At 63.7% G+C, this 40904-nt stretch carries 36 protein-coding genes and 1 other RNA gene; 19 read left to right on the top strand and 18 right to left on the bottom strand.

Translation table 11 applies throughout. From position 1 onward, the window contains the following. Window positions 1-183: 183 nt before the first annotated feature. Entirely contained in the window at window positions 184-495 is a 312-nt protein-coding gene (locus NKI31_RS30090; RefSeq protein WP_023668323.1) for a DUF2853 family protein, read from the bottom strand. A gap of 168 nt (window positions 496-663) precedes the next feature. On the opposite strand from NKI31_RS30090, the gene ssrA reads away from it, so the two are divergent. Beyond that, window positions 664-1022, top strand: a transfer-messenger RNA (tmRNA) gene (gene ssrA / locus NKI31_RS30085). 212 nt (window positions 1023-1234) lie between these two features. On the opposite strand, the gene NKI31_RS30080 is transcribed toward ssrA, so the two are convergent. Then, window positions 1235-2440: a multidrug effflux MFS transporter gene (locus tag NKI31_RS30080; protein WP_352653277.1), complete on the bottom strand. Its 1206-nt coding sequence runs from the start codon at window positions 2438-2440 to the stop codon at window positions 1235-1237. 188 nt (window positions 2441-2628) lie between these two features. Here NKI31_RS30080 and NKI31_RS30075 point away from each other — a divergent pair, with 188 nt between their 5' ends. From NKI31_RS30075 to NKI31_RS30060, 4 genes are all read left to right on the top strand, one after another. Beyond that, window positions 2629-3294 (top strand): TetR/AcrR family transcriptional regulator, encoded by a 666-nt coding sequence (locus NKI31_RS30075; RefSeq protein WP_352515146.1) that lies wholly within the window; start codon window positions 2629-2631, stop codon window positions 3292-3294. Between the two features lie 148 nt (window positions 3295-3442). Beyond that, entirely contained in the window at window positions 3443-3982 is a 540-nt protein-coding gene (locus NKI31_RS30070; protein ID WP_023741675.1) for an SspB family protein, read from the top strand. An 18-nt stretch (window positions 3983-4000) separates the two neighbouring features. Then, window positions 4001-4195 carry a DUF4169 family protein gene (locus NKI31_RS30065; protein WP_023699586.1) on the top strand — a complete coding sequence of 65 codons (195 nt, stop codon included), beginning with the start codon at window positions 4001-4003 and terminating at the stop codon, window positions 4193-4195. Window positions 4196-4208: 13 nt separating this feature from the next. Further along, complete coding sequence (locus NKI31_RS30060; protein ID WP_352515147.1) at window positions 4209-4430, top strand: ribbon-helix-helix domain-containing protein; 222 nt, start codon at window positions 4209-4211, stop codon at window positions 4428-4430. Window positions 4431-4436: 6 nt separating this feature from the next. Here NKI31_RS30060 and NKI31_RS30055 read toward each other — a convergent pair whose 3' ends face one another. From NKI31_RS30055 to NKI31_RS30045, 3 genes are all read right to left on the bottom strand, one after another. Beyond that, window positions 4437-8375: an AsmA family protein gene (locus NKI31_RS30055; RefSeq protein WP_352653276.1), complete on the bottom strand. Its 3939-nt coding sequence runs from the start codon at window positions 8373-8375 to the stop codon at window positions 4437-4439. Window positions 8376-8528: 153 nt separating this feature from the next. After that, a complete protein-coding gene (locus NKI31_RS30050) occupies window positions 8529-9008 on the bottom strand; it encodes a hypothetical protein (protein WP_023741677.1) in 480 nt (159 codons plus the stop codon). A 20-nt stretch (window positions 9009-9028) separates the two neighbouring features. Then, window positions 9029-10438, bottom strand: a complete 1410-nt coding sequence (locus tag NKI31_RS30045) for an FAD-binding oxidoreductase (protein ID WP_023741678.1) — start codon at window positions 10436-10438, stop codon at window positions 9029-9031. Window positions 10439-10659: 221 nt separating this feature from the next. Between NKI31_RS30045 and NKI31_RS30040 the strand changes: the two genes are divergently transcribed. The 4 genes from NKI31_RS30040 to NKI31_RS30025 all read left to right on the top strand — a co-directional run bounded on the left by NKI31_RS30040 (window position 10660) and on the right by NKI31_RS30025 (window position 13344). Next, window positions 10660-11145, top strand: a complete 486-nt coding sequence (locus tag NKI31_RS30040) for a thioesterase family protein (RefSeq protein ID WP_023712460.1) — start codon at window positions 10660-10662, stop codon at window positions 11143-11145. Between the two features lie 146 nt (window positions 11146-11291). Then, a complete protein-coding gene (locus NKI31_RS30035; RefSeq protein WP_013531006.1) occupies window positions 11292-11489 on the top strand; it encodes a hypothetical protein in 198 nt (65 codons plus the stop codon). A gap of 260 nt (window positions 11490-11749) precedes the next feature. Further along, entirely contained in the window at window positions 11750-12898 is a 1149-nt protein-coding gene (locus NKI31_RS30030; protein WP_023699590.1) for a histidine kinase dimerization/phosphoacceptor domain -containing protein, read from the top strand. Next, a complete protein-coding gene (locus tag NKI31_RS30025) occupies window positions 12895-13344 on the top strand; it encodes a response regulator (RefSeq protein WP_023668313.1) in 450 nt (149 codons plus the stop codon). The genes NKI31_RS30030 and NKI31_RS30025 overlap by 4 nt, the downstream gene beginning before the upstream one ends. Before the next feature lie 3 nt (window positions 13345-13347). Here the strand turns inward: NKI31_RS30025 and NKI31_RS30020 are convergent, their stop codons facing one another. Then, window positions 13348-14253, bottom strand: a complete 906-nt coding sequence (locus NKI31_RS30020; protein WP_352653275.1) for a dienelactone hydrolase family protein — start codon at window positions 14251-14253, stop codon at window positions 13348-13350. A gap of 604 nt (window positions 14254-14857) precedes the next feature. Then, on the bottom strand, window positions 14858-17197 hold the full coding sequence (locus tag NKI31_RS30015; RefSeq protein WP_502899211.1) for a glucose/quinate/shikimate family membrane-bound PQQ-dependent dehydrogenase: 2340 nt from the start codon (window positions 17195-17197) through the stop codon (window positions 14858-14860). A gap of 243 nt (window positions 17198-17440) precedes the next feature. Here NKI31_RS30015 and NKI31_RS30010 point away from each other — a divergent pair, with 243 nt between their 5' ends. Continuing rightward, window positions 17441-18274, top strand: a complete 834-nt coding sequence (locus tag NKI31_RS30010) for a DUF2059 domain-containing protein (protein ID WP_023712457.1) — start codon at window positions 17441-17443, stop codon at window positions 18272-18274. 80 nt (window positions 18275-18354) lie between these two features. Then, window positions 18355-21147 (top strand): ATP-dependent helicase, encoded by a 2793-nt coding sequence (locus NKI31_RS30005; RefSeq protein WP_352653273.1) that lies wholly within the window; start codon window positions 18355-18357, stop codon window positions 21145-21147. Between the two features lie 318 nt (window positions 21148-21465). Here NKI31_RS30005 and NKI31_RS30000 read toward each other — a convergent pair whose 3' ends face one another. The 5 genes from NKI31_RS30000 to NKI31_RS29980 all read right to left on the bottom strand — a co-directional run bounded on the left by NKI31_RS30000 (window position 21466) and on the right by NKI31_RS29980 (window position 26453). Then, window positions 21466-22506 (bottom strand): ABC transporter permease, encoded by a 1041-nt coding sequence (locus NKI31_RS30000; protein WP_023682111.1) that lies wholly within the window; start codon window positions 22504-22506, stop codon window positions 21466-21468. Next, window positions 22503-23300 (bottom strand): ATP-binding cassette domain-containing protein, encoded by a 798-nt coding sequence (locus NKI31_RS29995; protein WP_023668308.1) that lies wholly within the window; start codon window positions 23298-23300, stop codon window positions 22503-22505. Before NKI31_RS29995 ends, NKI31_RS30000 begins: the two co-directional genes overlap by 4 nt. Before the next feature lie 86 nt (window positions 23301-23386). Continuing rightward, window positions 23387-24400 carry a substrate-binding domain-containing protein gene (locus tag NKI31_RS29990; protein ID WP_023699592.1) on the bottom strand — a complete coding sequence of 338 codons (1014 nt, stop codon included), beginning with the start codon at window positions 24398-24400 and terminating at the stop codon, window positions 23387-23389. Between the two features lie 116 nt (window positions 24401-24516). Next, entirely contained in the window at window positions 24517-25425 is a 909-nt protein-coding gene (locus tag NKI31_RS29985) for a sugar phosphate isomerase/epimerase family protein (protein ID WP_023832879.1), read from the bottom strand. Beyond that, window positions 25422-26453, bottom strand: a complete 1032-nt coding sequence (locus NKI31_RS29980) for a Gfo/Idh/MocA family protein (RefSeq protein WP_023832878.1) — start codon at window positions 26451-26453, stop codon at window positions 25422-25424. Before NKI31_RS29980 ends, NKI31_RS29985 begins: the two co-directional genes overlap by 4 nt. Window positions 26454-26647: 194 nt before the next feature. On the opposite strand from NKI31_RS29980, the gene NKI31_RS29975 reads away from it, so the two are divergent. Further along, window positions 26648-27673, top strand: a complete 1026-nt coding sequence (locus NKI31_RS29975; RefSeq protein WP_352653272.1) for a LacI family DNA-binding transcriptional regulator — start codon at window positions 26648-26650, stop codon at window positions 27671-27673. Window positions 27674-27834: 161 nt separating this feature from the next. Continuing rightward, complete coding sequence (locus NKI31_RS29970; protein WP_352653271.1) at window positions 27835-29310, top strand: esterase-like activity of phytase family protein; 1476 nt, start codon at window positions 27835-27837, stop codon at window positions 29308-29310. A 77-nt stretch (window positions 29311-29387) separates the two neighbouring features. Here NKI31_RS29970 and NKI31_RS29965 read toward each other — a convergent pair whose 3' ends face one another. Further along, the gene (locus NKI31_RS29965) at window positions 29388-30176 is read right to left on the bottom strand and encodes a L,D-transpeptidase (RefSeq protein WP_023668302.1); all 789 of its coding nucleotides are present in this window, start codon (window positions 30174-30176) and stop codon (window positions 29388-29390) included. A 198-nt stretch (window positions 30177-30374) separates the two neighbouring features. On the opposite strand from NKI31_RS29965, the gene NKI31_RS29960 reads away from it, so the two are divergent. Further along, window positions 30375-31847 carry an MATE family efflux transporter gene (locus NKI31_RS29960; protein ID WP_023746911.1) on the top strand — a complete coding sequence of 491 codons (1473 nt, stop codon included), beginning with the start codon at window positions 30375-30377 and terminating at the stop codon, window positions 31845-31847. Window positions 31848-31850: 3 nt separating this feature from the next. Here the strand turns inward: NKI31_RS29960 and NKI31_RS29955 are convergent, their stop codons facing one another. Next, entirely contained in the window at window positions 31851-33059 is a 1209-nt protein-coding gene (locus tag NKI31_RS29955; protein WP_023690889.1) for an MFS transporter, read from the bottom strand. 153 nt (window positions 33060-33212) lie between these two features. Between NKI31_RS29955 and NKI31_RS29950 the strand changes: the two genes are divergently transcribed. Continuing rightward, window positions 33213-33788, top strand: coding sequence for a TMEM175 family protein (locus tag NKI31_RS29950; protein ID WP_023682120.1), 576 nt, complete (start codon window positions 33213-33215; stop codon window positions 33786-33788). 12 nt (window positions 33789-33800) lie between these two features. Here the strand turns inward: NKI31_RS29950 and NKI31_RS29945 are convergent, their stop codons facing one another. Beyond that, window positions 33801-34082 (bottom strand): hypothetical protein, encoded by a 282-nt coding sequence (locus NKI31_RS29945; protein WP_023668298.1) that lies wholly within the window; start codon window positions 34080-34082, stop codon window positions 33801-33803. Window positions 34083-34213: 131 nt separating this feature from the next. On the opposite strand from NKI31_RS29945, the gene NKI31_RS29940 reads away from it, so the two are divergent. Beyond that, window positions 34214-35080 (top strand): SDR family NAD(P)-dependent oxidoreductase, encoded by an 867-nt coding sequence (locus NKI31_RS29940; protein ID WP_023746912.1) that lies wholly within the window; start codon window positions 34214-34216, stop codon window positions 35078-35080. 26 nt (window positions 35081-35106) lie between these two features. Here the strand turns inward: NKI31_RS29940 and NKI31_RS29935 are convergent, their stop codons facing one another. From NKI31_RS29935 to NKI31_RS29925, 3 genes are all read right to left on the bottom strand, one after another. Continuing rightward, entirely contained in the window at window positions 35107-35538 is a 432-nt protein-coding gene (locus NKI31_RS29935) for a low affinity iron permease family protein (RefSeq protein WP_023750938.1), read from the bottom strand. 382 nt (window positions 35539-35920) lie between these two features. Beyond that, entirely contained in the window at window positions 35921-36562 is a 642-nt protein-coding gene (locus NKI31_RS29930; RefSeq protein WP_352537744.1) for a DapH/DapD/GlmU-related protein, read from the bottom strand. Window positions 36563-36623: 61 nt separating this feature from the next. Then, on the bottom strand, window positions 36624-37142 hold the full coding sequence (locus NKI31_RS29925; RefSeq protein ID WP_031204048.1) for a CreA family protein: 519 nt from the start codon (window positions 37140-37142) through the stop codon (window positions 36624-36626). Window positions 37143-37323: 181 nt separating this feature from the next. On the opposite strand from NKI31_RS29925, the gene NKI31_RS29920 reads away from it, so the two are divergent. The 3 genes from NKI31_RS29920 (at window position 37324) to NKI31_RS29910 (ending at window position 40804) form a co-directional block, all read left to right on the top strand. Then, window positions 37324-37899: an SCO family protein gene (locus NKI31_RS29920; RefSeq protein WP_023697009.1), complete on the top strand. Its 576-nt coding sequence runs from the start codon at window positions 37324-37326 to the stop codon at window positions 37897-37899. A gap of 82 nt (window positions 37900-37981) precedes the next feature. After that, window positions 37982-38854 carry a 50S ribosomal protein L11 methyltransferase gene (locus tag NKI31_RS29915; RefSeq protein ID WP_023682125.1) on the top strand — a complete coding sequence of 291 codons (873 nt, stop codon included), beginning with the start codon at window positions 37982-37984 and terminating at the stop codon, window positions 38852-38854. 105 nt (window positions 38855-38959) lie between these two features. Next, on the top strand, window positions 38960-40804 hold the full coding sequence (locus NKI31_RS29910) for an aminopeptidase P family protein (RefSeq protein WP_352653270.1): 1845 nt from the start codon (window positions 38960-38962) through the stop codon (window positions 40802-40804). Window positions 40805-40904: the final 100 nt, after the last annotated feature.

Raw genomic sequence — 40904 nt, 5'->3', positions numbered from 1 at the left:
CGCCGCGCCAACCAATCCGCTTGGCGCTGCGGCGGACGCATAGGGGGAGAGAAGTGTCACCTATGTATCCGGTTCAAAGTGTTACCCATCTATCGACTGGACACCGGCAGGGCAATGAGGGGCGGTGCTGACCTCCGGTGAGGAGCAAAATCAAACGCGCGCTCTGCCTCTCGGCAATAATCTCTACAAAGAGCCGAGCTTGCCCAGATCCTTGGCGACCAGATAGTAGAAAGTCACGCGGCTCTTGGAGCTGTCGGCGGCCAACGCCTTGCAGGTCTTCTCGATCGCTGAGTCGGCTTTCGCCCCGTCGGTCACGCCGAGTTTCTTGGCAACCCAGTTGGTCTTGACGCGCTCCAATTCCTTGGGGTCGGTGCAGGATACCAGCGAGGAATCGCGGTTGCGCAGCGCGATGCCCAGATGTTTCACAATCTTGGCAACCACATCGGCATTTGCGGCGGCGTCGTATTTCTTCACGTCTGCGAGATAATCGGCCATCAAATTTCCCCATGTCGGCGCAACGGGATCCGATCGATGAGGGCTGTGGCGCGCTGCCGCAACTTGTGCGCTCGGTCGGTACTCCTCACCGTCGCAAAGCTTCGGTTGAGACCGCGCGCGAGTCAACCCTCGGCGCCGCAGTTTGGTGCGGCCAAGAAGTGTCATTGCAGCCTTTCATTTTGTGCGCCCGCCCCCTATATTCGTTTTGTCGGCTTGACCGACTATGGCGATAAATGGGCGATGTAATAAGCCGTTCGGACCCGGGGGCGGTACCCGGCGCCTCCACCAAGAACCGCTCTGTGATCAGAGCGGCTGTTGCTGGGGGCGAAATAGGATCGACGAAGGTGTAAAGATCGTACTTTTGCCCGGCATGGTACCACCGTCATCGGGCTAAACCTGTAGTTGCAAATGACAACTATGCGGAAGCACGTCTCGCCGCGTAAGCGGTGCGATAGCTTCAAATCAAGCCCTAGAGGTTCGCACTTCTAGGCGGGGTTCGGAGGTACCTGGCAACAGAAACCTCCACTTCTCCCCTCCTCGATATCGTACGCTCAATGCCGGCTGCTGCTGGCCGGATTTCGCATGACGATGGGCCGCGAAGCCTACACCAAATTGAGCCATGAGCTGGTGCAATTTGCCGCTGGCGTCGGTCGAAGGCCGTGGTTCTGGCCGGGGCCGGATTACCCCAGACGTGAAAAAGGCCGGGATGACCCGGCCTTTCCGGTCGATTGCGGTCAGCTTACTCGGCCGGCGCTTCAACGGCTTCGCGCGAGCGGCCAAGCGTCAGTTTGGCCAGCGTGAACGAGATCACGGCGCAGAGCGTGATGCCGGCCACCATGGGCAGCGGGGTGCCGTCGAAGAAGATGCCGGCGACGCCCATCGCCAGCGCACCGATGGCGAAGTGCAGCGTGCCCATCAGCGCCGAGGCCGTGCCGGCGATCTCGCCATGCTCTTCCATGGCCAGCACCGACGTCGTCGGGATGACCAGGCCAAGGAAGCCGTAGCCGACGAACAGCAGTGCCGCCATAACATCGAGCCGGTCGACGCCGGTCGCCATGACTGCGAACAGCACAACCATCGTCGTGGCATAGCCGGTTACCGCCACCCAGACGACGCGCTTCAGCCCGAAGCGCTCCGACAGCATCCCCGTCAGTTGCGACATGCCGATGAAGGCCACCGCATTGATCGAGAAGAACACGCTGTAGACGGAAGGCGACAGCCCGTAATGGTCGATCAGGATGAAGGACGAACTCGAGAGGTAGACGAAGAAGCTGGCGATGCCGAAGCCGGCGATCGCCACCAGGCCGAGGAAATTGCGGTCACCCATGAGGAAGCGATAGCCGGCGAGTGCGGTTCCGAAGGAGGAACCGACGCGGTCTTCCGCCGGCCGCGTCTCCTTCAGCGAGGTCGCCAGCAGAATGGTGGCCAGCAGGGCCGCGCCCGTCACCGTCCAGAACACGGCGCGCCAGCCGAAATTCTCGATGATCTGGCTGCCGGTCAGCGGCGCCAGGATCGGCGACACCGAAAACACCAGCATCAGCAGCGACATCAGCTTGGCGGCTTCGGTGCCGGTGTGCAGGTCGCGCACGATGGCGCGCGGCACCGCCATGCCGGCGCTGGCGCCCAGTCCCTGCAGGAAGCGGAAGGCGATCAGCCATTCGATGGTCGGGCTTATGGCCGAACCGATACCGCCGACCATGAACAGCGCAAGGCCGCCGTAAAGCGGCAGCTTGCGGCCGACCATGTCGGAGATCGGTCCGACGACGATCTGGCCGAAGCCCATCGACAGGAAGAAGATCAAAAGGCTCATCTGAACGGCGGCGGTGCCGGCATGCAGATCTTCGCCGATCGAAGGCAACGCCGGCAGATACATGTCGATGGCGAAGGGGCCGATAGCGGACAACAGGCCGAGCACGACCGCGATGCGGAGGAATTTGGGACTCATGATAAAGGCTTCTTTCAAGTCTGGTTGGCGCCGCCAACGCGACGACTAACCCTAGGACGTTCCATCCCGTTGAAATCCGACGGCTCAGAGCGAGATTATTCGTCTCTACGGAGCGAATTCCCCATTTATTGTGTCCACAAATTTAGACAGCCTTGTCTAATTCGTCAATCACCTCTATATAGTTTTCTATGAAGCTTGCCGTTTCTCCTGACATTTTCCCGCCACGCGGCCACGAGGCCAAGCGTATGTCGATTATCGATGCGGCGGCTTCGGTATTTTGCCGGGAAGGCTTTGCCGGCGCGAATATCGACCTGATCGCGGTGGAGGCCGGCGTGTCGCGCCAGACCATCTACAATCACCACCGCGACAAGGAAAAGCTCTTCATGGCTGTGGTGCGGGATCTGACGGAGCGCTGCAATACCGGCATCTTCGCCACGTTCGCCTCTTTCCCAGACCAGCCGAAGGATCTGGAAGCCGACCTGATCGGCTTTGCCGTGCGCATGAATCAGAACTGCATCTGCAACCGCGACGGACGCTTCCTGCGCAAGCTGATCCAGACCGAAGGCGAGCGCTATCCCGAGCTCTTCGCCGAATGGCGCGACCAGGGGCCGGGCCGGACCTGGCCGGCACTTGCCGCCCGTTTTGCCCGCCTCGCCCATGCCGGCCATCTCGCGGTCGACGATCCCGATGTCGCCGCACGCCAGTTCCTGGCCTTGGCAAACGCCGAACTACAGACCACCTTCATGCTCGGCGGCATGCCGTCGGAAGATGAAGTGCTGCAATCCGCGACCCACGGCGTGCGCACATTCCTGCGCGCCTTCGGCAAGCGCAGATCAGCGGCAGCGGTGGAATAACAGCTGGCCAGCGCCTGAACGCCAAAGCAGGCGATCAAATCGTCCGTTACGGGCTTCGCTTCGGCGCATCAGCGATCTATATCCGGTTTACGCCGCGCTCAAGCTTGATTACAGCTATGCGGACGATTCAACGGAACCCGACCAGCACATGGCCGACGACCACATCCGCTACGACATTCTCGCCCAGGAGGCGTTGCGCGGCGTCATGCGCAAGGTCCTGGCCGAAGTCGCGCGCACCGGCCTTCCCGGCAATCATCATTTCTTCATCACATTCCTGACCGGCGCGCCGGGCGTGCGGGTGTCCTCCAGGCTGCGCGAGCGCTATCCCGAACAGATGACCATCGTCATCCAGTTCCAGTATTGGGACCTCAAGGTGACCGATACCGGCTTCGAGGTCGGGCTGTCCTTCTCCGACGTGCCGGAGAAGCTGGAAATCCCGTTCTCGGCCGTACGCGGCTTCTACGACCCATCGGTCAATTTCGAACTCGAATTCGACGTCAAGACCGACGTCCCGGCGGAAGACGATGCAGCCGCCCAGCCGGCTGCCGAGCCCTTGGCTATCGTCTCCGAGAAAAAGCCGAAGGCCGAGAAGAAGGCAGCTACCACTGAGGCGGAGAAAAAGCCCGCCGTGGCCGATGCCGGCAAGGGCGCCGACGTCGTGTCGCTCGACGCCTTCCGCAAGAAGTAGCGGGACGGACGGCGCGACATGGGCGAAATCGTCAACCTTCGCCAGGTCCGCAAGCAGAAGGCGCGCACCGAAAAGGAAAAGCTCGCCGGCGAGAACCGCGCTCTGCACGGCCGTTCCAAAGCCGAAAGAACTCGTGACCGGCTGACATTGGACAAGGCCGAAAAATTCGTCGCCGGCCACCGCCGCGAACGCCCGGAAGACCAGGGCGATTGATGGACCGCCTGCGGTGAGCCCGGTCGAAAAACGCTCCGTGACCATCCGCGGCCATCGCACCAGCTATTCCCTCGAAAAACCCTTTTATGACGATCTCGTCAGCATCGCCGCCGCGCGCAAGCTGACGCTTGCTGCCCTGGTCGCGGAGATCGATGAGACAAGACCGCGCGATGCGAACCTGTCCTCGGCGCTCAGGCTGCATGTGCTGGACTGGGCCAAGCGCGGCGCGGTCTGAATGGTTTTAATTGCCCAGCGACTTCAGCAGATTGTCGACGGAGAACGGATTTGTCCTGGGCTTCGGCGGCGCCGGGGCCGAACCGTCACTGACACCGGGAAGTGAGCGGTCGACCTTCGGCGCCTGCTCCTGAGCCTTGCGCTCGGCCTCCAGCCTGGCTTTTTCCTGCGAAGCGATCCGAGCCTGTTCGGCCTTCTTCCGTTCGTCCTCGGCCTTGGCGGCGTCTTCGGCAGCCTGCTCTTCCGCCTGGGCTTTCGCGTCCGCATCTGCCTTGGCCTTTGCGTCAGCCTCTGCCTGCGCTTTCGCATCGGCATCGGCCTTTGCTTTGGCATCCGCCTTGGCCTTGGCATCCGCTTCGGCCTGTGCCTTCGCATCGGCCTGCACTTTCGCCTTGGCGTCGGCCTCGGCTTTGAGCCGTGCCGCTTCCTCCTGCTTGCGCAATTCCTTGGCGGCGTTGTCGCGCTCGGTCTGCAGGGCGGCGTAATAGCGCACCTCGCGCCGCAGCCGCTGCTTCTCGAGCAGTGCGGCCTGCATCGCCTCGACCCGCTGCTGCTCCTTTTCCAGCGCGCGCTGGGTCAAAAATTGCGCCAGCGGCTCGCTGTCGAACTGCTTTTTCAGCGCCCCGAACGGCCCATCGACGCTGAAATTGACCGTCGGATCGGAGCCGACCAGCGCCTCGTCGCCAGGCTTGTAGGTGACCGCGCCCTTGGTGGTGACGGTGCCGGTGTTGAGGTCGGCCGTGATGTCGGCAGACAGCGTCGCCACCTGGTTTTCGAATTTGATCGGTGGTGCCCGCAACGTGCCGCCGGCGACCGTGAAGGCGATGTCGGCATCGCCGGCAGCAAAGCTGCCCTCGCCAGCGATCTCAGGTGCAAAGCCCGCGGTCTTTGCTGTGTCGATGTCGCGCCCGATCGCATCGGCCTTGGCAATCAACGCGCCGAAGGCATCGGGATTGACGCCGGCAATGGTGAGGCCTTTCAGCGCCGCCGTGCCCGAGCCGGAGAGTGCGGCAATCATCGCGTCGACCGATTTGCCGCTGGTCGACAGCCCTGTCGAGAAATCGCCGTTGCCACTCAATCCGGCAGCCGGCAGCACAGTCGCCAGGTCAGCGCCGGCAAGCCTCATCTGGCCGGAGAACAGCCCCGTGCCGTCTGTGTTCTTCAACTCGAACAATCCGGTGAGCGCGCCGCCGAGCAGTTTTGCCTTCAGGTCCGAAACGCGGATGCCTTCCTGGTCCAGTTTCAATGACAGCGACGCATCATAGGCTGTCGCCAGCGGTCCGGCGGCAAGCGTCGCCGTCGTCAGATCGAGATCGGCGCTGAACGGCAGGCTGGATTTCTGGCTGAATGGCGCCGTCGGCCAGTTCGCGTTGCTGCTGAGGAACGACTGGTCACCGAACAGCGCAACCGCAATCGGGTCGAGGTCCAGTTCGTCGAGCGCCAGCGCACCGGCAAAATGCGGCAGCCCCTGCTTCGCATCGATGTTGACGTCGCCCGAAATCTCCGACTCGTTGATGGATCCGCTGAGACCGCTCAACACCAGCAGGCCGTTGCCGAAATCGGCATCCGCGCTGAGCGAGGTCGAGGTGCCCGTGCCCATGCCCGGCAGGCCGGCGCCGGTCGTCATGAGCCACGGCTCTATGTCGGAGGCGTCGAGGCCGATCTTGCCCTTGGCGGTGGCGCCTTGCGGCGTCTGAGCAACGGTGCCGTCGAACGTCGCCTTGAAGTCATCGGCGGCGAAATTGAAGCTCGTCGCCAGGCCGCCGCCGAGCGTGCCTTTGGCCGAAATATCGGTGCTTGCCTGGCCGAGCATGCCGAGCGGCAGCGCCGGCAGGCCGTAGAGCGCCAGCAGCACGGTGGCGTCGGGATTTTTGGCGTTGAAGGTCAGCGTCACCGGCGCGTCGAGCAACTGGCCGACGGCACCCTTGCCCGACAGCGACGCCGAAAAGGCCGAACCGCCGGCCTTGCCTTGTCCGCTCACCGCCAGCCCGGTCGTGCCGTCGCCATTGTCGGCGGCGCTCGCCACCAGATCGACGCGCGCGTCCTGGAACAGTTCAGGATAGGCGGCCGTGCGGCCAGCCAGTCCCTTCAGCATCAGATTGTCGGGATAGTGTTGCGCGGCAATGTCGATCAGCGGCTTCAGATCGACGGCGACCACCGAGGCATCGAGCTTGCCGGTCGGGCTTGCCGGAAAATCCTTGATCCGGCCGGTGGCGCTGATCGAGGCGCCGGCAAGGCCGCCAATCGACAGCCGGTCGATTTCGAGCAGCCCGTCGCGGAGCCGGAGCGCGGTATCGACCGTGTCGGCGGTGAGCCCGCCGGCATTGACCGGCCCTGCCTTGATCTGAAAATCGAGGTCACGGTCGGAAAAGCGGTTGGCGCCCTTGTCGCTGACGAAGATCGAGGCGAAGGCCGTCAGCCCGTCGACATCGAGTTCGCCGCCCTCGAGCCGCATCAGCACCGAGGACTTGGCGTCGTCGGGCTGGTTGGAATCGATGCGGCCGGTGAACTTCGACTTGCCGAGGATCAGTTCGAGATCGCTGAACGCCTGGCGCTTCTCCGACAGGTCCACCTTGGCCTTGAAGCCGGCGGCCGGCAGCCGGCGGATCGCCTCGTCGACATCTTTCGACAACCAGGCAGCAAAGCCGGAAGGCTGCGCCACCGCCAGCAGCATGGAGCCGCTGAAACGGAAATGATCTTCGACGCTGAGCATGCCGCTGGCTTCCAGCGTCGTGCGCCCGGGCAAGGTCGCGGCCAGCGATTTCACCGACCAGCCGCCCTCGACCGGCTCGGCCGAGAGATGCACGTCGCGCACCGTGGTGTCGCCAGCCACCACCGCCGGCAGCTTGACCTCGACAGTGCCGGGGATGCTCGGCTTCGGCAGGACGAGCAGCGCCTGCTCGATTCCGGCAATGCGCTGGTCCAGCGTCAGGCCGGCGCCCTTCTCAGCGCCCACCGCCTCGTCCAGTTGCACCTGCGCGCCATTGGCCTCGATGGCGAAGTTCGGCCTAAGGCCGAGATCGACCGAAGCCTTGCCGTCGGCTGTGTAGGGATTGTCGAGCGGCCCGGTCTCGAAGCGGAATTCGTCGACGCCAAGCTTCTGGTGGTCGAGCGAGAACTTGCCGTTCAGCCTGAACCCCGGATCGGGTTTGCCGGCTCTGATTTTGACGCTCTCGCCATCGCCGCCGCGCAGTTCGGCGCTGTTTTTGTCGTTGCCGGAAATCTTGAACTGGCCGGAATAGACGGCAGCCCCATTGACGATGCCGGCATTGCCGTCGGTTTCGATGACCAGTGGATAGGCATCGGGATCGACCTTGAGCCTCAGCCGCATCTGGCCGCTGCCTTCGGCCTTGCCGGTCGAAGCCGCAACCGTCGAACGCAGTCCGTCGAGCAGCAACGTTCCGTCCATGCGCCACGGCCCGGCCAGCGACTTGGCAGAGATGGTCGAATTGATCTCGGAAATCAGATGGCTGCGCCCGCCTGCGGCATGGCGGAGCGCAATTTCTCCCTCCGTCACCGTCAGCTTCTCGATCGAGATCTGGTTGAGATCGAAGGGCGAGGACGGCCGTATCGCCCAGTCGACCGTGCCGTTATCGGCGATGTCGATCGTCGCCTTCGGATGCACCAGCCGCATGTCGAAAATCAGCACTTCGCCGCGCAGGAACGGCGCCAGTTCCGCGTCCATCGAAAAGGTCTCGACGGTCATTGCCGGCTGGCCGCCGGGGCCGCCGGCGACCGTGACGTTTGAGAAGGTCACCGAGGGGAACGGCAACAGCCGCGCCGTGGCGTCGCCTTGCACCGTCACCTTGCGGCCGAGAATGGCGCTCGCCTCGCGCTCGAATTGGGCGCGGTACCCGGTCCAGTCGACAAAATACGGCACCACCAGCGCCGCAACCAGCACCAGCACAAACAAGCCACCGAAGATCACGAACAGGCGTGCGAGCATCAGCTCCGAACGGGTTGATTGAAAGTCAGCCGCACTCTACCCGCATCAGCGTGTCGATAAAGAGGCAATTCATCCAGAGTTGCTTGATCTCTGTATCTGGACGAGCAGAGATTTCGGACGCCTGTGACTGCGTGCCGGCCGACATGCAACAGACTAATCCGCCACCGCCCGTCGGCGATATTCGTTCAGCAGCACCACCATCTCCTCGGGCGACAATGTCCAGCCCTGCGGTAATGCGGCTTCGGCGCCGAGGCTTTTGGTCACGCTGCCCATGACGGAGCTTTTCTTGACCCCCGGTGCGAAATTGTACCCGATCATATTGCCGATTCTGCGCCGGCGATGGACGACGAAGAAGCTTTCGATATCCTTCCAGGGGACCAGCTTGGGCGATCGAACAAGGCCTCCGCCGAGACTGAAACCTTGTCCGTTCAGCACCAGAATCTGCGGCCGCACAAGCTGCCAGGCAAACACCAACGCGACCAGCCCGAAAAAGGCCACGCACCACCAAAGGCCGGCGGTGTCGCCGTCCTCGGAGACATAAATCAGGAAAGCGCAGGCCAGGACAAAGAAGAGGCTGGCCGACAGCAATAACAGTGTCTTGCCAAGCGATGCCCTTATAATCAGGGTATCCATTGCCGCTCCTCACATTTCGGCTATGCAGGTAATATCTTGCCTGGGTTCATGATGTCTTGCGGGTCGAGCGCTTTTTTTATGGAGCGCATGATGTCGACACCATGGCCGAGCTCATGGCGCAGGAAGCCGATCTTGCCCTGGCCGATGCCGTGTTCGCCGGTGCAGGTGCCGTCCATGGCGATCGCCCGCATGTTCAGCCGCGAGACGAATTTCTCCGCCAGCGCGATCTCTTTGGGGTCGTTGACATCCATCAGCACCAGCACATGGAAATTGCCGTCGCCGGCATGGCCGACGATCGGCGCAACCAGGCCCATCTCGGCAATGTCGGCCTCGGTTTCGGCAACGCATTCGGCCAGCCGCGAGATCGGCACGCAGACATCGGTCGACAGGCCCTTGGTGCCCGGCCGCAGCGTCAGCGACGCCCAATAAGCATCGTGCCTGGCCTTCCAGAGTTTCGTGCGCTCCTCGGCGACGCTCGTCCACAGGAATGGCCCGCCGCCATTGTCTTCAGCAATGGCACCGAAGGTTTCGGCCTGTTCGGCGACACCGGCATCGCTGCCGTGGAACTCGACGAACAGGCACGGGCTCTCGGGGTAATCGAGCTTCGAGTAATTCTTCATCGCCCGCATCTGCAGTCCATTCACCAGTTCGATGCGCGCCACCGGAATGCCCATCTGGATGGTCGCGATGACCGCGTTGCAGGCCGCCTCGAGGTTTGGAAACGGGCAGACGCCGCCGGAGATCGCCTGCGGAATGCCTTGCAGCTTCAAGGTCAGCGAGGTGATGATGCCGAGCGTGCCTTCCGAGCCGACCAGAAGCCGCGTCAGATCGTAGCCGGCCGAACTCTTTTTCGCCCGCTTGCCGGTCGTCACCGTCTCGCCATCGGCCATGACGGCCGTCAGCGACAGCACGTTCTCGCGCATCGTGCCGTAGCGCACCGCATTGGTGCCGGATGCCCGCGTCGCCGCCATGCCGCCGAGCGAAGCATTGGCGCCGGGATCGATGGGGAAGAACAGGCCGGTATCGCGCAGGTGCCGATTCAAATCCTCGCGCGTTACGCCAGGCTCGACCGTGCAGTCGAGATCCTCGGGGTTGACCGACAGGATGCGGTTCATGCGCGAGGTGTCGACCGAGATGCCGCCACCCGGCGCATTGGTATGGCCTTCGAGCGACGAGCCGACGCCGAAGGCGATGACCGGCACGCGGTGCGCGGCGCAGGCACGTACGATCTCCTGCACCTCTTCTGTCGTCTCCGGGAACGCGACACCGTCAGGCGCCTGCGCCGGAATATAGGTGGTGGTATGCGCATGCTGCGAGCGGATCGCCGCGCCTGTCTGGAAGCGTTCGCCGAGCTGCTGTTTGAGGATGCCGAGCACCGCCGCAATGCCTTCCTCGTTGCGTTCGACCGGATTGAGGTCGCTCAGAGCCATGAATTCCTCCGCGAATGGACCAGCGTCCATGCTTGTTATGCGATTATGGATGCACATGACGCAATTCCAGGGAAAGTGTGAAGCGGTTTTCCGTCCGGGATTGCGTCAACAAAAAACTAGAGCGGTTCGCCGTTTCCGCGAGACGGTGAACCGCTCTAGTCTCACGGGCCGCAGCCTGTCCAGCACTGAACTCGGTCCAGCACCAGAACAAGGAAGTTTCCATGCCCATCCCTGCCCCCTTCGTTTCCAAACCGATGGACATCGAGAAGGATTGGATCGACTACAACGGCCATCTCAACATGGCCTATTACAACGTGTTGTTCGACCGCTGCTCGGATGAGGCGTTCGAGGCGATGGGCATGGGGCTGGACTATGTCAAAGAGCGGCGCCTGACCATCTACACGGCCGAAGTCCATGTTTGCTATGTCCAGGAACTGCACCTCGAACACAAGGTCGTCGTATCCTTCCAGCTGATCGATCACGACGACAAGCGGCTGCGGGCCTACCAGGAAATCCGCCATGTCGATGGCTGGCTCGCCGCCACTTCCGAAACCCTGTCGCTGCATGTCGACATGTCCGGGCCGAAAGTCGCGCCCTTCCCCGCCGACGTGCAGGCCAAGGTGGAAGCGATGCGCGCCGCCCACTCTGCACTGCCGATGCCCGAACGCGCCGGCCGTTCGATCGGTATTCGCCGCAGGACCGCTTGAAGCGCTGCTGCGCCCGCGTTAACCTTACCAAGGTTTTAACGTGAACAAGCCATTTGAGCCATTGAACGACTCAGCGGACCGTTTGAGAACGGTGCCATGCGAGTTGCGATGCGGGCGGCGGGCAACAGGCGGTTCGAGGAACGTGGATGAAAACCGACATCAAGGTCGAGGTGGACAGGCTGGCTGCCGATCCGCGCATCACCGACTATGATTTCTGGCGCTCGTTGAAGAACGTCAACAACGAGATCTTCCATATCGCCAACAACAACGAGCCTATCCCCTTCGACATGATCCGCTGGCGCGCCATCCTGAAGCAGGCGCGCATGAAGCGTGGCCACGCCTGATGTTTCCGCTGTTCTGAGAAAGCCGCCACCGGCGAGCGCCGCCACGGACCATTGCGACCTGATCATTTCCAAAGGTCGGCGCCAGCCCTGCTTTCAGCGAATCGGCTACATCCGACAACCTTCAAAAACCGTTCATTTCGACAGTTTGCGCAACCGGCGATTCGGTTTCGCAAACGGCTGCCTGCGACAAGAAGATCAAGATTGAACCAATTCCACGTCTAAGCCGTTGTGACCCCTGAAAAACGGCTTGGAGTGAAAGCATGGACTGGAAAAGGACCAGGGAACCGGCCGACGCATGGCACATGACGGACAATCTGCATGCCGAGCACGGCAAGGGCGATCCGTTCGCGGCTGCCATCCGCGCCACCCGCATGTCGATGGTCATCACCGATCCCCGTCAGGCGGACAATCCAATCGTCTTTGCCAATGACGCGTTCCTGCGCCTGACCGGCTACGAGCGCGACGAGGTCATGGGCAAGAACTGCCGCTTCCTGCAGGGGCCAGAGACAGACAAGGCAGCTGTGGCTAGCGTGCGCGACGCGATAGCAGCGGGAACCGATATCGCCATCGATCTGTTGAACTACCGCAAGGACGGCTCGACGTTCTGGAATGCGCTCTACATCAGCCCGGTTTCCAACGACAAAGGCGAACTCCTGTTCTTCTTTGCCTCACAGCTCGATGTCTCCGATCGCAAGCGCTCCGAGGATCGCATCACCGCCGACAAGAACCGCTTTGAAAAGGCTGTCAAGGAACGCACGCGCGAGCTTGAGGCCGCCCTTGAGGCGCAGACCACGCTGCTGCACGAGGTCGACCATCGGGTGAAAAACAACCTGCAGATGATCTCCTCGCTGATCATCATGCAAAGCCGGGCAATCAAGGATGAAGCGACGAAGCGATCCCTGACCACCATGCTGGAGCGCATCGAGGCGCTGAGCACTGTGCATCGCCGTCTCTACCAGTCAAAGGATGTCAGCCGCTTCGATGTCTCGGATTTCGCCAGGGATCTGGTCACCGACCTGCTGACCGCATCGGGGCGCGCCGAGATCAAGCCGGCGCTGGACCTCGAACCCATCGTCATTCCGGCCGAAAAAGCCACGCCTGTTGCCTTGATGGTCAATGAGCTTGTCACCAACGCGCTGAAGCACGCCTTCAAGGAAAAGCCGGACGGCACCACCGCGGGGCGCATCGGCATCAAGATGAGCCAGCCCGACGGCCACTTCAACATCGAGGTTTCCGATGACGGCGTCGGCATGGCCGAGGCCAGTGGCGATGCTTCCTTCGGCATGCGGCTGATCAAGTCGCTTGCCCGGCAGTTGCATGCCGACATCGAATGGCGCGACGCCGGCCCGGGCACAAAGGTCGTCATCTCGATGCCGAACGAACCGCAGCAGAAAGGGAAGCTGTCATGAACGAACCGCTCAAGGTCCTGATCGTCGAGGACGAGGCGTTGCTGGCGATGGAACTGGAAAGCCTCGTCGAGGAAGCCGGCCACAGCGTTGTGGGTTGGGCGACATCCTTGGCCGAAGCAAGAGGTATGATTGATACCGCCGATGCCGATATTGCCTTTGTCGATATCCACCTCGCCGACGGACCAACCGGGGTCGAGGTTGCCGAGCATATCCGCGAGGGTAACCGTTCCATGGTGGTGTTCATGACCGCCAATCCAAAACGCATCCCCGACCATTTCGCCGGCGCGATCGGCGTCATCGCCAAGCCCTACACGATGAACGGACTGGTGTCGGCGTTGCGCTATCTGCAGGAGGGCGTGCGGCGCCCGCCCCCGGTCTCGGTGCTGCCGGCCGGTTTTACGCTGTCGCCGGCCTATGAAAGCGTATGGGCGTCGTCGGCGGCCTGAAGCTTACGCCAGCTTCTCCTTGAGGAAAGCGATCGTCCTGCCCCAGGCGAGATCGGCTGCCTTCTTGTCATAGCGCGCGGCCGAGGTGTCGTTGTTGAAGGCATGGTTGACGCCGTCATAGACATAGACCGTGTATTCGACATGGGCGGCGTCGAGCGCTTTCTTGTAGGCATCGATGCCGGCGTCGATGCGCTCGTCTAGGCCGGCATAGTGCAGCAACAGCGCCGCCTTGATCTTCGCCACATCCTCGGCCTTCGGCTGCATGCCGTAATAGGCGACGCCGGCGGCGAGATCGGGCGCGTTGACCGCCAGATTGTTGACCGTGCCGCCGCCCCAGCAGAAGCCGACAGCACCGACCTTGCCGTTGCCGTCCTTCTCGCCCTTGAGATAGGCGATGGTCGCCAGGCCATCGGCGGTGACCTGGCTGGCGTCGAGCTTGGTGAACATGTCGCGCGCCTTGTCTTCGTCAGCGGGCGTGCCGCCGAGCGGCGACAGGAAATCCGGCGCCAGCGCCACGAACCCTTCCAGCGCAACGCGCCGCGCAACATCCTTGATATGCGGGTTGAGCCCCCTGTTCTCATGCACCACGATGACGGTGCCGAGCTTGCCGGACTGGTCCGCCGTCCTGACCAGATAGCCCTTCATCTCACCGCTGCTGCCGGAATAGGTGATATCTTCAGCCTTCACGCGCGGATCGTTGTCGGCGACGATTGCCGCCTGCGCCGAATTCGCCGCAAGCAGCGGCGCGATCGCGGCCGCCGCCGCGCCCGATCCGGCAAGCCTGGTCAGCTGTTCCATGAAGCGGCGGCGGTCGAGCGTCAGATGCGTGTATTCGTCATAGGCATCGATCATCGCCTGGGTGATGGCAGGTTTGGCAGGTTTGACGGCTTCGGCGGTGGGTTTCGTCATGGCGTGCTCCTCGTTAGGAGATGATCTCACGGTCACTCCGGGATGACTCGCGGATCAAGATAGGGTGCAAGCTCGCACGGTCCAGTCTCGGATGGGTGACGCTTGCGCCATCGAACGATGCGGCCGCCCCGCCGAACGCGCCCATCACATTTTGGTCATTTCAGAGAATGTCGATGGTGCCGCCACAATATGGAAGGAAGCTGATGATGGTCTCGCTCGTAGCGGCGAGCCCGACGAGAAGGAACAACGCCATGACCTTGTCTACTCCGATCCTTGCAAGCGCGCTCGTGCTTGCTGTTGCTGCCTTGCTGGCAATGCGCTCCGCTGCTGCCGCAGCCGCCGCTCGGATGGTGAAGGTCCGCGTCGACCGGCGTCGGCCGGCACCACGCTGATCCAGCAGGCCGAAACAGGGCCGCAGCTAACCAATGAAGTACTGGGCTCCGTGCCCAGCCTCAAAGGCCATCTCTTACGCAAGCTGACCAAGGCTGCTGCTGCCCTCATCGCCCTGCCGGGCACTTCTCCCCGTATAGATGCCGGCAGGCAGATGAGGGGCGGCGCGACAGAATATCTGCCGGGCCGATCACTTACCTAAGTCACATCGCTGCTACTTCGGCAGCGTATAGGCCATCACATAGTCGCCGGGCTTGGTGCCGACCGAGCCATGGCCGCCGGCGACGATGACCACGAACTGGCAGCCGTCGGCGACGGTGTAGGTCATCGGCGTCGACTGCCCACCGGCCGGCAGCCTGGCCTGCCAAAGCTGCTTGCCCGATGTCAGGTCATAGGCGCGCAGATAGTCGTCGACCGCCGCGCCCAGGAAGACGACGCCGCCGGCGGTGATCATCGGCCCGCCAATGCCGGGAACACCGACCTTCAGCGGCAAGGGCAACGGCGTCATGTCGTAGACGGTGCCGTTGCGGTGCTTGTAGGCGATCTTGCCGGTTCTGAGGTCCGCTCCCGCCACATAGCCCCATGGCGGCGCCTGGCAGGGCACGCCGAGCGGCGACAGGAACGGCCCCATCACCACCGCATAGGGTGCGCCCTCATTGCGGTTCAGCCCCTGCTCGCTGCCGCGCCCCTCATCCGGCGGCGGCACCTGGTCGCGCGGAATGAGCTGCGATTTGAACGCCAGATAGGTCGGCATGCCGAACATCACCTGCCGCACCGGATCGACGGCGACGCCGCCCCAGTTGAATGTGCCGAAATTACCGGGATAGACCAGCGACCCCTGCACCGATGGCGGGGTGTAGCGGCCCTCGTAGCGCAGGCCCTGGAATTCGATCCGGCAGGCCAGCTGGTCGAACATGGTGATGCCCCACATGTCGGCGCCGGTCAGCGGCCTCGGATTGAAGGAGAGATCCGAGACCGGCTGCGTCGGCGACGTGTGATCGCCCTCGACAGCGCCGCCCGGCGCCGGCACTTCCTTGATCGGGATGATCGGCTCGCCGCTGCGCCGGTCGAGCACGTAGAGGTCGCCCTGCTTGGTCGGTCCAACCAGGCCCGGAACGACGCCGGCAGCGGTGGTGATGTCGACCAGGGTCGGCTGTGCCGGCACATCCATGTCCCAGAGGTCGTGATGCACGGTCTGCCGCACCCAGCGCACTTGTCCGGTGGCCAGATCGAGCGCGGTGATCGAGGAGGAAAACTTCTCGACATTGGCGCTGCGGCCCATCCCGAGCTGGTCCGGCGTCTGGTTGCCGAGCGGCACATAGAGCAGGCCGAGCTTCTCGTCGGCGCTTGCCGTCGACCACATGTTGGGCGAGTTGTGGGTGTAGGTCTGGCCTGCCGCCAGCGGCGTTGTCTGGTCCGGATTGCCGGAATCCCAGTTCCACACCAGGGCGCCGGTGTCGACGTCGAAGGCCCGGATGACGCCGGACGGCTCTTGCGTCGAATAATTGTCGTTGACCGCGCCGCCGATGATGATCTTGCCGCCCGCAATCAGCGGCGCCGAGGTCGAGTAATAATAGCCCGACTTCGGATACGGCATGTTGGTCAACAAATTGAGCGTGCCGGCTTCGGCGAAGGACGGGCAGACCTGGCCGTTGGCGGCGTCGAGCGCGATCAGCCGCGCATCCGAGGTCGGCAGATAGACGCGCGTCGCGCAAGGCTGGCCGGCGGCGATCTTGGCATCGGCATAATAGGACACGCCGCGGCAGGTCTGGTGCTGGCGGTCCTTGTCGAGCTTGATCTTGGGATCGAAACGCCATTTCTCCTTGCCGGTGGCGGCATCGATGGCGATGGCGAAATTGTGCGGCGTGCAGATATAGAGCGCATCGCCCACCTTCAGCGGCGTCACCTGGTAGGTGGTTTCGCCGACATCGTCCGGCCCTTTCACGTCGCCGGTCTGGTAGATCCAGGCCGGCTGCAATTTGGCGACATTGTCGGGCGTGATCTGGTCGAGCGGCGAATAGCGCTGGCCAAATTGCGTACGGCCGTAGAAATGCCATTCGCCCGGAGGCACATTGCCGCCGAGATCGGCAGTCGGCGTCACCTTGTCGGCGCTGAGGTCGCCGGCGATGTCCTTGGGATCGGCCGTCATCGAATAACCGGCGACGGCGAGCGATGCGAGCACGGCCAGAATGAGCGGCGCGCGCGCGTCGGGGCCGATCAGGCCCCGCCTTGCCCAAGGCGTCAGCAGCCACAGCGCCAGAAGCACGATGATGCCGCCGCGCGGTCCGAGTTCCCACCAGTCGAAGCCGATTTCCCACACCGCCCAGGCCAGCGTGCCGAGCACGATCGCCGCGTAGAGCCAGAGCGCCGTCGATTTGCGCCGGAAGAGCAGCCATGCGGCGATGAGGAAGGCGAGACCGGTGACGACATAGTACCAGCTGCCGCCCAGCATCGCGAGCCAGACGCCGCCGCCGCCAAGTGCGAGGCCGATGAGGAACAGGATGAGGGAGGTGATGACGACAGCCAAGACGATACTCCTTCGACTGATGCGCATTCCGCGGCGCGGCCATGGGCAAAGGTATGCCAATCCTGCCCCCGGCGGTACAACCTTCTCCCGCCCGCCGTGCCTGTCAAGCCGCCGGGGAGCGATCCATGGCGAAACCAAACGGCCATGCCGCAGGCTCCGCGCACAGGGCGTTTTTTTCGAGGCCACACGCCCAGGTGGCAATCCCGCCTTGCCGGCATCCGGGTTTTCCAGCAGTCTGCTTTCGACCAACCATCAGGAGCAACCAGAGTGATGTCATTCGCCTCGCCTCTGACGCGAGTAGTCCTTGTCCTCTGTAGCTTCGTCGCGCTCACGGCCGGCACAGTGGCCGCGCCGGCACAGACGCTGAGCGAGATCAACAAGGCAAACGGCTTTCACGAGATGCTGATGGGCATCGGTCCCGGCATCGCCGCAGCCACGAAATCCATACCCGAACCGTTACCGGCAAATTTCCAGGACGCCTTGTCGGTCGCGCTGGAAGGCGCCTTCGACGCAGTCAAAATGGAGACTGCCATCGAATCGCGGATGGCGGACAGGCTGTCGGCCACCGATCTGTCCGACCTCGCAGCGTTTTACGCTTCCCCGTTGGGCAAGCACGTCACCGCTTTGGAAATTCAGTCGTCTGGCCCGGAAGGCAGGCAAAGCAAGAAGACAGAGGGCAAGCAAATCCTCGCCGAGCTTCCGACCAAGGATCCAGCCCGGCTCGAATTGTACCGCAAGATCATCGACGATATCAGCGCTGTCGACACCGGCGAGGCGATAGCGCTGAACATGAGCTACGCGATGGTTACGGGGATGCTGGGCGCAGCCGGAAAGCCTCTGTCGGACGAACAGATCATGGCGCTGGTGCGTCAGCAATCCGTGAAAATTCGCCAGAACATCGAACAGAATGCCATGCAGGGTAGCGCTTATACGTACCGGGATCTCCCGCTCGGCGATCTCAGACTGTACTCGACATTCCTGGCGTCACCCGCGGGCAGCCGCTATTACGACCAGATGCTGACGGCCTTTGGCATGGTGATGACAGAGGAAGCGCGCTCGTTCGGACATCGATTGTTCGTCGCGCTCGGTTACCGAAAGGCCTGAGCCGCAGTATCGGGCACTTTAGCAGAACAAAACGTAGACACTTCTGGTCTTTCGCTCCCGAATCACTACATTCGGGGGAGATGTCCGGCTTTGCGGAAGAAATGCCCTTTTTCGACGAACCCAATGCGCGGCCCGCGGCCCCGTCGGGCATAGCCGCGCGCGCCATGGCGGCCCGCAGCGGACCCAACAGCGCACCCGATTATCTCAACGGCCTCAACCCCGAGCAGCGGCTGGCGGTGGAAACCACCGAAGGCCCGGTCCTGGTGCTGGCCGGCGCCGGCACCGGCAAGACCCGCGTGCTGACCACCCGCATCGCCCATATCCTGGCCACCGGCAGGGCTTTCCCCTCGCAGATCCTGGCGGTGACCTTCACCAACAAGGCCGCGCGCGAGATGAAGCAGCGCATCGGCCATCTCGTCGGCGAAGCCGTCGAGGGCATGCCGTGGCTCGGCACCTTCCACTCCATCGGCGTCAAGCTCTTGCGCCGCCACGCCGAGCTGGCCGGGCTCAAATCCGATTTCACCATCCTCGACACCGACGACGTCGTACGGCTGATCAAGCAGCTGATCCAGGCCGAAGGCCTCGACGACAAGCGCTGGCCGGCCAAGCAGTTCGCGCAGATGATCGACGGCTGGAAGAACAAGGGCCAAGGCCCGGCCGACATTGCCGAGGGCGATGCCCGCAGCTTCGCCAACGGCAAGGGCCGGGAACTATACAAGGCCTATCAGGAGCGGCTGAAGACGCTGAACGCCTGCGACTTCGGCGATCTGCTCTGCCACCCGATCCGCATCTTCCGCGCCAATCCGGACGTGCTGAAGGACTACCACAAGCGCTTCAAATACATCCTCGTCGACGAGTACCAGGACACCAACACCGCGCAATACATGTGGCTGCGGCTGCTGGCGCAAAGACCTACCTCCCCCTCGATCGGGTGGTCCGGCCCCCCTTCCCCGCCGGGGGGGGGGGGGGGCGCCCGCGGCGCGGCCTCGCACCCCCCCCCCCGCGTCCGCGGCGACCCTCCCCATCCAGGGGAGGGTAAAGCGCGCTCGGCCGAAGGCCGCAAGCCCGACCAGGCGCCCGAGCCGTTGCGAGGCGACTCCCGCGACGCCGAAGGCGCGCAAAAAAGAGGGGGCGGAGGGCCTGCGCCGGCAGGCGCGGAACGGCCCGTGAGCGAAAACAAAGTCAACATCTGCTGCGTCGGCGACGACGACCAGTCCATCTATGGCTGGCGTGGCGCCGAGGTCGACAACATCCTGCGCTTCGACAAGGATTTCCCGGGCGCCACCATCATCCGGCTGGAACGCAACTACCGCTCGACGGCGCACATCCTCGGCACCGCCTCGCACCTCATCGCCCACAATGAGGGCCGCTTCGGCAAGACGCTGTTCACCGAGAAGGTCGCCGAGGACGACGAGAAGGTGCATGTCCACGCCGCCTGGGATTCCGAGGAGGAGGCGCGCGCCGTCGGCGAGACCATCGAGACCTACCAGCGTGCCAAGCACAAGCTCAATGATATGGCCATCCTGGTCCGCGCCTCCTTCCAGATGCGCGAATTCGAGGATCGCTTCGTCACGCTCGGCCTCAACTACCGCGTCATCGGCGGCCCGCGCTTCTATGAGCGCATGGAAATCCGCGATGCACTGGCCTTCTTCCGCGTCGTCGCGCAGGGCGCCGACGACCTCGCCTTCGAGCGCATCGTCAATGTCCCCAAGCGCGGCCTGGGTGAAGCCACCATCCGCCAGATCCACGACACGGCGCGGAGCTTGCGCATCCCGATGCTGGAGGCAGCCGCCAAGCTCGCAGAAAGCGACGAGCTGAAGCCCAAGCCCCGCGCGGCCTTGCGCGAAGTGGCGGCCAATTTCGAGCGCTGGCAGAAGGCGCTGGAAACCACGCCGCACACCGAACTCGCCGAGACCATTCTGGAGGAGAGCGGCTACACCGACATGTGGAAGAACGACCGCTCGGTCGAGGCGCCGGGCCGGCTGGAAAACCTGAAAGAGCTTATCCGCTCCATGGAGGAGTATGAATCGCTGCGCTCCTTCCTCGAACATGTCGCCCTGGTCATGGACGCCGAGCAGAACGCCGAGCTTGACGCCGTCAACATCATGACGCTGCATTCGGCCAAGGGCCTCGAATTCGAGACCGTGTTCCTCCCCGGCTGGGAGGAAGGCCTGTTCCCGCACCAACGCGCGCTGGACGAAGGCGGCCGCTCCGGCCTGGAGGAAGAGCGCCGTCTCGCCTATGTCGGCCTGACCCGGGCCAAGAAGAACCTGCATCTGTGGTTCGTCTCCAACCGCCGCATCCACGGCCTGTGGCAGTCGACCATCCCGTCGCGCTTTCTGGACGAACTGCCGGAAGCCCATGTCGAGGTCGCCGAAAGCGGCAACTCCTATGGCGGCTACGGCAATTCCTATGGCGGCGGTTCGTTCGCGTCGGGCCGTGGCGGCCAGGGCGCAGGGCGGCAGAACCCCTACGGCGCCTCGCGCTTCGACAATGTCGGCGCGGAAAAATCCGGCGCCTTCTCCAACACCTATGCGACGCCCGGCTGGCAGCGCGCGCAGGCCAACCGCACCGAGGCGACCGACCGCAACTGGGGCTCGCGCTCCGGCCACCAGGTCGAGCGCATCGGCTATGGCGAGACCGACTCCGGCTACGGCGCCGGCCGAACCAGCGTCAAAGGCCGCACCATTGACGGCGAACTGGTCGCCAAATCCGTCGCCGACACGCCGTCGCCCTTCAGCGTCGGCGACCGCGTCTTCCACCAGAAATTCGGCAACGGCAACATCTCCAACATCGAAGGCAACAAGCTGACCATCGACTTCGACAAGGCCGGCCAGAAACGCGTGCTGGACGGGTTTGTGGCGGCGGTGTGAGCGCCCGCTTGTCCTGTTGTCCTACAAGCGACCACATTGTTGTAGTCTGGCGGAGCCCTCCCCGCCTCGTCATCCACGGGCGGAGCAAGGAGCGTAGCGACGCAGCGTAGACCCGAGGATCCATCCCGCGTCTTCAACGCGTTGCCACGGTGCGGAATCCTGCGCAGCTGCACGCCAAGGTCGCGGAATGGATTCCAGGGTCTACGCGACGGAGCTTCGCTCCTGCTCCGCCTTAGAATGACGAAGCGACGGGCGTCTGCCCAGTCGTCGGGGCATGCGGTCCGCAACATGAGCGTCCCCGTCAATTTAGCCCGCCCCTCACCTGTACCGCGCCTGGTTCCACTTGTGCCCCAGCAGCGACAGGATGATGATCAGCCCGTTGAAGAACTGGACGTAGAAGCCGCTCAGGCCCGCCGCCACGACGCCGGTCTGGATGAACGACACGGTGACCGCGCCGATCGCTCCACCGGCAACCGTACCGATGCCGCCCCAGGTCGGCGTGCCGCCGACGAACACCGAAGCCAGCACCGGCAAGAGATAGCCGTCGCCCGCGGTCGGCCACCAGGTGAAGTTGATCATCACCGAAAACGTGCCGGCGATCGCGGCCCCGATGCCGGTGAAGATGAACACTTTCACCCGCACACGCTTGACGTCGATGCCCATTTGCTGGGCGCTGTCGGGGTTGTCGCCGACGACCCTCACCTGCGCGCCGAAGCGGTGCCGGTTGTAGAGCATTGCCGAAAAAATGACGAAGGCGAGTGCCCATAAGACCTGTACCGGAAAACCCCACACCTGACCGGAGAAGATGGTGTACGCCCAGCTGTCGCTGAGACCGGTCAATGCCGTCGATCTGCCCTCGTTGATGATCTGGATCAGTCCCCGCAGCAGGAAATTCATGCCGAGGGTGGCGATCAGCGACGACAGCCCGCCATAAACGACCAGGGATCCGACGAGAAAGCCGAGCAGCGTGCCGGTGAGAATCGCCGCTGCGATGCCGAGAAACGGATCGTAGCCGGCCTGCACCACCAGCGCGAACACCCAGGAGGCAAAGCCCATGGTTGCGGGAAACGACAGGTCGATCTCGCCGCAAGTGACGACGAAGACCAGCGGCACCACCACGAACAGGGCAACCGGCAGCGTGGTCAGCACGGATCTGTAGAGATACCAGGTGGTGAACACGGTCGGGTTGGCGATCAGGAACGCCGCCATCATGATGATGAACACGGCGAGCGTGCCGAGCGCTGCGCGGTTGTCGATGACGAAACCGCGCAGCCAATGGTCGGACGGGTGCTTCCACTCAGGCCGGGCCGCCTTGCCGCCGAGCGGGCTCTGCAGATCGGGTTCCATGGTCTTGCTCATCGTGCTGCCCTCTCCGCGTCGCCGGCCTCGTGCAGCCCCGGCAATCCTCCGGGATGCGCAACGTCTTCCATGAAATTGATCAGCTCTTCGGCCGACTTGACCTCGGTGCGATCGGCGGTCAGCGCCACCTTGCCGCGGTCAATCACCACGAAGCGGTCGGCGATGTCGAAGACATGGTGGATGTTGTGGCCGATGAACAGGATCGAACGGCCGCTCGCCCGCACCTGGCGCACGAAATGGAAGACCTTGGCGGTCTCGGTCAGCGACAGCGCCGTCGTCGGCTCGTCAAGGATGATCAGCTCGGCCTGCTTGTAGATGGCGCGCGCGATCGCCACGCCCTGGCGCTCGCCGCCCGAGAGCTGGCCGACGATCGAGTGCGGCGTGAACACCTTCGAGGTGAAGCCGATCTCGCGCATCAGCCGGCTCGCCTCCTCTATCTCTTTATTGACCTTCAGAAAGCCCATGAAGCCGGTGAGTTCGCGGCCCATGAAGATGTTGCGCACAATGGTCTGCTGCACGGCCAGCGCCCGATCCTGGAAGACCGTCTCGATGCCGGCGTCGCGCGAGCGTGCCGCACTCCAGCCGGTCACCGGCTTGCCGCGCACCAGGATCTCGCCGCTGGTCGGCTTGACGACGCCGGACAGGATCTTGATCAGCGTCGATTTGCCGGCGCCATTGTCGCCGATCAGGCCAACCACCTCGCCGCGGTCGACCGAGAGATTGACCCCGCCCAGCGCATAGACCTGGCCATAGGATTTGCTGATGTCGCGCAGTTCGATGATGCGTTCGGCCATGGCGATCCTCGCTCCTGTGGTATCATCCCGGCCTGGTGCCGGCGGTCCTGCCGGCCGGGCTTGCGCCCAGCCGGCAGTTTGGGAGGTCAGCGCAGCGCCTGCTTGGCGAGCTCGGCGACGATCTCGTAATTCTGCGGCGTGACGAAGCCCGCCCCGGTGTCGACATTCATCGGCGCCAGGCCCAGCACCACCTGCTGGCAAAGGCTGAGGATCGGCAGATAGCCTTGCAGAAACGGCTGCTGATCAGCCGTCAGCTGCACCCAGCCGCCCTTGAACGCCTCGACGATCTGCGGGCTGGTATCGAAGCCGAAGTTGAAGATGTCGCCGGGCTTGCGTCCTGCCGCCTGCATGTAGGTGGCGACGTTGCCCAGCATCTGGCCGCCGGGATAGCCGACCGCCTTGACGTCGGGATTGTTGAGCAGGGCCGCGGTGATCACCGGTATCGCCAGATTGGGGTCGGACGCCCATTCGCCGCTCGGCGGCGACGACAGCTGGATGACCTCGACGCCGGCTTCCTTGAGTGCTGCCACCGTGCCGCGCTCGCGCGCGCCGCGGGCCTCGTTCTCGAACGGACCGATCATGATCGCCTTGTCGCCGGACTTGAGCTTCCCGAGCTTGAACGCCTCAGTGCCGAGCGCGCGGCCCTGCTGCTCCTGCTGGGCGCCGACATAGCCGCCGCCGAACGCGTCCACCACCTTCGGCACCGGCACGTTCTGGTACATCATCTTGATGCCGTCCTTATGCGCCTGTTCGGCCAGCGGCATGATCGCGGCGTCGCCCGGATGGCCCATCATGGCAATGCCGTTTGGCTTCACGGCGACGGCCTCACGCAATTGCTGCACCATCTTCTCGACGTCCCACTGCGAGAAGATGTAGTCGACCTTCGGCCCGAGATCGGACGCCGCCTGCTTGGCGCCATTGTAGACGATGGTGCCGAAAGCGTCGCCCTCGGCGCCGCCGACGAAAAAGCGGATGTGGACATCCTTGCACCACTGGGCGTCGAGCGCCTGCGCCGGCAGAGTGGAGATGGCAGCGCACAGCGCCGTGGCGGCGGCCACGACGGTCGAGCGCAGAAGTGTCGTTCTCATTGCGATGCTCATGCACGTTCCTCCCTTTTGTCCTCGGTGAGCCGAGGGGTTTCGTCGTTCGCCTGTCGGCAGTGCTTGTCGGCAGTGCTTGGCAATCTGTCAGGCCGGCTCCTCCCACCGGCCCTCGGTCACGCCGGGTTCGGCAGGTAGGTCGCTCCTCCCCGGCATTGCTTGAGGTATTCCAGCCCGCGCACCTGGCCTGTGATTTCGAGGTCGCCGCGATAGACCGGGTCGTGCCAGCCCTCGATGTCGATGGCGCCCTTGTAACCGGCCAGCCGCAATTCGCTGATCACCCGCGTCCAGTCGCTGTCGCCAAACCCGGGCGTGCGCATCTGCACGAAGGGCAGCTTGCCGAACACGCCGTGCTCGCGGATCACATCCCAGCGCACCGTCGCGTCCTTGCCGTGGACATGGAAAATGCGCGGCGCCCATTTGCGGATCTGCGGCATCGGGTCGATGAGGTAGACAAGCTGGTGGCAGGGCTCCCATTCGAGGCCGAGATTGTCGTCGGGCAATTCGTTGAACATCAACTCCCAGGCATCGGGATTGTGGGCGATGTTCCAGTCGCCGGCCGCCCAGTTGCCATCCATGGCGCAATTTTCGAAGGCGATGCGCACGCCCTTGTCTGCGGCGCGCCTGGCCAGCGGACCCCAAACCTCACGGAAGCGCGGCAGGCTGTCTGTCAGCTTCTTGCCACGCAGACGTCCGGTGAAGCCGCTGACGATCGAAGCGCCGAACAGATGCGCATTGTCGATGACGGTTTCCCAGGCCGCGAGCACGCCGCGATCGACCTCGCCATCCTCCAGCGGATTGCCGAACACGCCGATCGACGACACGGCGACATCGGCATCGCCGATCGCCTCGCCAATCTCACCGGCGAGCCGCGCCAAATCCTTGCCGCCCAGCGTCTGCCAGAAGAAGGGCTGGATGCTCTCGAAGCCGAGCGGCAGAATCTCTTTGATGTAGGCGGCCGGGTCTTCGAGATTGGCCCGCACCATGGTGCCGATGCGGATGTCGAGAAGCGGGTTTGGCATCATGATGCTTCCTGTGTGATTGCGACGCGCCGTCCGGTCTCGGCGCTTTCGATGGCGCCAAAAACCATGGCCAGGCTTTTGATGTTGTCGCTGCCACGGGTTTCCGGCTCGCTGCCGGTCTCGATGGCGTGGATGAAATCCTTGATGATGCCGAGATGACCGCCGACGCGGTCGGCGGAATCGAGCGGCGGTACTGTGATGGGCTGGGTCAGGTCGAACAGGCCGTCGCGGACCGACAACACAACTTCGGCCTTCAGTCCGTCCTCGCCGTCCCAGACCAGGCTGCCGTGCTCGGCGACGATGCGCCACGTGCTCTCCCAGCTGGTGCGGAAGCCCGCCGCGCACCAAGAGCCTGCATAGGTGAACACCTTGCCGCCGCCGAGATCGAAGATAGCGCTGGCCGACGATCCCTGCCGGTACCAGGAATTCGCCGGCTCCCATTCCTGGCAAAAGACGCCGGCGGGATCGCCTGCGACCATGTAGCGGGCGGCGTCGAATGTGTGGATCGCCATGTCGAGCAAAAGCACATGCGCCATCTCCTCGCGAAAGCCGCCGAAATGCGGCGCGACGAAGAAATCGGCATGGATGCTGGTTGGCTTGCCGATGGCGCCGGAGTCGAGAAAGCGCCTGATGCGCCGGACATTGGCGACGTAGCGGCGGTTCTGCACGACCGCATGGATACGCCCCGCGTTACGTGCCGCATCGACGATGGCGCGCGCATTTTCCGGAGTATCGGCCAGCGGCTTTTCCGTCAGCAGATGGCAATTATGGGCAAAGGCGGCAAAGGCGACATCACGCCGGGCGGCTGGAACCACGACATCGAACACCGCGTCGGGCCTGGTCTGGTCGAGCACCGCGTCGAGGCTGGTGCCGATTACCGCGCCGTCGAGCCCGTATTCGCGCGCCCTCGCCTTCGCCCGTTCTGCGTCGAGATCGACCAAGCCGACAATGGCCAGCCCGTCGATCTGCCTCGCGGCATCGAGCCAGGCCTTGCTCATCGCACCACAGCCGACGAGGACGGCATTCATCATCCGGCATTCCTCCCGTCCGGTCCCTCCAGACCGAATGTCACGGCATTTCCGGCACCACCGTAAACGTTTCTCCGTAAACGTTTACGAGAACACACCCGATGGCGTAGAATGTCAATCGGCTGCCAGCGAAAATCATCCCGAAGCCTTGGCCTGGGCGGCAGCCGGTGCTAGCCAAGACAGGGGGAGAACTGTCCTTGGCGTCCAGCATCCATGACCTTGCGCGTCACCTGAACATTTCGATCGGCACCGTGTCGCGGGCGCTGAACGGCCGCGCCGACGTCAATGCCGACACCCGCCAGCGCGTGCTCGCCGCCGCCAAGCAATTGAACTATTCGCCCAACCAGTCCGGCCGCAGTCTGCGGCAAGGCACCACCCATTCGATCGCCTTCATGCTGCAGCCGCATCCGGGCGACCAGCAATATGGCGAACCCTTCTTCATCCCGTTCCTGATCGGTCTGCAGGGCCGACTGGCCGAGGATGACCTGGATCTGATGGTCGTCATGGGCGAGCCCGGCCAATATCAGCAGGAGAGGCTGCGCCGCGTGGTTGAGACGCGCCGAGCCGACGCGGTCGTGTTGGCCAATACACGGCGGGAAGACGATCGGATCGACTATCTCAGCAAGGCTGGCTTTCACTTCGCCACGCTTGGCCGAAGTCAATCCGGCGACGACACCTATCCTTCGCTCGATATCGATTTCGAGAGGGCGGGTGATGAAGCCGTCGACCGGCTGGTCGCGCGCGGCCACCGCCGCATTGCCGCCATCCGCCCTTCGCTGGATCTCAACTTCGGCTACCTGTTCCTCGACGGCTACCGCAAGGCGCTGGGGCGGCATGGCATCGAAGTCGACCCCGGCCTGATCGCCGACGGCTTCATCAACGAGGCCGGAGGCTACCAGGTGACGCCGCGCGTGATGCTCTCCAAGGACCGGCCCACAGCCATCATCTTCAACAATGACGCAATGGCGCTCGGCGGCTGCAAGGCACTGGCCGAGATGGGCATCAGGCCCGGCCACGACATCGCGGTGATCGTCATCGTCGACACGCCGCTCTGCCGTTATTTCTCGCCGGCGCTGACCGCCTTCCGTCCGTCGCTGGAGCCGATGGGCCGGCGGCTGGCCGAAATGCTGCTGGCCTCGCTTCCCGCCTTTGCCGGCCCGGAAGGTCCGCGCATCATCCGCGAAGTCTGGCCGCTGGAACTGATCGCCCGCGACAGCGATTGATCATTGCGCTCTTCCCTCTCCTACAAGGGAGAAGGAAGAGGCCCTCTCTGTCACGCAAGTATCATGTTCGCGTCCTAGACCGCTTTGCGAGAGGGCGACATCGTCGATGCGATGCGGTGGCCCCTTTGCGCCGCTCAAGGCTTGTCACAAAAAGGATCTCCATGAAAATCTCGCACCGAACCGTGTCGCTCGGCGCCGCGCTGGCGCTGTTTACCGCCCTGACCCCTGCCCTTGCCGACAGCACCGCCACCCTTGGCGGCTTCGTCAACAAGGGCCTGGTCGGCGTCGGCCGCATCCCGGCCGATCAGAAGGACAAGTTCGGCGAGACCTTCGGCTCCGGCTCCGGCATGTCCATCGACGCCGCAAGCTGGACCCGTGGCGCGGACGGCTACAAGGGCTCGCTCTGGTTGCTGCCGGACCGTGGCTACAATGTCGTCGGCACCACCGATTACCGGCCGCGCCTCAACACTATTCATATCGAATTCACGCCGACCGCACTGGGCGCCACGCCCACCTCCGGCCAGGAACAGACAGGCGTCAAGGCGACGCTTGCCGATTCCCTGCTCCTCACCGACGACAAGGGCGCTGACGCCACCGGCCTCGATCCGCTCAACGGCGTGCGCGCGGCCAATGGCGACCTGCCGATCCTGCCCGAGGCCAATGGCAAGCTGGCGCTCGACAATGAGGCGATCGCGCGGCTGCCCGACGGCACCATGTTCATCTCTGACGAATACGGCCCCAACATCTACCGCTTCTCGGCCGACGGCCATCTGTTGTCGGCAACGCAGCCGCCCGCCGCTTTGGTGCCGATGCGCAAGGGCGCGCCGAACTTCGCCTCCGACAATCCGGGCCCCGGTGCAGCCGAACCCGATCCGAAGGATCCCGAAACCGGCCGCCAGAACAATCAAGGCCTCGAAGGCATGGCGCTGACGACGGACGGCAAGTCGCTGATCGCTGTGCTGCAGTCGGCGCCCCGCCAGGATGGCGGCGATTCGCCCGCGACGCGCCAGAACACCCGTGCGCTGGTCTACGACGCCTCCGACCCGGCCCATCTCAAGCTGGTGCATGAATATGCCGTGCCGCTGCCGGTGTTCAAGGACGCCAAGGACAAGACCAAGGTCGCCGCGCAGAGCGAAATCGTGGCGCTGTCCGACAAGACCTTCGTGATGCTGGCGCGCGACAGCGGAAACGGCCAGGGGGTGAAGGGCGATACTTCGCTGCTGCGCCAGATTTTCGTCGTCGACGTCTCTGGCGCCACCGACATTGCCGGCGGCGCCTTCGATGCCGCCGACAAGCCGCTGGCGCCCAAGGGCGTGCTCGACCCCTCGGTGACCCCGGCCAAGCTGACGCCGTTCATCGACATCAACGACAACAAGGAACTCGGCCGTTTCGGCCTGCATGACGGCAAGCCCAACGACAAGAACAATCTGTCGGAGAAGTGGGAAGCAATGTCGGTGGTCAGCGTGCTCGATCCGGCGCTGCCCGACGACTATTTCCTGTTCGTCGGCAACGATAACGACTTTCTCACCCAGGACGGTTTTCAGGTCGGCGCGCCCTACAAGGCCGAAGACGGCGCCGATGTCGATACCATGTTCCTGGTCTATCAGGTCACGCTTCCGGGCCTCGCCAAGAAGTAGCCGTATACGGAAAGGCGGGCGCGCCCGGCGCGTCCGCCTTTACCGTTTGTCGGCGATCAGCGATGCCGTGAAGGCACCTATTTCAAAATCTCCGCATCCCTTGGCACGCCGGCATCGATCGGCTCGGCGGTCCGGCTCGACACAGCCATGATCTTGCCCGCGGCCGACAGGTTCGGGCGCACATAGACCTGGGCTACGCCGTTGACCCGGCTGTAGAGGTCGATGATGTCCTGGTTCATGAAGCGCACGCAGCCTGACGACGCGTTCTTGCCGATCGAATCCCATTCCGGCGTGCCGTGCAGCCGGTACATCGTGTCCTTGCCGTCGCGGAACAGATAGAGCGCGCGCGCGCCGAGCGGGCTCTGCGGTCCGGGCGGCATGCCGTCCTTGTATTTCGCCAGTTCCGGCCGGCGCTGGATCATTTCCGGCGGCGGCGTCCACACCGGCCATTTCTTGCGCGCCTGGATCACGGCGCTGCCGGTCCAGCCAAACCCGGCCTTGCCGAGGCTGACGCCATAGCGCATTGCCTTGCCGCCGTCGCGCACCAGATAGAGAAAATGCTCGGATGTATCGACGACGATCGTGCCGGGTTTTTCGCCGGTCGGATCGTCCACGATCTGGCGCACGAACTTCGGATCGAGCTTGGCCACGGGGATTGCCGGCAATGAAAAGCCCTCATCGACGCGCGCCGAATACATGGTGGCGGCATCGCCCAGAGCCGGTTCAGGCGCCGGGGCGGGCGTTGGCGGCACCACGACATCGGTCGTGGTGCAGGCTGAAAGCGCCATGGAAGCGGCACCCAAAGCGGATATTCCAAGAAACGCGCGCCGGTTCAGGCGCTCGGAAAAAAGCGGATTGTCGGACATGATCCCCCCAGCCTATTCATCATATCCAACAGGATATGCGACCCCACGCGGCGACGACCCATATCCCATTCCGGATGTTTTGAGAACTGATTAGCGTGAAGCCGCCAGGTGGCATGTTCCAATGCCGCATCGACCTTGTCCGTCAAATCGGCGATCATTGCCGGGCGGACTTTGAGATGAACCTTCGCCGAACAGCCCATGGACGAAAAAATACCACCGCGCCGGCGCACCGGCGACCTGACCAGCGGCCCGATTCCGCGCACGCTGCTTTTGTTCGCTCTGCCGGTGCTCGGCTCCAACGTGCTGCAATCGCTCAACGGTTCGATCAACGCCGTCTGGGTCGGCCGCTTCCTCGGTGAATCGGCGCTGACCGCCACCTCCAACGCCAATCTGGTGCTGTTCCTGATTCTCGGCACCGTGTTCGGGATCGGCATGGCCGCGACCATCCTGGTGGCGCAATCGGTCGGCGCCCGCGACCTGCCCGAGGCGCGGCGCATCGTCGGCACCAGCGCCAGCTTCTTCTTCCTCGTCTCGGCTATCTTCGCCGTCTGCGGCTGGATCTGGGTCGACGCCATCCTCAACACACTGGGCACCCCGCCCGATGCGCTGCCGCTGGCGCGCTCCTATCTGCGTATCATCTTCGTCGCCGTGCCGATGATGAATCTTCTGTCCTTCGTCATGACGGTGCTGCGCGGTGCGGGTGATTCGCGCACGCCATTCTTCTTCATGGCGCTCGCCGTCGTGCTCGACATCATCCTCAATCCGCTGCTCATTCGCGGCATCGGCCCCTTCCCCGAGCTCGGCATCGCCGGCTCCGCCACCTCGACGCTGATCGGCCAGACAGTGAGCGTGATCGCCATCCTCGTCGTGCTTTATGCCAGAAAGCATCCGCTGCGGCTCGCCGGCGCCAACCTCGCTCTGCTGCGGCCGGATCCGGCGCTGCTCAGGATCGTCGTCTTCAAGGGCGTGCCGATGGGCCTGCAGATGATCGTCATTTCGGCGGCGGCGCTGACCGTCATGGGCATCGTCAACTCCTACGGCTCGCAGGTCGCCGCCGCCTACGGCATCGCGGCGCAGCTGTGGACCTATATCCAGATGCCTGCACTGGCGATCGGAGCCGCAGTCTCGTCGATGGCGGCCCAGAATGTCGGCGCCGGGCGCTGGGACCGCATCGGTCGCATCGCGGCGTCCGGCGTCGGCTTCAACCTGGTGCTCACCGGCGCCCTGGTGGCGCTGCTGTTCCTCTTCGACAGGCCGGTGCTCGGCCTGTTCCTTAGCCGCGACAGCATCGCAATCGACATTGCAGCCCACATCAACAAGGTGGCGTCCTGGTCGTTCATCCTGTTCGGCGTCACCATCGTGCTGTTCGCCACCGTGCGCGCCACCGGTGCCGTGATGCCGCCGCTGATCATTCTGGTGATTTCCGTGCTGGTCGTGCGTACCGGCTTTGCCTACTTCTTCAGGAGCTACATCGGCGAGGAAGCGCTGTGGTGGAGTTTTCCGGCGGGATCGATCACCTCGCTGGTGCTGGCCGCCGCCTATTATCGCTTCGGCCGCTGGCGCACCATGCACATGATCGAGGACCGCCCGGCCGCCGGCGAGCCGCCCGACACCGGCCTCGGCATCCCGCGCGGACGGGCAAACATGGCGCCCGAGACGCCAAACGGGTGAGGCTCAGCGCGCGTATTTGACGCCGAACCCCAGCGCTACGACAGAGAACAGCGTGATCATGCCGGCGAAGGCCAGGCTTGCCGTCGTCGGAGTGGCCCAACTCGACAGCAGCCCAATGCCGATCACCGGCAGCGCATTGCCGCAGAAGCAGCAGATGAAGAACGCCGACACCAATTCGGCGCGACGCTCGGCAGGTGCGATCTGGTTCACCACCTGCAGGCCGCCGCGATAGCCGAGCGCCGCCGCCACGCCGCACACAGCGGTGGCGGCAACCATCAGGGACATCGACGCGAAAAACTGAGCAGCAACCATCAGCCCTACGGCCGGGATCATCAGCGCCAGCGCGGCCAGCATGCCGGCGCGGCTGGACAGTCGGGTCGTGGCCAGAATGGTCGCGGCCGCAACGATCGACAGTTCAAAGAACAGCGCGCCGGCCTCGGCATGGTTGGCCACATGCAGTTGCTGCGCCAGGATGCTCGGCGCCAGGGCTGCATAGAAGCCGACCAGCGCCATGGCGCCGAAACCGGTGACCGCCGGCGCCACGAAGGCAGCGCGGATATCGCTCGGCACCGATAGCCGTGGCCGCAACGAAACGTCGGTCAGCCTGCCCGGCCGGGACACGGTTTCGCGGGTACGCCAGATCAGCAGCGTCACCACCACCAGCAAGGCAAGATAGACCGCAAACGTTAGTCTCAACGGCCAGGGCGCATATTCGGCGAGCAGGCCCGATGCCAGCGCGCCGAGGCCAAGGCCAACGAAGTTGGTGCTGGTGGCGATGATTGCCGCGCGCGATTTGTCCTTACCTTCGATCAATTCGGCAAGCCAGGCCGTGCCGGTTCCAGCGCCGACGCCGATGCCAAGGCCGCTCAATATGCGGGCGACATCGAGCCATGCGACATTCTCGGCCAGCAGGAACACCACCGCGCTGACCACCGCTATGGCCATCGACGCCAGCGCCGCAGGACGGCGGCCAATGCCGTCGGACAAGCGCCCGAACATCAGCAATGCGCCGAGATTGCCGACGACATAGACGGCGTAGACCAGCGTCAGCGTGATCTGCGAGAAACCGAAGGCCTGCTTGTAGATGACGTAAAGCGGCGTCAGCACCGTGCTGCCGGCGAACAGCGCGGCGATCATGGCGGCAACCGCGGCCATCGCGGGCCGGCCATCGAGTCCGTTGTCGCGCGTCGTGGTCTCGGCATAGCTGGTCATGGCAACCTCCGGCCAATCGCCCAACGCCCAATTGCGCCCCAACGTCCATGTAAGGATGGCCGTTCCACGCGCCGAACTTCATCCTGACAACCTTGTCAGGATGGTCTTGCCCGAAGTCCTCGCTTAACGTCTTTCCATCGAGAGGGAGAAACCATGGGAAAAGGTAGAGTCGAGGCATTCACCGATGGGGTGGTCGCCATCATCATCACCATCATGGTGCTGGAGCTGAAAGTGCCGCATGGCGAGGATTTTTCAGCGCTTCTGCCGCTGTGGCCGATCTTTTTCAGCTATGTCTTGTCGTTCATCAATGTCGGCATCTACTGGAACAATCTGCACAACATGTTCCACACCGTCCAAAGGGTCGACGGCCGCGTGCTGTGGGCCAACCTCAACCTTCTGTTCTGGTTGTCGCTGATGCCGGCAACGACGGCCTTCATGGGCGAGAACCATTTCGCGCCGGTCCCCGTCGCCGTCTATGGCATCGACCTGGTGCTGTGCGCGGTCGCCTACACCTTTCTCGCCACCAAGCTGCACCATTTGCACGGCAACGACACCGCCTTCGCCAAGGCGCTGGGCAATGACCGCAAGGGCAAGATCTCGGTGGCCCTCTACGCCGCCGCCGTCCCGCTTGCCTTCGTCAACCAATGGATCGGCGTTGCGATCTTCGTGCTGGTGGCCGCCGTCTGGTTCGTGCCGGACACGCGTTTTTCGCGGGTGCTGGAAAAGTAGCGTAGGACGCGTCTACTTGCGCATCGCCTTCAGCTTTTCGGCAACCGACGCCGCAAGGTCGGCATAGCGCTCCTCCAGCCGCTCGGCCGCCTTGATGATCGAAAAATCATGGCCGAATTTTTCCAGCGCCATGCGCAATTTCTCGACGAACTCGGCCTGTTTTTCGAGTGCCGAAAACAAGGTCTTCACCTGCGCTTCGCTTATGTCCGGATTGGCAAGCATCTGTGGCACCTCGCGGCCCATCTGGTCGCCGGTGGCGGTCTGCTCCTTCAGGATCGCAACCCAGTCGGTCAATCGGCAGTCTCCTGTTCAGCCGCAGCATGCACAGCCGCCGTTGATGCGGTCAACCCGAACACGCGGGACGGCCTTGCACGATGCGCGGCCCGCGCTAAGTTCGGCGCCACCCGAACCCTAGGAAAAAGATCATGACCTCCGACGCCGAAATCCAATCCGCTTTGCCCGCCCTCAGCCGAGGCAACGTCGCCGTCGTCACCGGGGGCGCCAGCGGCATCGGGCTTGCCGCCGCCAAAAGGCTGGCGGCTATGGGCATGAGACTGGTGCTGGCCGACATTGGCGGCGCGCGCCTCGATGCGGCCCGCCAGGCAGTCGCCGCGATCGCCGGCGAGAATGCCGTGCTTGCGGTCGCCACAGACGTCTCGAAGGCCGACGAACTCGGCCGGCTGGCGGAAAAGACGCATGCCGCTTTCGGCGCCGTATCGCTGCTGATGAACAATGCCGGCGTCGGCAACAATCCGGGAAAACCGTGGGAGAACGGCGACGCCTGGAAGCGGCTGATCGACATCAATTTCTGGGGCGTCGTACATGGCGTCGAGGCCTTTGCGCCGGCCATGCTGGCCTCCGGAGAGCCGGGCCTGATCATCAACACCGGCTCCAAGCAAGGCATCACCACGCCACCCGGCAATCTCGCCTACAACGTATCCAAATCGGCATTGAAGACGTTCACCGAAGGCCTGGCGCACGCATTGCGCAACGAGCCGGGCGCGAAGGTCGCGGCGCATCTTCTCATTCCCGGCTTCACCTTCACCGGCCTCACCGAAGGAGCGGTCGAAAAACCGGCTGGCGCCTGGACCGGCGAGCAGGTGGTCGACTTCATGCTGGCTTCGCTGGCGCGCGGGGACTTCTACATCCTGTGCCCCGACAATGAGGTGATGCGGCCGACCGATGAAAAGCGCATGGCCTGGGCGATCGGCGACATCATCGAGAACCGGCCTGCTCTCTCGCGCTGGCACCCCGACCATAAGGACGCTTTCGCGGCCTTTATGGGAAACTGATCGTCGAACTCAGCCAAAGCCGAGACTCAGGCGGGCGCGCGTTTTTTCGCGGTGCGCTTTTGCGCGACGGCCTTCTTGCCCGCCAGTTCGGCGAGCTCGTGGTCATGGCGTTTTGCCGCCCGCTCGCATTTGTCTCTGATCTCCTCGACCTCGGATTCGGTCAGGTGCTCGATGCCGATGAAATGATTGTGGCCCTCGCTGACGCGGATCAGTTCGTCGAGCTTGGCCTGAACCGCGGCGCCGTCGCGGTTCTGGGTGTTCTGAATCAGGAACACCATCAAAAAGGTGATGATCGTCGTTCCCGTGTTGATGACGAGCTGCCACGTATCGGAGAAGCCGAAGAATGGCCCGCTTACCGCCCAGACGATAACGATGGCGCAACAGGCGATGAAAGTCGGCGGCAGGCCCGCCAAGTGCGAAACGGTGTTGGCGATTCTGGTAAACAGCTTTTCGATCATTCACATCCTCAACCGTTCAAAGCGCGACGAGCTGACCAAGGCCGCATTCATCGCTCCAACAATAAACAACCGGCAGCCGCTTCCGGTTCCCTGTCGCAGAGGGCATCGCTGGTGCAATTGTATGCACGCCAAAGGCGCAGCGCCGTGAAAAGCCGCCTTATCGGTTTGTTGCCATTAGTCACCATGCAGGCCAAAACCTGTTCGTTCCGCTTCACGGCGGATTTGTCTCCAAGCCCCTTCCGCTGCGCCACCCCCGCATGGCGGAAGGGGTCCGTTGCGTTGCCGCAGACCGGCGGAACTCTTCCCGACACGTGCCGTTCAGAATTTTGGCGCCAGGATTTCGGCCAGCCAGTCGATGAAACCGCGCACGCGCGGCGAGCTCTCAGGAATGCTCTTGCTCCCAGCGATCGAGGAAATCCTCAATCGGCAAAGCCTGCATGTCGGGAACCGCTTTGGCGAGTTTCTCCGGCGGCCAGTCCCACCAGGCGAGGCTTTCGATCCGCGCCGCGATCTCGGAGGGAAAGCGCATGCGCAACGGCTTCGCCGGTACGCCGGCGACGATTGCGTAGGCCGGTACATTCCGCGTCACCACCGCATTGGCGCCGACGATGGCGCCATTGCCGATGCTGATGCCGGGCATGATGACGGCGCCATGGCCGATCCAGACATCGTTGCCGATGCTGACCGCCTTGGCCTGCCGCCGCGCGCGGAACGCCGCGTCGACGCCCAGCCAGCGGAAATACTCGTTCGGCCGGTAGCTGAGCTTGTGCTGCGTGATCCGCTCGATCGGATGCTCCAGCGCATTGATGCGGCTGTTGGCGGCGATCGAGCAGAATTTTCCGATCGTCGTGTAGATCGCCTCGGCGTGGCGCTCGAAATAGGAGAAATCGCCGACACTGACCTCGCGCAGCACCACCCGTTCGCCGATCGAGGCATAGCGGCCAAGCTTGCACGCTTTGAGCTCCGCGGTCGGATGGATGCGCGGCTCGGGATCTTTCAGGACGAGGTTTTCGGTACGGTCCATCTGGCGGATTTACCCCCGCACAATTGCGGAAGCAATTGTCGCGTTGCGCCCGGAGAATCCGCTATTTCGGCTTGCCGCCGGTCCACACCACGTTCTGGCTGAACAGCGGCACGGTCGTCACCGACATTTTCGCCGAGCCGTCCTGCACCTGGCGCGAATGCGAGAGATAGATCAGCGTCTCGTTCTTCTTGTCGTAGATGCGGTTCACCACCTGCTTCTTCCAGATCAGGCTGATGCCTTGCTTGAACACCTCTTCGCCGCCCTCGCTCATGTCGATGTCGCCGATGGTGATCGGCCCGGTCTGGCGGCAGGAGATCGAGGAATCAGACGGATCCTCGAACCAGTTGCCCTTGTGCAAGCGGTCGATGACGCTGCGGTCGAAATAGGAGACATGGCAGGTCACGCCGTCGATCTTGGGGTCCTTGATCGCCTCGACGATGATGTCGTTGCCGACCCAATCGACGCCGACCTTGCCGACCTCCTCTGCCGCGGCGGCACCGGCGCCAAGGGCAATGCATGCGGCCAGCGCGCCGCCGATCAGTTTCTGCCCAATCCGTCTCTGCCCAGTCCGTCTTTGCAAGGGAGCCTCCTCAGGTTCGGTTTGCCGGTCTCAGGTGGGATAAGGGCCAGCTGTTTGCAAGGTAGCGTCCAGCCCGGTTGCGGCAACGCGGCATCTTTGCCTTGCTCCCTGCGACCGGCTAAGACTGCTCGCCAACAGGAGCGCCGATCCGGCGCTCGATTTCTGCGACGGACACTTCCTGATGATGCGTTCAATTCTGGTCGGCATTCTGGTTCTGATGGCGGCGGGCATCGGCTGGCTCACCTTTGACTTCTATCGCGGCCATTATGGTGGCGAGCCGTATGGTGCGCCATTCACGCTGGTCGACCAGAAAGGCGCGCCAATCACCGAAGCCGCCTTCCGGGGAAAACCCAGCATCGTCTTCTTCGGCTTCACCCATTGCCCGGAAGTCTGCCCGACCACTTTGTTCGAAATGGCCGGCTGGCTGAAGACGCTGGGCGACGACGGCAAGAACCTCAACGCCTACTTCGTTACCGTCGATCCAGAGCGCGACACGCCGCCGGTGATGAACACTTACGTCAGCAATTTCTCCGACCGCATCGTCGGCATATCGGGCGATCCCGACAAGGTGCACGCCATGGCGAAGTCCTTCAACATCTACTGGAAGAAGGTCGACACCGGCGACGGCGATTACACGATGGACCACACCGCCTCCGCGCTGCTGCTCAACGCCAAGGGCGAGTTTTCGGGCACCATAGCCTATGGCGAAAGCGCCGATACCGCGATCGCCAAGCTGAAGCGGCTGGCGGCAGGCTAGGCATGATCCCGAAATGTGGAATCCGGTTTTCTCGGACAGAAAAGTGTTGTCCAGAGATCATGCTCAAACAAGAGACCAGCTGATGGGTCAGACCAGGCTCCACTTCATCGCTGGGAAGATCGAGGCCGACCGCATCTTTGCCGCGCTCGAACCGGCTTTCGAGGATGAAGGCCTGCCGATCGCCGTGCTCGAAGTCGATGAAGACCGCGACATCTATGAGGTTTCGCTCTACACCGACGGCAATGTCGACGCGGTTGAGGCGCGGCTAAGGGACAGCCTTGCCGGACTGTCCCTGTCGAAGCCGATCGAGCGCGAGGTTCTGCCCGACATCGATTGGGTGGCGCGCTCGCTGGAGGGACTGAAGCCGGTGCGCGCCGGACGTTTCTTCGTCCATGGCGCGCATGACCGCCGGAAGCGCCACAGCGGCGAACTCGCCATCGAGATCGAGGCCGGCCTTGCCTTCGGCACCGGCCATCACGGCACCACTGCCGGCTGCCTCGAAATGCTGGAACGGGTCGTGCGCCGCGAACGTCCCAGGAATGCCCTCGACCTCGGCACCGGCAGCGCGGTGCTCGCGATCGCGGTCGCCAAGCTGGCGCATATTCCGGTGCTGGCGACCGACATCGATCCGATCGCCGTCAGGGTCGCCGCCGCCAACGCCCGCCTCAACCACGTCAAGGCGCTGGTTGAAACGGTGACGGCGCCCGGCTTCCACCACCCGATCTTCGGCAAGCGGGCGCCTTTCGACCTCATCGTCGCCAACATATTGGCGCGGCCGCTGATGCGGCTGGCGCCTGAGATGGCCAGGCACATCAGCCTCGGCGGCTCGATCGTGTTGTCCGGCATCCTCGAGCGCCAGTGCAATGCGGTGATCTCGGCCTATGTCGGCCAGAATTTCCGGCATGTCAGGACCTTGCATCGCGAAGGCTGGGTGACGATCCACCTGAAGCACTGAGACGCAACGCGCTTTGGACCAATCCGAGCCTGTTGCGATTGGCGAAAATCGATTCCGGTTTTCCTGGTCATGCGCTACGGTCGCGCCCGATACAGGAGGCATACCATGTTCCAGACCTTCGATTCCGCAGGCGACCCCAGCGTCGGCAAGCCGCGCGTGACGTTGCTGCGGCGATGGCTGGCGGAGAATGGCCTCGACGGTTTCCTGGTGCCGCGCGCCGACGAGCACCAGGGCGAGTATGTCGCCGATCGCTCGGCGCGGCTGAAATGGTTGACCGGATTCAGCGGCTCGGCCGGCTTAGCACTTGTGCAGCGTGACCGCGCCTTCATGTTCGTCGATGGCCGCTATACCTTGCAAGTGCGCCACGAGGTCGATCTCGACATTTTTGCGATCGAGAGTCTCGTCGACAACCCGCCGGCCTCCTGGATCAAGGACAATCTCGGCAAGGGCGCCAGGCTTGGCTTCGACCCGTGGCTGCACACGATCGCTGAGGTCAAGGCGCTGAAAACCTCGGCCGAGCAATCCGGCGCGACGCTGGTGCCGCTCGACAGGAACCCGATCGACATCATCTGGAAGGATCAGCCGGCGCCGCCCGTGGCGCCGGTCGAAATCCACCCGATCGGCTTTGCCGGGGAACTCGCCAAGGACAAGCTGGCGCGGCTGGTGGCGGCAATCGGCAAGGGGGGCGCGACGCACGCCGTGCTCACCGACCCCTCCTCGATCGCCTGGGCCTTCAACATCCGTGGCGGTGACGTGCCGCACACGCCGCTGGCGCTCGGCTTCGCGATCCTTGCCGCCGACGGCAAGCACCAGCTGTTCATGGACCAGCGCAAGTTTTCGCGCACGGTCGCCGCCTATCTCACCCAACTCGCCGATCTGCACGAGCCCGGCGAATTCGAGGCGGCGGTCGTTACCCTTGCCAAGGGCGGCGCCAAGATCGCGCTCGACCCGGTGCTGGCGGCGGAGAAGCTGAGAATGCTGGTCGAGGACAATGGCGGCGCATTTGTTTCAGCGGCCGATCCCGCCCGCATTCCGCGCGCCACCAAGAACCAGGCGGAAATCGCCGGCAGCCGCGCCGCGCACCGCCGAGACGGGGCGGCGGTGGCGAAACTGCTGTGCTGGCTGGAACGGCAGAAGCCGGGCACGCTCGACGAAATAACCGTTGTCACCAAGCTGGAGGAGGTGCGCCGGCAGACCGGCGAGGAAACGCAGATGCCGCTGCGCGATGTCTCCTTCGACACCATTTCCGGCAGCGGTCCGAACGGCGCCATCATGCACTACCGCGTGTCGCGCGCCACCAACCGCGAGCTGGCAAAGGGCGAGCTGTTCCTGCTCGATTCCGGTGCCCAGTATCAGGATGGCACCACCGACATCACCCGCACCGTGCCGATCGGCCAGCCGACCGAGGAGATGCGCGAGCGCTTCACGCTGGTGTTGAAGGGCATGATCGGCATTTCCACGCTGCGCTTTCCCGCCGGCACGCGCGGCTCGGAAATCGACGCGGTGGCGCGCATGGCGCTGTGGAAGCATGGCTGCGACTTTGCCCACGGCACCGGCCATGGCGTCGGCTCCTATCTGGCGGTGCACGAAGGGCCGCAGCGTATCGCCCGCACCGGCACCGAAAAGCTGCTGGCCGGCATGATGCTGTCCAACGAGCCCGGCTATTACAAGGAAGGCTCCTACGGCATCCGCATCGAGAACCTGATCCTGGTGACGCCGGCTGAACAGGTGGAGGGCGGCGACATCGCCATGCACGGTTTCGAGACGCTGACGCTGGCGCCGATCGATATCAGGCTGATCCGCACCGACCTGTTGACGCGCGAGGAGTTGCACTGGCTGGATACTTACCATGCCTGGGTGCTGGCCGAGATCGGCCCGATGCTCGACGGCGAGACGCTGGCCTGGCTGGAGAAGGCAACAGCGCCGCTGCCGCACGACGCCAAGATCTGAAATGAGTGTCCAGCCGATAGATGGGTAACACTTTGAACCGGATACATAGGTGACACTTCTCTCCCCCTATGCGTCCGCCGCAGCGCCAAGCGGATTGGTT

This window comes from Mesorhizobium sp. M0659, from assembly GCF_040320605.1.
Classification (GTDB): domain Bacteria; phylum Pseudomonadota; class Alphaproteobacteria; order Rhizobiales; family Rhizobiaceae; genus Mesorhizobium.
This window is presented reverse-complemented; position numbering and strand designations above follow the sequence as displayed.

Excerpts from the sequence above, each read along its gene's own strand:
- NKI31_RS30055 (WP_352653276.1), bottom strand. The coding sequence starts at position 8,375 with ATGCTCGCACGCCTGTTCGTGATCTTCGGTGGCTTGTTTGTGCTGGTG.
- NKI31_RS30080 (WP_352653277.1), bottom strand. The coding sequence starts at position 2,440 with ATGAGTCCCAAATTCCTCCGCATCGCGGTCGTGCTCGGCCTGTTGTCC.
- NKI31_RS29980 (WP_023832878.1), bottom strand. The coding sequence starts at position 26,453 with ATGATGAATGCCGTCCTCGTCGGCTGTGGTGCGATGAGCAAGGCCTGG.
- NKI31_RS29910 (WP_352653270.1), top strand. The coding sequence starts at position 38,960 with ATGTTCCAGACCTTCGATTCCGCAGGCGACCCCAGCGTCGGCAAGCCG.
- NKI31_RS29965 (WP_023668302.1), bottom strand. The coding sequence starts at position 30,176 with ATGTCCGACAATCCGCTTTTTTCCGAGCGCCTGAACCGGCGCGCGTTT.
- NKI31_RS30005 (WP_352653273.1), top strand. The coding sequence starts at position 18,355 with ATGTCCGGCTTTGCGGAAGAAATGCCCTTTTTCGACGAACCCAATGCG.
- NKI31_RS29960 (WP_023746911.1), top strand. The coding sequence starts at position 30,375 with ATGGACGAAAAAATACCACCGCGCCGGCGCACCGGCGACCTGACCAGC.
- NKI31_RS29940 (WP_023746912.1), top strand. The coding sequence starts at position 34,214 with ATGACCTCCGACGCCGAAATCCAATCCGCTTTGCCCGCCCTCAGCCGA.
- NKI31_RS30020 (WP_352653275.1), bottom strand. The coding sequence starts at position 14,253 with ATGACGAAACCCACCGCCGAAGCCGTCAAACCTGCCAAACCTGCCATC.
- NKI31_RS30065 (WP_023699586.1), top strand. The coding sequence starts at position 4,001 with ATGGGCGAAATCGTCAACCTTCGCCAGGTCCGCAAGCAGAAGGCGCGC.
- NKI31_RS29990 (WP_023699592.1), bottom strand. The coding sequence starts at position 24,400 with ATGAGCATCGCAATGAGAACGACACTTCTGCGCTCGACCGTCGTGGCC.
- NKI31_RS30035 (WP_013531006.1), top strand. The coding sequence starts at position 11,292 with ATGAAAACCGACATCAAGGTCGAGGTGGACAGGCTGGCTGCCGATCCG.
- NKI31_RS29995 (WP_023668308.1), bottom strand. The coding sequence starts at position 23,300 with ATGGCCGAACGCATCATCGAACTGCGCGACATCAGCAAATCCTATGGC.
- NKI31_RS30045 (WP_023741678.1), bottom strand. The coding sequence starts at position 10,438 with ATGGCTCTGAGCGACCTCAATCCGGTCGAACGCAACGAGGAAGGCATT.
- NKI31_RS29955 (WP_023690889.1), bottom strand. The coding sequence starts at position 33,059 with ATGACCAGCTATGCCGAGACCACGACGCGCGACAACGGACTCGATGGC.
- NKI31_RS30000 (WP_023682111.1), bottom strand. The coding sequence starts at position 22,506 with ATGAGCAAGACCATGGAACCCGATCTGCAGAGCCCGCTCGGCGGCAAG.
- NKI31_RS30075 (WP_352515146.1), top strand. The coding sequence starts at position 2,629 with ATGAAGCTTGCCGTTTCTCCTGACATTTTCCCGCCACGCGGCCACGAG.
- NKI31_RS29950 (WP_023682120.1), top strand. The coding sequence starts at position 33,213 with ATGGGAAAAGGTAGAGTCGAGGCATTCACCGATGGGGTGGTCGCCATC.
- NKI31_RS29930 (WP_352537744.1), bottom strand. The coding sequence starts at position 36,562 with ATGGACCGTACCGAAAACCTCGTCCTGAAAGATCCCGAGCCGCGCATC.
- NKI31_RS29915 (WP_023682125.1), top strand. The coding sequence starts at position 37,982 with ATGGGTCAGACCAGGCTCCACTTCATCGCTGGGAAGATCGAGGCCGAC.
- NKI31_RS29935 (WP_023750938.1), bottom strand. The coding sequence starts at position 35,538 with ATGATCGAAAAGCTGTTTACCAGAATCGCCAACACCGTTTCGCACTTG.
- NKI31_RS29920 (WP_023697009.1), top strand. The coding sequence starts at position 37,324 with ATGATGCGTTCAATTCTGGTCGGCATTCTGGTTCTGATGGCGGCGGGC.
- NKI31_RS30050 (WP_023741677.1), bottom strand. The coding sequence starts at position 9,008 with ATGGATACCCTGATTATAAGGGCATCGCTTGGCAAGACACTGTTATTG.
- NKI31_RS30025 (WP_023668313.1), top strand. The coding sequence starts at position 12,895 with ATGAACGAACCGCTCAAGGTCCTGATCGTCGAGGACGAGGCGTTGCTG.
- NKI31_RS30070 (WP_023741675.1), top strand. The coding sequence starts at position 3,443 with ATGGCCGACGACCACATCCGCTACGACATTCTCGCCCAGGAGGCGTTG.
- NKI31_RS30030 (WP_023699590.1), top strand. The coding sequence starts at position 11,750 with ATGGACTGGAAAAGGACCAGGGAACCGGCCGACGCATGGCACATGACG.
- NKI31_RS30040 (WP_023712460.1), top strand. The coding sequence starts at position 10,660 with ATGCCCATCCCTGCCCCCTTCGTTTCCAAACCGATGGACATCGAGAAG.
- NKI31_RS30010 (WP_023712457.1), top strand. The coding sequence starts at position 17,441 with ATGTCATTCGCCTCGCCTCTGACGCGAGTAGTCCTTGTCCTCTGTAGC.
- NKI31_RS29970 (WP_352653271.1), top strand. The coding sequence starts at position 27,835 with ATGAAAATCTCGCACCGAACCGTGTCGCTCGGCGCCGCGCTGGCGCTG.
- NKI31_RS29985 (WP_023832879.1), bottom strand. The coding sequence starts at position 25,425 with ATGATGCCAAACCCGCTTCTCGACATCCGCATCGGCACCATGGTGCGG.
- NKI31_RS30015 (WP_502899211.1), bottom strand. The coding sequence starts at position 17,197 with ATGCGCATCAGTCGAAGGAGTATCGTCTTGGCTGTCGTCATCACCTCC.
- NKI31_RS30090 (WP_023668323.1), bottom strand. The coding sequence starts at position 495 with ATGGCCGATTATCTCGCAGACGTGAAGAAATACGACGCCGCCGCAAAT.